General features: G+C 72.6%; 54 protein-coding genes, 1 tRNA gene and 1 pseudogene (1 of these 56 cut by a window edge). 27 read left to right on the top strand and 29 right to left on the bottom strand.

From position 1 onward, the window contains the following. The 5 genes from AB4Z02_RS01210 to AB4Z02_RS01230 form a co-directional block, all read right to left on the bottom strand. On the bottom strand, positions 1-2,049 hold a 2,049-nt coding region (locus tag AB4Z02_RS01210), incomplete at its 3' end, for a hypothetical protein (protein WP_441968655.1). Positions 2,050-2,307: 258 nt separating this feature from the next. Beyond that, positions 2,308-3,234, bottom strand: coding sequence for an ABC transporter substrate-binding protein (locus tag AB4Z02_RS01215; protein WP_369818876.1), 927 nt, complete (start codon positions 3,232-3,234; stop codon positions 2,308-2,310). Between the two features lie 49 nt (positions 3,235-3,283). Next, positions 3,284-4,039, bottom strand: coding sequence for an ABC transporter permease (locus AB4Z02_RS01220; RefSeq protein WP_441969010.1), 756 nt, complete (start codon positions 4,037-4,039; stop codon positions 3,284-3,286). After that, a complete protein-coding gene (locus AB4Z02_RS01225; RefSeq protein ID WP_056882948.1) occupies positions 4,036-4,683 on the bottom strand; it encodes an ABC transporter permease in 648 nt (215 codons plus the stop codon). The genes AB4Z02_RS01220 and AB4Z02_RS01225 overlap by 4 nt, the downstream gene beginning before the upstream one ends. Before the next feature lie 9 nt (positions 4,684-4,692). Further along, complete coding sequence (locus AB4Z02_RS01230) at positions 4,693-5,889, bottom strand: ABC transporter ATP-binding protein (RefSeq protein WP_441968658.1); 1,197 nt, start codon at positions 5,887-5,889, stop codon at positions 4,693-4,695. A gap of 167 nt (positions 5,890-6,056) precedes the next feature. On the opposite strand from AB4Z02_RS01230, the gene AB4Z02_RS01235 reads away from it, so the two are divergent. The 3 genes and pseudogenes from AB4Z02_RS01235 to AB4Z02_RS01245 all read left to right on the top strand — a co-directional run bounded on the left by AB4Z02_RS01235 (position 6,057) and on the right by AB4Z02_RS01245 (position 8,994). After that, a complete protein-coding gene (locus AB4Z02_RS01235; RefSeq protein WP_056882947.1) occupies positions 6,057-7,535 on the top strand; it encodes an aromatic amino acid ammonia-lyase in 1,479 nt (492 codons plus the stop codon). A gap of 89 nt (positions 7,536-7,624) precedes the next feature. Continuing rightward, positions 7,625-8,563 (top strand): annotated as a pseudogene (locus AB4Z02_RS01240) (DUF222 domain-containing protein); the annotation flags it as partial. A gap of 44 nt (positions 8,564-8,607) precedes the next feature. Then, positions 8,608-8,994, top strand: coding sequence for an HNH endonuclease signature motif containing protein (locus tag AB4Z02_RS01245; RefSeq protein WP_441969012.1), 387 nt, complete (start codon positions 8,608-8,610; stop codon positions 8,992-8,994). A 25-nt stretch (positions 8,995-9,019) separates the two neighbouring features. Here AB4Z02_RS01245 and AB4Z02_RS01250 read toward each other — a convergent pair whose 3' ends face one another. From AB4Z02_RS01250 to AB4Z02_RS01260, 3 genes are all read right to left on the bottom strand, one after another. Then, on the bottom strand, positions 9,020-9,715 hold the full coding sequence (locus AB4Z02_RS01250) for an alpha/beta hydrolase (RefSeq protein WP_441968661.1): 696 nt from the start codon (positions 9,713-9,715) through the stop codon (positions 9,020-9,022). Positions 9,716-9,847: 132 nt separating this feature from the next. Then, on the bottom strand, positions 9,848-10,423 hold the full coding sequence (dcd, locus tag AB4Z02_RS01255) for a dCTP deaminase (protein ID WP_441968663.1): 576 nt from the start codon (positions 10,421-10,423) through the stop codon (positions 9,848-9,850). 43 nt (positions 10,424-10,466) lie between these two features. Further along, positions 10,467-11,747: a low temperature requirement protein A gene (locus AB4Z02_RS01260; protein ID WP_441968665.1), complete on the bottom strand. Its 1,281-nt coding sequence runs from the start codon at positions 11,745-11,747 to the stop codon at positions 10,467-10,469. A gap of 90 nt (positions 11,748-11,837) precedes the next feature. Between AB4Z02_RS01260 and AB4Z02_RS01265 the strand changes: the two genes are divergently transcribed. Next, positions 11,838-11,908 (top strand) — tRNA-Gly (locus AB4Z02_RS01265). Between the two features lie 137 nt (positions 11,909-12,045). On the opposite strand, the gene AB4Z02_RS01270 is transcribed toward AB4Z02_RS01265, so the two are convergent. After that, a complete protein-coding gene (locus AB4Z02_RS01270; RefSeq protein ID WP_441968667.1) occupies positions 12,046-13,794 on the bottom strand; it encodes an Ig-like domain repeat protein in 1,749 nt (582 codons plus the stop codon). A gap of 188 nt (positions 13,795-13,982) precedes the next feature. Then, on the bottom strand, positions 13,983-14,498 hold the full coding sequence (locus AB4Z02_RS01275) for a putative immunity protein (protein ID WP_441968669.1): 516 nt from the start codon (positions 14,496-14,498) through the stop codon (positions 13,983-13,985). Positions 14,499-14,579: 81 nt separating this feature from the next. On the opposite strand from AB4Z02_RS01275, the gene AB4Z02_RS01280 reads away from it, so the two are divergent. Then, entirely contained in the window at positions 14,580-15,404 is an 825-nt protein-coding gene (locus AB4Z02_RS01280; protein WP_441968671.1) for a hypothetical protein, read from the top strand. Positions 15,405-15,453: 49 nt separating this feature from the next. Further along, positions 15,454-16,314 (top strand): DUF3626 domain-containing protein, encoded by an 861-nt coding sequence (locus AB4Z02_RS01285; protein ID WP_441968673.1) that lies wholly within the window; start codon positions 15,454-15,456, stop codon positions 16,312-16,314. 24 nt (positions 16,315-16,338) lie between these two features. Here AB4Z02_RS01285 and AB4Z02_RS01290 read toward each other — a convergent pair whose 3' ends face one another. The 4 genes from AB4Z02_RS01290 to AB4Z02_RS01305 all read right to left on the bottom strand — a co-directional run bounded on the left by AB4Z02_RS01290 (position 16,339) and on the right by AB4Z02_RS01305 (position 18,455). Beyond that, positions 16,339-16,530: a hypothetical protein gene (locus tag AB4Z02_RS01290; protein WP_441968675.1), complete on the bottom strand. Its 192-nt coding sequence runs from the start codon at positions 16,528-16,530 to the stop codon at positions 16,339-16,341. A gap of 105 nt (positions 16,531-16,635) precedes the next feature. Next, a complete protein-coding gene (locus tag AB4Z02_RS01295; protein ID WP_441968677.1) occupies positions 16,636-17,352 on the bottom strand; it encodes a uridine kinase in 717 nt (238 codons plus the stop codon). Continuing rightward, positions 17,304-17,864 (bottom strand): DUF6584 family protein, encoded by a 561-nt coding sequence (locus AB4Z02_RS01300; protein WP_441968679.1) that lies wholly within the window; start codon positions 17,862-17,864, stop codon positions 17,304-17,306. The genes AB4Z02_RS01295 and AB4Z02_RS01300 overlap by 49 nt, the downstream gene beginning before the upstream one ends. Before the next feature lie 45 nt (positions 17,865-17,909). Continuing rightward, positions 17,910-18,455, bottom strand: coding sequence for an SOUL family heme-binding protein (locus AB4Z02_RS01305; RefSeq protein ID WP_441968681.1), 546 nt, complete (start codon positions 18,453-18,455; stop codon positions 17,910-17,912). Positions 18,456-18,651: 196 nt separating this feature from the next. Here AB4Z02_RS01305 and AB4Z02_RS01310 point away from each other — a divergent pair, with 196 nt between their 5' ends. Further along, positions 18,652-20,526, top strand: coding sequence for an acyl-CoA dehydrogenase (locus AB4Z02_RS01310; protein ID WP_441968683.1), 1,875 nt, complete (start codon positions 18,652-18,654; stop codon positions 20,524-20,526). A 76-nt stretch (positions 20,527-20,602) separates the two neighbouring features. Here the strand turns inward: AB4Z02_RS01310 and AB4Z02_RS01315 are convergent, their stop codons facing one another. Then, positions 20,603-20,905, bottom strand: coding sequence for a hypothetical protein (locus AB4Z02_RS01315; protein ID WP_441968685.1), 303 nt, complete (start codon positions 20,903-20,905; stop codon positions 20,603-20,605). A 6-nt stretch (positions 20,906-20,911) separates the two neighbouring features. Beyond that, complete coding sequence (locus tag AB4Z02_RS01320; RefSeq protein ID WP_056882934.1) at positions 20,912-21,109, bottom strand: hypothetical protein; 198 nt, start codon at positions 21,107-21,109, stop codon at positions 20,912-20,914. A 271-nt stretch (positions 21,110-21,380) separates the two neighbouring features. Here AB4Z02_RS01320 and AB4Z02_RS01325 point away from each other — a divergent pair, with 271 nt between their 5' ends. Then, the gene (locus AB4Z02_RS01325) at positions 21,381-22,403 is read left to right on the top strand and encodes a helix-turn-helix transcriptional regulator (RefSeq protein WP_056882933.1); all 1,023 of its coding nucleotides are present in this window, start codon (positions 21,381-21,383) and stop codon (positions 22,401-22,403) included. Between the two features lie 107 nt (positions 22,404-22,510). Here AB4Z02_RS01325 and AB4Z02_RS01330 read toward each other — a convergent pair whose 3' ends face one another. Then, positions 22,511-23,251, bottom strand: a complete 741-nt coding sequence (locus tag AB4Z02_RS01330; RefSeq protein WP_441968688.1) for a CHAP domain-containing protein — start codon at positions 23,249-23,251, stop codon at positions 22,511-22,513. Positions 23,252-23,479: 228 nt separating this feature from the next. On the opposite strand from AB4Z02_RS01330, the gene AB4Z02_RS01335 reads away from it, so the two are divergent. Next, positions 23,480-24,286 (top strand): C40 family peptidase, encoded by an 807-nt coding sequence (locus AB4Z02_RS01335; protein ID WP_441968690.1) that lies wholly within the window; start codon positions 23,480-23,482, stop codon positions 24,284-24,286. 90 nt (positions 24,287-24,376) lie between these two features. Here AB4Z02_RS01335 and AB4Z02_RS01340 read toward each other — a convergent pair whose 3' ends face one another. The 4 genes from AB4Z02_RS01340 to AB4Z02_RS01355 all read right to left on the bottom strand — a co-directional run bounded on the left by AB4Z02_RS01340 (position 24,377) and on the right by AB4Z02_RS01355 (position 29,423). After that, positions 24,377-24,640 (bottom strand): DUF6458 family protein, encoded by a 264-nt coding sequence (locus AB4Z02_RS01340; protein WP_056882930.1) that lies wholly within the window; start codon positions 24,638-24,640, stop codon positions 24,377-24,379. Between the two features lie 99 nt (positions 24,641-24,739). Next, complete coding sequence (locus tag AB4Z02_RS01345) at positions 24,740-26,614, bottom strand: NHL domain-containing thioredoxin family protein (RefSeq protein ID WP_441968692.1); 1,875 nt, start codon at positions 26,612-26,614, stop codon at positions 24,740-24,742. After that, complete coding sequence (locus AB4Z02_RS01350) at positions 26,611-27,411, bottom strand: carbon-nitrogen family hydrolase (protein WP_441968694.1); 801 nt, start codon at positions 27,409-27,411, stop codon at positions 26,611-26,613. The genes AB4Z02_RS01345 and AB4Z02_RS01350 overlap by 4 nt, the downstream gene beginning before the upstream one ends. A gap of 5 nt (positions 27,412-27,416) precedes the next feature. Next, the gene (locus tag AB4Z02_RS01355; protein ID WP_441968696.1) at positions 27,417-29,423 is read right to left on the bottom strand and encodes a cytochrome c oxidase assembly protein; all 2,007 of its coding nucleotides are present in this window, start codon (positions 29,421-29,423) and stop codon (positions 27,417-27,419) included. A gap of 26 nt (positions 29,424-29,449) precedes the next feature. Here AB4Z02_RS01355 and AB4Z02_RS01360 point away from each other — a divergent pair, with 26 nt between their 5' ends. From AB4Z02_RS01360 to AB4Z02_RS01390, 7 genes are all read left to right on the top strand, one after another. Beyond that, positions 29,450-30,304 (top strand): maleylpyruvate isomerase family mycothiol-dependent enzyme, encoded by an 855-nt coding sequence (locus tag AB4Z02_RS01360; protein ID WP_441968698.1) that lies wholly within the window; start codon positions 29,450-29,452, stop codon positions 30,302-30,304. Positions 30,305-30,423: 119 nt separating this feature from the next. Then, a complete protein-coding gene (locus tag AB4Z02_RS01365) occupies positions 30,424-30,963 on the top strand; it encodes a MarR family winged helix-turn-helix transcriptional regulator (protein ID WP_441968700.1) in 540 nt (179 codons plus the stop codon). 3 nt (positions 30,964-30,966) lie between these two features. After that, positions 30,967-32,661, top strand: coding sequence for an MDR family MFS transporter (locus AB4Z02_RS01370; protein WP_441968702.1), 1,695 nt, complete (start codon positions 30,967-30,969; stop codon positions 32,659-32,661). Between the two features lie 76 nt (positions 32,662-32,737). Continuing rightward, entirely contained in the window at positions 32,738-33,694 is a 957-nt protein-coding gene (locus AB4Z02_RS01375; RefSeq protein ID WP_441968704.1) for an ABC transporter ATP-binding protein, read from the top strand. Beyond that, complete coding sequence (locus AB4Z02_RS01380; protein ID WP_441968706.1) at positions 33,687-34,583, top strand: hypothetical protein; 897 nt, start codon at positions 33,687-33,689, stop codon at positions 34,581-34,583. The genes AB4Z02_RS01375 and AB4Z02_RS01380 overlap by 8 nt, the downstream gene beginning before the upstream one ends. After that, positions 34,580-35,500, top strand: a complete 921-nt coding sequence (locus tag AB4Z02_RS01385) for an ABC transporter ATP-binding protein (protein ID WP_441968708.1) — start codon at positions 34,580-34,582, stop codon at positions 35,498-35,500. The genes AB4Z02_RS01380 and AB4Z02_RS01385 overlap by 4 nt, the downstream gene beginning before the upstream one ends. Continuing rightward, the gene (locus tag AB4Z02_RS01390; protein ID WP_441968710.1) at positions 35,497-36,207 is read left to right on the top strand and encodes an ABC transporter permease subunit; all 711 of its coding nucleotides are present in this window, start codon (positions 35,497-35,499) and stop codon (positions 36,205-36,207) included. Before AB4Z02_RS01385 ends, AB4Z02_RS01390 begins: the two co-directional genes overlap by 4 nt. Positions 36,208-36,304: 97 nt before the next feature. Here AB4Z02_RS01390 and AB4Z02_RS01395 read toward each other — a convergent pair whose 3' ends face one another. The 4 genes from AB4Z02_RS01395 to mgrA all read right to left on the bottom strand — a co-directional run bounded on the left by AB4Z02_RS01395 (position 36,305) and on the right by mgrA (position 41,272). Beyond that, positions 36,305-37,828, bottom strand: a complete 1,524-nt coding sequence (locus AB4Z02_RS01395) for a dihydrolipoamide acetyltransferase family protein (RefSeq protein ID WP_441968712.1) — start codon at positions 37,826-37,828, stop codon at positions 36,305-36,307. A 17-nt stretch (positions 37,829-37,845) separates the two neighbouring features. Continuing rightward, positions 37,846-38,820, bottom strand: coding sequence for an alpha-ketoacid dehydrogenase subunit beta (locus tag AB4Z02_RS01400; RefSeq protein ID WP_200949207.1), 975 nt, complete (start codon positions 38,818-38,820; stop codon positions 37,846-37,848). After that, on the bottom strand, positions 38,820-40,031 hold the full coding sequence (gene pdhA / locus AB4Z02_RS01405; protein WP_441968715.1) for a pyruvate dehydrogenase (acetyl-transferring) E1 component subunit alpha: 1,212 nt from the start codon (positions 40,029-40,031) through the stop codon (positions 38,820-38,822). Before pdhA ends, AB4Z02_RS01400 begins: the two co-directional genes overlap by 1 nt. Positions 40,032-40,225: 194 nt before the next feature. Next, positions 40,226-41,272: an L-glyceraldehyde 3-phosphate reductase gene (gene mgrA, locus AB4Z02_RS01410; protein WP_441968717.1), complete on the bottom strand. Its 1,047-nt coding sequence runs from the start codon at positions 41,270-41,272 to the stop codon at positions 40,226-40,228. Between the two features lie 27 nt (positions 41,273-41,299). Between mgrA and AB4Z02_RS01415 the strand changes: the two genes are divergently transcribed. Further along, positions 41,300-41,686 carry a hypothetical protein gene (locus AB4Z02_RS01415; RefSeq protein ID WP_056882916.1) on the top strand — a complete coding sequence of 129 codons (387 nt, stop codon included), beginning with the start codon at positions 41,300-41,302 and terminating at the stop codon, positions 41,684-41,686. A 15-nt stretch (positions 41,687-41,701) separates the two neighbouring features. Here AB4Z02_RS01415 and hisC read toward each other — a convergent pair whose 3' ends face one another. Continuing rightward, positions 41,702-42,805 (bottom strand): histidinol-phosphate transaminase, encoded by a 1,104-nt coding sequence (hisC, locus tag AB4Z02_RS01420; RefSeq protein ID WP_441968719.1) that lies wholly within the window; start codon positions 42,803-42,805, stop codon positions 41,702-41,704. A 142-nt stretch (positions 42,806-42,947) separates the two neighbouring features. On the opposite strand from hisC, the gene AB4Z02_RS01425 reads away from it, so the two are divergent. Beyond that, positions 42,948-43,622 (top strand): helix-turn-helix transcriptional regulator, encoded by a 675-nt coding sequence (locus tag AB4Z02_RS01425; RefSeq protein ID WP_441968721.1) that lies wholly within the window; start codon positions 42,948-42,950, stop codon positions 43,620-43,622. A gap of 223 nt (positions 43,623-43,845) precedes the next feature. On the opposite strand, the gene AB4Z02_RS01430 is transcribed toward AB4Z02_RS01425, so the two are convergent. Next, complete coding sequence (locus tag AB4Z02_RS01430; protein WP_056882913.1) at positions 43,846-44,229, bottom strand: phage holin family protein; 384 nt, start codon at positions 44,227-44,229, stop codon at positions 43,846-43,848. A 54-nt stretch (positions 44,230-44,283) separates the two neighbouring features. Further along, positions 44,284-46,026: a phenylacetic acid degradation protein PaaN gene (paaN, locus tag AB4Z02_RS01435; protein ID WP_056882912.1), complete on the bottom strand. Its 1,743-nt coding sequence runs from the start codon at positions 46,024-46,026 to the stop codon at positions 44,284-44,286. A 68-nt stretch (positions 46,027-46,094) separates the two neighbouring features. On the opposite strand from paaN, the gene paaI reads away from it, so the two are divergent. From paaI to galE, 3 genes are all read left to right on the top strand, one after another. Continuing rightward, positions 46,095-46,532: a hydroxyphenylacetyl-CoA thioesterase PaaI gene (gene paaI, locus AB4Z02_RS01440; protein ID WP_441968724.1), complete on the top strand. Its 438-nt coding sequence runs from the start codon at positions 46,095-46,097 to the stop codon at positions 46,530-46,532. Between the two features lie 268 nt (positions 46,533-46,800). After that, positions 46,801-47,265 carry a helix-turn-helix domain-containing protein gene (locus AB4Z02_RS01445; RefSeq protein ID WP_056882911.1) on the top strand — a complete coding sequence of 155 codons (465 nt, stop codon included), beginning with the start codon at positions 46,801-46,803 and terminating at the stop codon, positions 47,263-47,265. Positions 47,266-47,291: 26 nt separating this feature from the next. Continuing rightward, a complete protein-coding gene (gene galE / locus AB4Z02_RS01450) occupies positions 47,292-48,308 on the top strand; it encodes a UDP-glucose 4-epimerase GalE (RefSeq protein WP_441968726.1) in 1,017 nt (338 codons plus the stop codon). Here the strand turns inward: galE and AB4Z02_RS01455 are convergent. Continuing rightward, entirely contained in the window at positions 48,296-49,003 is a 708-nt protein-coding gene (locus AB4Z02_RS01455; RefSeq protein WP_441968728.1) for a gamma-glutamyl-gamma-aminobutyrate hydrolase family protein, read from the bottom strand. The two genes, galE and AB4Z02_RS01455, sit on opposite strands and share 13 nt — an antisense overlap. Positions 49,004-49,176: 173 nt before the next feature. Here AB4Z02_RS01455 and AB4Z02_RS01460 point away from each other — a divergent pair, with 173 nt between their 5' ends. The 6 genes from AB4Z02_RS01460 to AB4Z02_RS01485 all read left to right on the top strand — a co-directional run. Next, positions 49,177-50,607, top strand: a complete 1,431-nt coding sequence (locus AB4Z02_RS01460) for a cytochrome ubiquinol oxidase subunit I (RefSeq protein ID WP_056882909.1) — start codon at positions 49,177-49,179, stop codon at positions 50,605-50,607. A gap of 27 nt (positions 50,608-50,634) precedes the next feature. Beyond that, positions 50,635-51,756, top strand: coding sequence for a cytochrome d ubiquinol oxidase subunit II (gene cydB, locus AB4Z02_RS01465; RefSeq protein ID WP_441968730.1), 1,122 nt, complete (start codon positions 50,635-50,637; stop codon positions 51,754-51,756). Beyond that, positions 51,756-53,372, top strand: a complete 1,617-nt coding sequence (cydD, locus tag AB4Z02_RS01470) for a thiol reductant ABC exporter subunit CydD (RefSeq protein WP_441968732.1) — start codon at positions 51,756-51,758, stop codon at positions 53,370-53,372. Before cydB ends, cydD begins: the two co-directional genes overlap by 1 nt. Then, positions 53,369-55,093, top strand: coding sequence for a thiol reductant ABC exporter subunit CydC (gene cydC, locus AB4Z02_RS01475; protein WP_441968734.1), 1,725 nt, complete (start codon positions 53,369-53,371; stop codon positions 55,091-55,093). The genes cydD and cydC overlap by 4 nt, the downstream gene beginning before the upstream one ends. A 2-nt stretch (positions 55,094-55,095) precedes the next feature. After that, positions 55,096-55,536, top strand: a complete 441-nt coding sequence (locus AB4Z02_RS01480) for a BlaI/MecI/CopY family transcriptional regulator (protein ID WP_056883236.1) — start codon at positions 55,096-55,098, stop codon at positions 55,534-55,536. A gap of 77 nt (positions 55,537-55,613) precedes the next feature. Beyond that, positions 55,614-55,663: the start of a M56 family metallopeptidase gene (locus tag AB4Z02_RS01485; RefSeq protein ID WP_441968736.1), read on the top strand. The gene runs 769 nt beyond the window's last position; the window shows 50 of its 819 coding nt (coding positions 1-50); it begins with the start codon at positions 55,614-55,616; its stop codon lies beyond the right edge, outside the window.

Below are 55,663 nucleotides of genomic sequence, written 5' to 3' on the forward strand. Positions count from 1 at the left end.
GGCGAGCTGGCGGTAGGCAGCCGAGCCGGGTTCGCAGCCCGCGGCCAGCCCGTCGAGCGCGTCCGCGGCGCGCAGCGGCATCGGCACCTCGCCGGCGCGCCGCAGGGCGGAGAGGTAGGAGGGGCGGGCCTGCGCCGGGTCGTCCAGGGCCATCAGCGCATCCGCCACCAGCAGGCGACCGTGGACGCCGTCGCGACCCAGTCGGCTGCTGTCGGCCAGCACGACGGCGTCGGCGGCGCGACCGGCCGCGCGGGACGGTTCACCGCTCGCGAGGAGGTCGCGGGCGTCCTGCAGCTGCACCACGACCCGCACCGCCCACGGCAGGGTCTCGAGCTCCACCGGCAGGCCCGGGCGGCCGGTGACCCGGCGCAGCACGGTGTCGGCCAGCAGGGCGATCCGGTCCTCGTGGATCTCCTGGGACTGTGCCCGGGCGAACTCCGCGAGCGACTCCGCCTCCACGAGCTGCCCTCTCTCCCAGGCGATCTCGGCCTGCAGGGTCCTCGCGGACAGGGCGATCCACATCTCGTCCGCCGGGGGCGCGTCGACGACCAGCGGGCCGAGACGCTCCGCCTCGTCCAGGTCGCCACCCGAGACGAACGCGTCCATCAGCGTGCGGCGCACCTGGCGCACGACGTACGGGTCGAGCCGGCCGAGCCGCAGCGTCCGCTCGGCGTCGGCGCGCGCCTCGGCGAGGTTGCCGGCGTCCAGGTGCATCTCGGCCCTGATGGCGGCGTTGCGGGCGAGCTCGAGGTCTCGGCTGCCGGGCTCGAGTGCGGCCGCGTGCTGCTCGGCCCGGTCGAGCAGGCGCAGTCCCTCGTAGGTGCCGCGCGCCTCGGACGCGCAGATGCCGGCGCGGCGGGCGAGCTGGGAGCCGATGAGCGGCGGCCCGTCCCCACTGTCGAGCACCGACTCCAGCAGGTTCACGGCCTCACGGACGCGCATCGCGGTGTAGAGGGTGGAGAAGGCGCGGTTGGCCAGCGCGTACCCCTGGGGACGGGTGACCTCCGTGCTGCAGGCGTGGCGGACCGCCATGGCCAGCAGGTCGAGCTCGGCGAGCCACGGCTCGTTCGCCGCCCCGGCGAAGAAGTCGCGCGGCAGGACACGGTCGGCCCAGGCGACCAGCCCCTCGAACGCCCCGGCCTCGTCGTCGGTCTCGGCGGCCAGTGCGCGCCCGACCTCGCGCAGGGGCACCAGCATCGCGAACCGTCCGTCGGGGTGGACCTCGACGAGGCTCCTGCGCGAGAGCGCCGAGGCCAGCTGGACCGCCTGGGCCCGGGACACGCCGCACACGTCGGCGACGACGTCGAGGCCGACGGGCACGCCGATCACGGCGAGCCGGCGGAAGCATCGCCGCTGGTCCTCGTCGAGCAGCTCGTACGACGCGCGGACGGCCTCGTCCATGGAACCGGCCGGGGACACGTCGCTCACCCCGACCAGCGCGATCTGCACGCCCAGCTGCTCGATGAGCGAGGGCAGGCCACCGCTGGCCTGGAGCAGGCGCCGCAGCGTGCGCTCGTGCTGGACGACGTCCAGGATGTGGCCACCGGCCGCCGCCACCCGCGAGAGCAGGAGCTCGACCGCGGCTCCCTCGAACGGCTGGGACGCGGTCGGCAGAGGCAGCGGCTGCAGGCGCATGACCTGCTCGTGCGGCCGACCGGCGACGGTGGTCGCGGTGCACAGCAGGCGGAAGGTCGCTGCCTCGTCGACGAGCTCGTCGAGGACCTCGCCCAGTCCGTCGATGGAGTCGACCCCGTCCAGGACGAGCAGGAGGTCGCGGCCGTCGAGGGCCCGCTTGAACGCGGCCTCCGGGGAGTCGCCCGGCGCGACGTCGGCCCCGAGCGCGTCGAGGCAGGCGGTGACGAGCGACTCGCGCGTCGAGTGCCCGTGGCCGGTCACCCACGCGGAGCTCGTCGCAGCCGCCGCCGCGTGACGGGCCACCAGCGTCTTGCCGCACCCCGGAGCACCGGTGAGGGTCACCCACCGGTGACCACTCAGCAGCAGACGGAGGCGATCAAGGGCCTCGTCGCGCCCCACGCAGGGAGTCAGCACCACGTCAGGCTACCGACGGCCACCGTGCAATATCGGTGGTTTCACCGATGCCTCGTCGGGACGGCACCGCCACGCTGGTCGCGGTAGGTCCGGCGCCGTGGCCGTGGGAGACGTGGAGGGGCGTGTCCCACCGTCGCGGGGACCGGGCCAACGGGCCGGGGCCCGAAAGACAAGGGCCGGGTGAGGTGCTGGGGGCACCCTCACCCGGCCCTCGTCGTGGGTCTCGCGGYGGCTCTCTGGTGTTGCCGGTGTGCTGCCTCAGCCGAGGTTGTTCTTGGAGAGGAACTCCTTGGCCACGACGTCGGCGTCCTTCTTGTCCGCGACGACCTCCTTGACCAGGGCCGCCAGCGTCGCGGTGTCGAGCTTGGCGGAGACCGCGTTGAGCGCGCCCTCGATGGTGGGGTTGCTCTTGCTCTTGGTGATCAGCGGGACGACGTTCTGCGCGGCGTACATGTTCTTGGGGTCCTCGAGCGCGACCAGGTCGTTCGCGGCGATGCTCGGGTCGGTCGTGAACAGGTCGCCCGCGTCGATCTGGCCGGACTTCAGCGCCTGCAGGGTCAGCGGGCCGCCGGCGTCGAGCGGGCGGAACTGCTTGAACTCCAGGCCGTAGATCTTCTTGAAGCCGGGGATGCCGGTGAGGCGGGTCTTCCACTCCGGCGGGCCACCGACGACGAGGTCCTTGCTCTTGCCCTGCAGGTCGGCGATGGACTTCACGCCCAGCTCGTCGGCCTTGGACTTCTTCATGACGAGGGCGTCCTTGTCCTCGGCCGCCGACTTGTCGAGCACGGTCAGGGTGGCGGGGACGGCGGCCTTGAGCTCGGTGTAGACGCCGTCGGCGTCCGTGGCCTTGGCGTTCTTGTCGAAGTACTGGGCCAGCACGCCGGTGTACTCGGGGATGAGGTCGATCGAGCCGTCCTGGAGGGCGGGGATGTAGACCTCACGGGCGCCGATGTTCAGCTTCTTGGTGACCTTGACCCCCTTAGCCTCCAGGGCGCCGGCGTAGATCTCGGCGAGCAGGGCGCTCTCGGGGAAGTCGGCGGAGCCGACCGTGACACCACCCGCGGCGGATCCGCCGGACGACGAGCTCTTCGTGGAGAGCGGGTCACCGCCGGAGTTGCCGCAGGCAGCAGTCGTCATCAGGGCCGCGGCGGTGGCGATGGTCAGGGTGATTCTGCTCAGCTTCACGGTCCTGCTCCTCAGTGGGTCCAACTCGGGTGGGTGGAACTCGGGTGGGTCATCGGGCCGGTGCGTCGACGGTACGCCCAGCAGGGTCAATCTCCACGTCCACGGGGGTATTCCCACGGCGGACGTTGCGGCCTGTGAGGCCGGGGGACACGACGCCGCGCTGGACCAGGGCCAGGAGCAGGTCCAGCCCCAAGGCCAACAGGGCCACGAGCAGCGCACCGGACGCCATCTGGGGGAAGTCCTGCACCTTCTGGCCGTCGATGAGGAAGCGCCCGAGGCCTCCGGTGCCGACGACCGCGGCAATCGTCGCGGTGCCGACCACCTGCAGCGTCGCGGAGCGCAGCCCGGAGAAGATGAGCGGCAGCGCGCAGGGCACCTCGACCTTGCGGAGCACCTGGCCACCGGTCATGCCCATGCCCAGCGCGGCGTCACGGGCTGCGGGGTCGACCCCCTCCACCCCTGCGTACGCGCCGGCCATGATCGGCGGGATCGCCAGGACGACGAGCACGATGAGGGTCGGCACGAGGAAGGCGGAGTCGCCCGTCAGCTTGGGGAAGAGCCACAGCACCAGGACGAAGAGCAGGCCCAGCGACGGTATGGCGCGTGCCGCGCCCGCGAGGTTGACCGCCAGGAAGCGTCCACGGCCGGTGTGCCCGATCGCGAGGCCGACCGGAATGGCGACCGCTGCGGCAACGAGGAGGGCGAGCGCGCAGTACCAGATGTGCTCGAAGAGGTGGGCGGGCACGCCGTCCGGGCCCGACCAGTTGGCGGGGTCGGTGAGCCAGTCGATGATGCCGGGGATCACGAGCGGGCTCCCGTCGCACGCAGCCACGGCGTCAGGGCGCGGGTGGCGAGGACGATGACGGCGTCGAAGAACAGGGCGAGCACGACGCACGCGATGATGCCGACGACCAGGGGGTCGTAGAAGGCGCGGGCGAAGCCGTCGGTGAAGAAGAGGCCGAGCTGGGGGATGCCGAGCACGGCGGCGACGCTGACGATGCTGACGTTGCTCACCGCCGCCACGCGCAGGCCGGCCGAGATCACGGGCACCGCCAGGGGGAGCTCGATGGCGAAGAACCGCTTGACCCTCGTGTAGCCCATCGCCGTCGCCGCCTGCTGGACGTCCTCGGGCACCGCTCCCAGTCCGTCGGCGACGGTGCGGACGAGCAGCGCCACGGTGTAGAGGGTCATGCCCACGACGACGTTGACCGGGTCGAGGATCTTGGTGCCGAGCAGCCCCGGCAGCAGGACGAACAGGGCCAGGCTGGGAATCGTGTAGAGGAGCCCGAACCCGGCGGTGAACGGCGCGTAGAGGGGCTTGTAGCGCCGGGCGAGCCAGCCCAGCGGCAGGGCGATGAGCAGCCCGAGCACCAGCGGGAGTCCGGCGAGGTAGACGTGCTGCAGGGTGCGGGCCTGCACGTCGTCGAGGTGGTCGATGAACCAGGTCATGACGAGGCCTCAGGCGCTCGCGTCGGAAACCGTGCCCGCAGCTGACGAGGCGCTCGCAGCGGACGTCGGGGCGCTGGTGCCGGACGCGGCCGGCGAGGCGGCGCCGGGGTGGTCGGGGTCCTCGAGCTCCGGGCGGTCGGTGTCCTCGATGGCGGTGAGGACCTCGTGGGCACGGACCGTGCCGACCAGCGCGCCCGCGTCGTCGACGATGACGCCGCGCCGGCTGGGGCTGGACAGGGCCGCGTCGAGGGCCGCTCGCAGTGGGCCGCTCGCCCGCGCCACCGTGCCTCCGCGGTGCAGCACCTCGCTCGTCACCTCGCCGTGGACTCGGCGGGGTTCCACCCAGCCGAGCGGCTGGTTGTGCTCGTCGACCACCAGCACCCAGTCGGTGTCGAGGCGCGCCACGTCCTCGCCCATCGCGACGGTGCGCTCCTGGGCCAGGGGGAGACGAGGCGTGGGCTGGAACGACAGCGCGCGATACCCCCGGTCGCGCCCCACGAAGTCGGCGATGAAGTCGTCGACCGGGTGGGACAGCAGGTAGGCGGGCTCGGCCACCTGGGCCAGCTTGCCGCCGACCCGCAGCACCGCGACCTGGTCGCCCAGCTTGATGGCCTCGTCGATGTCGTGGGTGACGAAGATGATGGTCTTGCCGAGCTCGCCCTGCAGGCGCAGGAACTCGTCCTGAAGCTGCTCGCGGACCACCGGGTCGACCGCGCTGAACGGCTCGTCCATGAGCATGACCGGCGGGTCGGCGGCGAGGGCTCGGGCGACGCCGACGCGCTGCTGCTGGCCGCCGGACAGCTGGGCCGGGTAGCGCTTGGCGAACGCCGGGTCGAGGCCGACGCGTTCGAGCAGCTCCATCGACCGCTTCTCGCTGTCGCGACGGTTGACCCCGAGCAGCCGCGGGACGGTGCTGACGTTGTCGAGGACCGTGCGGTGGGGGAACAGGCCGGCGTGCTGGATGACGTAGCCGATGCCGCGACGCAGCTCGGACTCCTTCATCCGGCTCGTGTCGCGGCCGTCGAGCGAGATGGTGCCGGACGTCGGCTTGATCATCCGGTTGACCATGCGCAGGGACGTCGTCTTGCCGCAGCCCGACGGGCCGACCAGGACGGTGATCTTGCCGCTGGGGGCCTCGAGGCTCAGGTCGTCGACCGCCACCGTGCCGTCCGGGTACGTCTTGGTCACCCCGTCGAAGACGATCATGCGAGCCAACCTAATGCAGCCCACCGACCAGCACACTGCCCCCGAGACCTCCCCGAGACCTCCCCGAGACCTCCGCCGACCTCGCGAGCCGGGCTCCGCGGACCTCGGAGTCCGGCCCCGCGCGCCGCCGGGCCCGCGCGCCGCCGGGCCCGCGCGATACTGCGCGTGTGGACGAAGCCCTGCACCGCGAAGGACCCACGCTGCACCTCGACGGGCGCACCCTCGACCTCGACGGACTGCTGCGGGCGGCGGGCGGCGCCACGGCCACGATCGACCCGCAGGCCCTGGAGCGTGCCGCGGCGTCGCACCGGCTCGCGGCCGAGGTCAGCGCGGAGCGGCCGGTCTACGGGCGCACCACCGGCGTCGGTGCCGCCCGCGCCGAGAGCACCGACTCGGAGGTCGAGCACGGGTTGCGGCTGCTGCGCTCGCACGCGGCGGGCTGGGGCGCCGTCGTCCCCGAACCCGTCGTGCGCGCGGCCGCGGCGGTGCGTGCCAACCAGCTGCTGGCCGGGGGCTCCGGGGCGTCGCCGGAGCTGGCGCAGGCGCTGGCCGGTCTCGTCGGGGCCGAGGCCGCCGACCTGCCGGTCGTCCACCGCTACGGGTCGCTCGGCACCGGAGACCTCACGTCGCTCGCGGAGGTCGGCCTCGCCCTCATCGGCGAGCGGGCGCGAGCCGGGGGCCACCAGCGCCGCGACCTGTCGCTCACCTCAGCCGACGCGCTGCCCCTCATGTCGTCGAACGCGTTCGCCATCGCCGAGACCGGTCTGCACGCCGCCTCGCTCCACGCCCTCGCCCGCGCCGCCGACACGGTGTGCGCCCTCAGCTTCCTGGCCCTGCGGGGCAACCCGGAGGCCGTGAGCCGCACTGCCGCCGACGCCACCCCCTTCGACGGTGCCCGTGCGGTGGCCCGCGTGCTGCGCGAGCTGCTGGAGGGGCAGCCCGGCGAGCCGGCCCACCTCCAGGACTTCTTCGGGCTGCGGACCTGGCCGCAGGTGCACGGTCTGGTCATCGACACCGTCACCGACCTGCGCTCCGTCGTCGAGACGGCCGCCAACACCGCGTCCGAGAACCCCCTCTTCACCGTGACCCCCGACGGCGGACAGGTCACCCACCACGGAGGCTTCCACGCGGCATACCTCGTGCTCGCGGTGGACACCGCGCTGCTCGCCCTCACGCGCTCGGCGCAAGCCGTGCAGTCGCGGGTCAGCCACGTGCTGACCGACGCGGCGAGCGGCCTCCCGCTGTTCCTCTCCGACGCCACGCCGGGTTCGTCGGGCGTGCTCATCGCCGAATACGTCGCCGCGTCCGCCCTCTCGACGATCCGCGGTCATGCCTCGACCCCGTCGAGCGTGCAGACCGCGGGCGTGTCGGCGGGCATCGAGGACGACGCGAGCTTCGCGGGCATGGCTGCGGTTCGGCTCGGTGAGGCGACGACCGCCTACCGTCGGCTGCTGGCGGTCGAGCTCGTGTGTGCCGTCAGGGCGCTGCGGATGCGGGGCGTGCGGCCGGTGGGAGAGCTGGCGGCGGCGTTCGCGCGGTGCGCCGAGCTGCCGGCCGGGATGGAGGACCGCGACCTCTCCCCCGAGCTCGTCGTGGCCGAGCGCATCGTCGAGCGGTATGCCGTGAGCATCCCCGAAGAGCGCTGACCTCCTCACGAAAACCCTTCTGCCACAATGGTTTCAGTCCTGTGGATGAAGGCGTGGGGGTGTCGGTGGTCGCCGATAGTGTCCTGGGCATGGCGACCAGTCCGGATGCTTCGACCCTCACCGTTGACGGTGTGTTCGAGCGTGCGGGCGAGGGCGCGGTGGAGGGTGTCGGGCGGCCGGTGCTGGGCGGGGCCGCGGTGGCGTTGGGGGCGTTGACCGGGGCTGGGTCGGGGCGGGTGTGGGCGTTGCGGGACGACGAGGTCGCCGCGGCCGTCGGCGTGCTGGGTGAGGTGGTGGCGGCGGCGCGGGCGCAGCTGGTGGTGGTGCTGGCCGAGGCGCAGCGTCGCAGCCTGGGCGCCGGGCAGGGGTGGGGTGCGGTGGACTGGGCGCGGGCGGCGGCGCCGTCGTTGTCGACGCGGGACCTGCTCGACGCGCACGAGGTCGCCACCGCGGTCGCGGCTGGTGCGGTGTCGGCCCATGGTGGTGACCACCGCCTCGACGAGCTCGTGGACGCGGTGGCGGACGCGGCCTCACCGTCCGCGCAGGACCGGGCGGGCGGGGTGGGGGTGGGCAAGGCGGCGCTGGTCTGCCGGTTCCACCGCTCCGCGCGTGGTCTGGCCGACCCGGGTGTGCTGGGCGAGGTGACCGCGACGCTGGTCGACGCCGCGCGTGGCCCGGCTGGTCTGGAGGAGCGGCAGCTCGCCGCGGCGGTGAGGCACGCCGGGCAGCTGCTGCGTCCGGACCGGGTGGTCGAGCACGACGCGGCGGTGCGGCGGGCGCACCGGTCGCTGGTCAAGGGCCGTGGCCCGGTCGGGATGTGGCGCTACACCCTGGTCCTGGACGACGAGGGCGCCGCCATCGTCGACGCCGCCGTCGACGCCCTGGCCAAACCCGCGCGTGACGCCGACACCAGCACCGGCACCGGGGAGCGTGACCCGCGCACCCCCGCCGCGCGGCGCGCGGACGCCCTGCTCGACCTGGTCACCCGCGCCGTCGGCGCGCCGGAGGGGGTGCCGCGGCAGGCGAAGACCGCCCTGGTCGTCACCATCCCGTTGCAGGTCCTCGAGGGTCGGTGCCGCGGCGCCGGGCCCAGGTCCGGCACCTGTGGCTGCGCGACCGCGGCGGGTGCACGTTCCCCGGCTGCACCAGACCCGCGGGCTGGACCGACGCGCACCACCTGGTCCACTGGGCCGACGGCGGCCCCACCAGCATCGACAACGCCGCCCTGCTCTGCCGCGCCCACCACAGCATCGTCCACACCCACCGCTACAGCGCACGGATCACCCACGACAACGACGGCGACGACGGCGAGAACGGCGGGAACGGCGACGGAAGTGGCACCAGGACCGGCCGGCCCCGGGTCGAGTGGGACCTGACCCCCGGCTCCTACGAGACCGCCCTGACCGAATGGCGACAACGCCGGCGAACCCGGCCCCGCTCCGTACCCGCCACCACCTGAGCGGGCGATGGGTCACGTGCGGGGGTCAGTGGGCGCGGTGCCCGGAGGAGTCCTGAGGCAGATGCGTGCGCCCGTGCACGTCGGAGCCGTCCTGACCGGCGGCGTTCTCGAGCAGGTGGTGGGCGAGGTAGCCGGCCGACTGCTCGTGCCAGTGCTGGGCGCGGCGCAGCATGGCGTGGCTGTCGCCGGTGACGCGCTCGTAGGTGACGTCTGCGCCCAGGCCCTCGATGGCGGTGGCCATCGCGCGTGAGGCCTTGGCCGAGGTCATCCGGTCCATCGAGCCGTGCATCACCAGCAGGTGCAGGCCGGGGTGTGAGCGGGGCTGGTCGGGCCGCTCGACCCAGGGCGCGAGCGCGGCGATGGCCTCTATGCGCGGGTCGTCGGCGAGGTGCAGCGCCACCCGCCCGCCCATGGAGTGGCCCAGGAGCCCGATCGGCACACCGGGGTGACGCGCCGCGATCTGCTCGAGGGCGAGCCGGGTGTCGGCGAGGGGACTGGCCTCGTCACCGTTCCAGCCGCGCACGGCGTAGCGGAGTGCGGCCACGGCGATCTCGCCCTCCCCGGCCTGGGCGACGGCACTGGCGAACGGCCCCATCCGCAGCACGGCACCCTGCCACGGTCGCACCGCTCCACGGCCGCGTGACCGGCCGCCGTGGAGCACCAGGACGACGGCGCGGGGATCCTCCACCTCGGTGGGCCAGAGCAGGCGTGCGGCGGGCATGGGCGTGCGGTCTCCTTCGTGCAAGGGGTGACGTCGGGTGTTCGACGCCGCTCCCCCGACGGATGGCTGACCGGTGCAGGACGTCCTGCGGGCCAACGCGGGCACCCGCCGGACTATGCCGTGGCGGCGACCTCAGACCTCGGTGGCGCGGAAGCTCTGGAACGAGCGGCTGGCTGTCGGGCCGCGCTGCCCCTGGTAGTGCGACCCGTACTTCGCACTGCCGTAGGGGTTCTCGACCGGCGAGGACAGGCGGAAGAAGCACAGCTGGCCGATCTTCATACCCGGCCAGAGCTTGATGGGCAGGGTGGCCACGTTGCTCAGCTCGAGCGTGACGTGACCCGTGAACCCGGGGTCGACGAAGCCGGCGGTGGCGTGGGTGAGCAGGCCGAGGCGGCCGAGGCTCGACTTCCCCTCGACGCGGGCGGCCACGTCGTCGGGCAGCGTGACGGTCTCGTAGATCGACCCGAGGACGAACTCACCCGGGTGCAGCACGAAGGGTTCGCCGGGCTCGACCTCGACGAGCCGGGTGAGGTCGGGCTGCTCCTCGGCGGGGTCGATGTAGGGGTACTTGTGGTTGTCGAACAGCCGGAAGTAGCGGTCGAGCCGCACGTCGATGCTCGACGGCTGGACCATCTCGGGGTCCCACGGGTCGAGGACCACCCGTCCGGCGTCGATCTCGGACTTGATGTCGCGGTCGCTGAGCAGCACGGGGAGAGACTAACGCCCGTACCGCGCGCGGCAGCGGGCTTCGTCAGCCCGCGGTGGGGACGCGCTGGGCGAGGAGGCGCTGGGCGGCGACGACGTGCTGGGCGACCCCGCCCGCCATGGCCAGGCCGATGAGCAGGACAGCCAGTGGCATGTCGAGCCCCAGGGCGGCGACGGCCAGCACGACCGCGGCGAGCGACAGGGCGGGCACCGCCGTCCGCGCGCTGCGGTCGGCCGCCCCGTGCAGCAGGCCGAGCACCACCGAGTACACCGCCACCGGGACGGCCAGGGCGAACGCGACGGAGCGTGACGACACCGCCGACTGGTGCTCGACGACGTCCACCGCAGCTGCGAGGGCCGCGCCGACGGCCGCGACGGCGGCGAACACGAGGACGTGGGAGTAGGAGAAGACCCAGGTCATCGTCCGGCCGTGGCCGATGAGGTCGACGTGGTCGCGCTTGAAGTAGAGCCACCACAGGGAGAAGACGATGAGCAGACCGCCGACGGCCAGCAGCACGAGGCCGGGGGTGAGGCCTGCCCCTCCCCCAGCCTCGACCGCCGGTGCGACGCCGTGGCTGGCATTGCTGCCCTCGGCCCCGTCGGCGTTGCCCACAGCGGGCTTGGCGAGGACCCCCTGCACCGCCTGGACGCTGGCCAGGATGACCTCCCCGAGCACGATGATCGTGAACAGGCTGTAGCGCTCGGCGATGTGGTGCGGGTGGAACGGCGTCGCACCCCCGCGCTGCTCCGCCAGCCACGGCACTGCCATCTCTGCCAGGACGAGGGCGGCGAAGGAGCCGTAGAGCACCGCCGAGCCGTCGAGGGCCAGCCGTCCGATCCAGAGCGCCTGCACGACGGTGATGCCCACGGCATACGTCATCGCGGTGGTGCGGTGTGGGGTGTCCCCCCGTGCGACACGGAGCCACAGCGCGACCATCGCCAGGCGCATGAGCGCGTACCCCGCGACGACCGCGACGGACTGGCCGTCGTCGAACAGGTCGGGCACCCCCGCAGCGAGCAGCAGCGATCCGGCCATGATGGCGAAGGTGAGCAGGCGGTAGACCACGTCGTCGCAGTCGTAGGCCGAGGCGAACCAGGCGTAGTTCATCCACGCCCACCAGATGGCGAAGAAGACGAGGCCGAACCCGACCACCGCCTCGTAGTGACCGGTCGAGAGCCCGTGGTGCAGCTCGGTGGCGGCACTGGCGATGGCGACGACGAAGACGAGGTCGAAGAGCAGCTCCAGCGGTGAGGCGACCCGGTGCGCCTCCTGCGGGTCGCGAGGCCCCATCGGCCGCAGCAGGGGGACCAGGTTGATGGCGCTCACGAGCCGAGGGTAGAACGCGTGTCGAGGGGTGTCCGGTCTGCGGCGGGTCGTCGGTTAGACTCCTGCCGCACCGCCGGTGAGGCGGTGTGCGCCGGTGTAGCTCAATGGTAGAGCGCCAGCTTCCCAAGCTGGACACGCGAGTTCGATTCTCGTCACCGGCTCAGACAGACAGACACGCCGAGAATCGGGAGGCACCTCCGCGAGCGGAGCGAGCCCGGGTGCCGGATCTCGTCACCGGCTCCAACGCCAAGGACCCCCGACCTGATCGTCGGGGGTCCTTGGCGCTGGGGGGTGGGCCTCAGCTGTGGTGGCCCCGCGGACGACGACGGCTGAGCGCGATGGCACCTGCACCCGCAAGGACGAGCGCGAGGCCGGCGAACCCGAGCGGGACGGGATCGGAGCCGGTGCGGGCCAGCTCGTCGGCCGGCGCCTGCGACGCCTCGGTGGTCGGCGACGCGGTCGGAACAGCGGCCGCCGGCGGGCGGGTCGTGGTGGTCGGCGCCGGGGTCGGGGCCGCGCTCACCGTGACCGTGGCGGCCTTCGAGGTGCTCGTGGTGAAGCTCGCGTCGCCGCTGTAGACCGCGACGATGCTCTCGGCACCGACCGGCAGGTCACGGGTGGTGGTGCTCGCGGTGCCGTCGGCGGCCAGGGTTGCCGTGGCGAACGCTGTGGAGGAGCCGTTGAGGTAGAAGTCGACCGTTCCCGTGGGGGTGAGCGAGCCTTCGGAGGTCGGCGCAGTGTGAGCGGTGATCGTCACCTTGTCGCCGGCGGTCGCGGTACCCGGCGCGGTGAGCGTGGTCGTCGTCGCGGCCTGCGCGACCTGGAACGACTGCGGCGAACCGGTGGCGGCGCCGTACTCGGTGCCCGCGCCCACGGCGGCGGTCAGCGTGCACGTGCCCACGCCGACCAGCTGCACCTTCAGGCCGTCGGTGGTGCACACCTCGGGCGTGGACGAGCTCACGGAGCGCGTGCCGTCGCCGTTCGTGTCCACGGTCGCGGTGAAGGCACCGCCGGCCACCGCGCCCGTCGGCACGTTGGTGACGACTGGCGCCGAGGCAACGGTCCGAATCACCGACACGGTGTTGCTGCCGTTGTTGGTGACGTACGCGGTGTGGGTGCCCGGGTCGACGGCCACGCCGCCCGGCTTCGTCCCGACTGGGATGGTGGCCGTCACCGTGTTGGTCGCCTCGTCGATGACCGACACCGTGCCGTCCTGGCTGTTGGTCACGTAGACGACTCCCGCGCTGGGGTCGACCGCAGCGCCGCTGGGCGCCCGGCCCACCGGCACCGTGCCCACGACGAGGTTGGTCACGGTGTCGACCACGGCGACCGTGCCGGCGTCGGTGGCGACGTAGGCGGTGTGGTTGGAGGGGTCCACCGCGATGCCGGCCGGTCGTCCAGCGACCGGGATGGCTGCCAGCCACTGGTGCGTCGAGCCGTTGATGACCGCCACGGTTCGGGCATCGAGGTTGGCCACGTAGAGCCGGTTGGTCTGCTCGTCGACGGACACACCAGTCACGATGGGGCCGGCCCAGAAGGTCCGCGACGTCGGGGCGAGCGTCGCGCCGGAGTACTCAGTGACCGAGTTGCCGTAGAAGTGGCTGACGTACACGTCGTCGGTCACCGAGTTGACGGCGACACCGAAGTGCGGGCCGTCGCCGTCCTGCTGGAGCGAGCGCGTGGGGCCGACCGAGTTGGAGGCGTCGATGAGGACGAGATCGCCGGGGTGGTCACCCGACCCACCGGTGCCCGTGGTGACGTAGGCCTCGCCGGTCGTGGGGTTGGCCGCGACCGAGAAGGGCGTGCCGCCCACTGGCACGGTGGCCGCCACGGCGTCGTCCGGGGTCGTGAGGACCGTGACCGTCCGGTCGGACTGGTTCCCGACGTAGACGCGGCCGGTGCGGGGGTTCACCGCGATGGGGCCCGGGCCGCTGCCGACCGACACGGTGTCGGTGACCGCGTACGTCGGCGTCGCCGGGGCGGCGAGGGCTGCGGGTGCCGTAGCCGCCTCGACGCCGACCACCGACAGCCCCAGGAGGGCGGCCACCGTCACAGCAGGACCGCGTCCACGCACACACCGCATACCGAGAAACCCCCAACAGACGTGGTGAACGACATCACGGGGTCCGTGTGCAGCAGCAACCACTCGACTGCGCGGAACGTAACACGACGATTCGCCCCCACTGCCACGAATGCGCAGGTTGCGGCGCTGTATGGCTGTTCGGGTGAGCTTGCTCAGACCTCGAAGACCGACCAACAGAGCTCGTTGCGCAGCCGCTGGTCGTCGAGCACCAGCTCACGGATCGGGTCGGGCAGCTGCTCGCGCTGCCACCGGCACTCGAGGCGCCCGACGGCAACCGACTCGTCGGCGGGGACCGTGGCTCGAACGGCCTTGATCGCGTATGCCGCCGCGCCGAGCTCGTGCGCCGCCACGTGCGCGACGACGGCCGCCTGGCCTGCGGCGTACGCGGCGAACCTCGGCGCCCCACGCAGGTCGCGGGCGGCGCCCATGGCGTGGCCGCCGGCCGCCCGCGCCCGCATCATCGCCACCTCGCCCGCAGCCCAGAGCCGGGCGTGCTCGACCGCGTCACGCGGCCGCAGATCGTGGGGCCGGACCGACTCGAACAGCTCGAGGACGTGCTCCGCGCAGGTCGCCGCCCACAGGGCCAACAGGTGGTGGTCGGCGTCGGTGAGGGTGCCGCCACGGCGGATCGTCACGAACCGCGGGTCCCTGACCTCGGGAAGGATCATGCTCAGCCGTGTCCTGTTCGTCCGGGCCGTCCATCGTGGCAGACTCCGGCGCGTCGCACGGTGCGACGGTCAGGGGGGACGATGGGACGGGCACCTGCCACCGCGGTGGCTCTGGCCTGCGTCGTCGCGCTCGCGGCGGGGTGCGCCTCGGGTGACGAGCTGCCGCGGTTCGCAGCCACCTCCCCCGGCAACGACTCCGGCGGCACTGCCACCACGGCCGCCGCCACACCCTCGACCTCGGCCTCCTCGAGCTCGTCGCTCTTGAGCCCGTCCCCGTCGACTCCCGCGGCACCCGCCTACCGCGTGGGCGGGACGTTGACGGGCACGGAGTTCGCCGCACAGCTGCTCGAGCGGACCGAGGGTGCGACGGTCCGCTTGGAGACCACCACGGCCGACAGCGCCGTGACGTGCGTGGCCGAGGTGGGTGGCAGCGACTTCCTGGTGACGAACCCGGTGAAGGGCGTCGCAGAGCTGCGGGTCGTCCGCAACACGGCCTACGTGCAGGACCGTCCCGGATCGGCGCAGTCCTGGCTGGAGGTGGACCTCAGCAGCGACCAGACCGACATGCCCTCCCAAGCCGTCGCCGACGCCCTCAACCTCGTCGACGACGTCTGGTCGGGCGACTGCCGGGCGATCGACCGGTACGCCGCGATCGACGCGGCCGGCAAGGTCAGGGTCAAGGCCGTCGGTCGCAAGGGGTGGACCGTCTCCGCCCCGACGGACCCCGAGAGCCAGGGCAGCAAGTTCTCCGACTCGAAGAGGACAGCCATCCCCGGCACCTGGGAGCTCGACCTCGACGGCCGACCGGTGAGCTACACGGCGTCGGACCGCTCACGCACCGTGCGGTACTCGCACTGGGACGACTACGAGATCGCCGCCCCTCCCGCCAGCCAGGTCCGCAGGTAGGACGAGAAAAGGCAGGTGGGCCGACGGGCGACCGTGGCAGGCTCTCCGCGTGACTGACCTGTCGACGTGGGCCGCGGCCGCGGTCACCCACGTGCAGCGCGCCGCCCGAGGCACTGCGGTGGACCCGTCGCTGCGGGTCACGCTCAACTTCCACCCCGACCGCCTCCACCAGGGCGTCCCGATCCTGCGGGCCCTGGCGACCGCCGGCGCCTACCGCTCCCAGTTCGAGACCGGCACGAGCAACGGTGGCCTCACCGCGCACCCGGGTGGCGACCGGTGGCGCTGGGAGCAACGCATCTTCGGTGGCGCCTACGACCGGGCGCCGGCCGACCAGCGACCCAAGTACGGCGCGCTCAACCATCGGCTGCGCAGCGTGGGCGGCGCCCCGCGGTTCGGCTCGGCGCACCTCCGGCTCGCTGCGCACACGCTGGAGCGGACGACGTTCTGCTACCCCGACTCCGTCTTCGAGCCCGAGCACCTCGGGACCGCCACCGCGCTCGACCTCACGCGGCGAGCCGACGACGACCTCGCCGCGGGCACGGTCGAGGAGCTCGACAGCTACGTCGAGGCGCACGTCCACGGGGTCGTCGACCTCGCCCTCGACGTGGAGGCGCTGGTCCTCGACCCCGTCTACCGCGGGTCCGACGTCGAGCGCGCCGCGCGCGACCTGCCGTGCGCCCTGGAGTGGCACGAGGGCTTCGTGGTGGACCTCGACACGGTCCGTCGCCATCCCGGGTACCGCGGGCCGGAGGTCGTGGCCCTCGCCGAGAAGGTCGCGGTCGAGGGCGTCCTCGACCCCGCCGTCATCGGGGCTGCCGCACTGTCGGGAGCGCACGACCCGCAGCGGCTCAAGAAGGTGTGGCACCACCTGGCCCGCTGGGGCGCGCCCGACCTTCGCGCCGCGCGCTGAGCCGCAACGCCCCAGAGCGGAGCCTCAGGCGGAACGGCGCTCGGTCAGGCTGGGCGCGACCTCGCCCCACGGGCCGGGGAGGACGAAGACGGCGGCGTCGCACGCGGTGCAGCAGAGCCCTCCGTCGTCGGTCGGCATGAGGAGCTGCTCGGCCGCGCAGACGTCGCACCGGGCGAGCTCGGCGTGCAGCAAGAGCACGTTCGATGTGGTGTCCATGCCGACGAGCGTGGCACGACCCACCGACAGCCCCTCGCTGCCGCGCCGACCCCGCGCCGACCCCACGCCGACGTCGCCCGAGCGCCGGTCGATGGAGGTCGAGGGTCAGTCGAGTGGTGCCTGCACGAGGTACGGCGCGTCGAGCTCGGTGTTGTCGACCACCAGGTCGGCGCGGTCGCGGGGCGCGCATTCCGCGAAGTAGGTCCGCTGCGCCTCGACGTACCGGCGCAGGTCGGGGTGGGCCGGGTCGGGTGGCGAGCCGTCGCGCACCGCCATCCGCGCCGCCGACACCTCGAAGGGCACGTCGACGAACACGGTGAGGTCGAACGCCCCCTCGAGCTCGGCCCGGTGCAGGAACAGCCCGTCCACCACCACGGCTGCCCCCGCCGGCGCGCTGTCGAGCTCGTCGAACAGGAGCCGGTCGGTCCCGAGGTCGTGCCCGGCCGCCCGGTAGCGCCGCGTACCGCCCGGTCCGAGCGGACGGAGGCACTCGGTGACGAGGCGCTCGTAGTCGAAGGAGTCCAGCCAGAACCCTTCAGGAGAACGACGCCCGCGCGCATACCGCCGCTCCCGCGGGTGGTGCCAGTCGTCGACGGTCAGCTCGACCACAGGACGGCCCAGGCGCCGCAGCGCCTCGGCCAGCTCCCGGGCGAACGTCGACTTGCCCGCACCGTCGACGCCGTCGACCCCGATGCGCGTGCAGTCGTCGCCGACCGCCGGCGGCACCAGGTCCGCGACCTGGGCCAGCAGGGCGGTCCGTGCGGGTGAGTCGGTCAGGGGACGAGCCAGCCGAGCAGCGTGACGAACCCGATCACGGCGCACACCACGAAGAGCACGCCGAGCGCGATGGCGATGATGACGGCGGCGTCGACCCCACCGCTGCCGTCGCCCTCGGCGTGGTCGACCGGTGCCGGCTGGTCGCGCTCGACCCGCCGGCGCAGGGCGTCCACCCGGGCGTTGCCCTCGTGCTCGCGCACCGAGCGGGGCAGGCTGTGCCACATCTGCACGAAGCTGTCGGCGTGCCGCTCGCGCCAGGCCTCGACGGCCGCATCGACCTCGGCCCCACGGCGGGTCGAGCCGAACCACGCTGCGCCGGCGGACGGCAGGTCGCGCATCCGGGCGTGCACCTCCCCGAGCAGCCCCAACGCCTCCGGGTCCCAGGTGCCTGCGACGTGGGAGGTCAGCCGGTCGCGCGCCTTCCACTCCCGTCCCGCCTCGAGGTCGGCCCGGGCCAACCCCAGCACGGCCTGCGCCCCCGGGGCGCCGGCGCCCCCTCCAGGGGTCGCGCCGTCACGGCCTGCGGGTGCGGGCTGGCTGCGGGTGTCGTCGTCCACCCCGGAAGTATGGCGGGTGGGCTCCTCCCGTGCAGACAGGCGGCCTCACGGCTGCGTCGGCTCAGCCACGTCGACGACCACCTCGTTGTGGCGCAGGAACCATGGCGTGAACGGCGGGTCGAAGCGCAGCCACCGGGGCTGACCGACCGGGTGCAGGCCGGCCGCCTCCACGGCCGCGAGCAGCCGGTCCCGGTGCCTCTCGTACGCGGAGGCACTCCAGCGGCCGGAGTAGCGGACGGCTGCGCTCACGGCCGGTGGCACGGTCCGCAGGCTGACACGGTCGTCGGCCGGCTGGGGAGCCGTCTCCGCGGTCATGCCGGCAGGAAGCACGAAGGAGACCGTGAACGAGCGGCCGGTGTCGGCCGGCTGTCGCGCGGAGGGCTGCTGCACGACCGGGGCCGTCATGGCCACGGAGGACCGGGGCTGGTTGCTGCCGCTGATGTACGAGAACAGGGGCGCGAAGGCGATGTTCCCTGCCCCGCCCAGCGAGCCGCGGACGGTGACCTCCGCGACGCCGTGGGCCGGGTACCGGCGCAGCTCCACCCCGTCGGGCAGGTGGTCCACGACCTCGTACGCCAGCTCCTCGGTCACCACTCGAGGCTACGGACGCCCTGCTCCTCCGACACCGGCCGGAGGTCCCCTCGCACAGGGGCCGCGGCAGCCCTCGTCCGAGCGGCCGATGTCACGTCAGGAGGGCTTGCATTCGTTACCCGCCAGTAGCACGATGGAAGTTACCGGCCAGTACGACCGGCGACGACGATGTGCGACACGTGCGGAGGTGCCCGCCATGGGCCACTACAAGAGCAACCTGCGAGACCTGGAGTTCAACCTCTTCGAGGTGTTCGGCCGCCAGGACGTCCTCGGCCGGGGCCCCTACGCGGAGGTCGACGAGGACACCGCCCGCGAGATGCTCAAGGAGGTCGCGCGCCTCTCCGAGCACGAGCTCGCCGAGTCGTTCAGCGACGCCGACCGCAACCCGCCGGTCTACGACCCGAAGACCTTCTCGGTGGCCATGCCCGAGAGCTTCAAGAAGTCGTACGCCGCGTACGTCGAGTCCGGCTTCTGGGCCGTCGACGTCCCCGGCGAGCTCGACGGCACGGTCGCCCCGCCGTCGCTGAAGTGGGCCATGAACGAGATGGTCCTCGGCGCCAACCCCGCCATCGCGATGTTCGCGGCCTCCTACTCGTTCGCCAAGCTGCTCCACATCCTCGGCACCGACGAGCAGAAGAAGCTCGCGCGCTGGATCGTCGAGAAGGGCTGGCACTGCACCATGGTGCTGACCGAGCCCGACGCGGGCTCCGACGTCGGCGCCGGGCGCACCAAGGCCACCGAGAACGCCGACGGCACCTGGAACGTCACCGGCGTGAAGCGCTTCATCACCTCGGCCGAGTCCGACATGACCGACAACGTGATCCACTTCGTGCTGGCCCGCCCCGAGGGCGCCGGTCCCGGCACCAAGGGCCTGTCGCTGTTCATCGTCCCCAAGTTCCACGTCGACCTCGAGACGGGTGAGCTCGGCGAGCGCAACGGCGCCTACGTCACCAACCTCGAGCACAAGATGGGCCTCAAGGTCTCCACGACGTGCGAGGTGACCTTCGGTGAGAAGGAGCCGGCCGTCGGCACCCTCACCGGCGGGATCCACGACGGCATCGCGCAGATGTTCCGCGTCATCGAGCACGCACGGATGCTGGTCGGCACCAAGGCCATCTCCACGCTGTCGACGGCCTACCTCAACGCCCTCGACTACGCCAAGGAGCGCGTGCAGGGCGCCGACCTGACGCAGCAGGCCGACAAGTCCGCCCCGCGCGTGACCATCACGCACCACCCGGACGTGCGCCGGTCGCTCATGACCCAGAAGGCGTACGCCGAGGGCCTGCGTGCACTGGTGATGTTCACCGCCACCCAGCAGGACACCGTCGACCAGGCCCAGCTCGCCAGCGGCACCGAGGAGCTCGCGGACGACAGCCCGGCCCAGCTGGCGAGCCGCGTCAACGACCTGCTGCTGCCCATCGTCAAGGGCGTCGGCTCCGAGCGCGCCTGGGTCCTGCTCGGCACCGAGTCCCTGCAGACGCTCGGCGGTTCGGGATTCCTGCAGGACTACCCGATCGAGCAGTACATCCGCGACGCCAAGATCGACACCCTCTACGAGGGCACGACGGCGATCCAGGGGCTCGACTTCTTCTTCCGCAAGATCATCAAGGACAAGGCGCAGGCACTGTCGCACCTCGCCCTGCAGATCCAGGAGTTCGCCAAGGCGGGCGAGGGCGGCCAGTTCCTCACCACCGAGCGCGAGCTGCTCGGCAAGGGCCTCGAGGACGTCCAGGGCATCCTCGGCTACATGGTCGGCGAGCTCATGAAGTCCGACCCGCGCCAGGACGGCGGCGACGTCACCAACCTCTACAAGGTCGGCCAGAACACCTCGCGCCTGCTCCTGGCAGCCGGTGACCTCGTCATCGGGTGGCTCCTGCTGCGCCAGGCCGAGGTCGCGCACGCCGCGCTCGAGGCCGGCGGCACCACCCAGAAGGACACCGACTTCTACCAGGGCAAGATCGCCGCGGCCTCGTTCTTCGCCCGCACCGTCCTGCCGAAGATCGCCGCCGAGCGGGCCATCGCCGAGGCGACCGACAACGCGCTGATGGACGTGCCCGAGTCCGCGTTCTGACGCCACTCGCACTCAGCACCGCACCACGAGAAGGGCTGGCCTCCCCCCGGAGGCCAGCCCTTCTCCACACCCCCGCTCAGGCCCGGCCGGGCGCGGTCCGTGGCGCCGTACCCAGCACGGCCGAGCACTCGAGCAGCTCGGCGCCCCCGACGTCGTGGCACCACTGCCACAGCGCGACCCGGGCCGCCTGCTCGGCACCGAGCGCGCGCTCGGCCCGCACGAACAGGACCGCCCGCAGCAGCCACGGATCCGTGGCCAGCACCGAGACGTGCTCGACCGCACCCGTCCCCGCCAGCCCGAGCAGCGACCCCGCCGAGGCGTCGACGGTCCCCACGCGCGACTCGGCGCGCAGGCGGATCGTCGCCTCGACGGGGTACACAGTCGCTCAGCCGGGCTCGTGACCGGGCTTGACGTCGTCGCCGGGCCAGCCGATGGCCGCGACGTGACCCGACGAGGCGGGCGACGCCGCGTGCGACGAGAGGCCTGCGTGGTGGTCGGCGGCCGAGGCCACCACGGGCGCCGCGAGCACGGCCAGCACCATCGCGGCGACGGCGGTGCTGACGATCCGGGACCTGCGCTTCATCTGTGTCTCCCCATCTGACGTGAACCGCCTGCTGCGGTCCCCCCGGGACGAGCGTGGACCGCCTGGCGCAGCAGGGGAAGACGAACGGCTGGCACCGAGTGGACGTGACCAGTTGGTGACACCTCGCCGTCGGGAAGGCGAGGAGATGGCAAGGGAACGGCAAGGGCTTGGTGCGGACCGTGCAGACTCCCGTCCGCGGCGAGGACGAAGGGGTATAAAGACGGCATCTGCCCAGACCGGCTGCACGGCCGGCGGACACAGGGGGGAATCCATGCTTCAGTCCTTCGGCGTCGACCAGCGCACCGAGGAGGTGTACCGCGCCATGCTGCAGCTGCCGCGGGCCGGCATCGAGGAGCTGGCCGCGTACCTGGGGCTCGGCGACCAGGACATCCGCACCGAGCTCGACCACCTGGCCGGGCTCACCCTCGTCGAGCCGGGCGACGGCCGGCTGCACCACTACCTCGCGCTGCCCCCGGACCAGGCCGTGGAGGTGCTCATCGCCCGCGAGGAGGAGCGGCTGCTCGCCCGGCAGCGGGAGGTCGACGCGACCCGCACCTCCATCGGCGAGCTCGTCGACTCGTTCGTCGCGAGCCGCAGCACGGTGGGTGACGACGGCCTCGTCGAGCAGCTCGAGGGCTTTCGCGTGGTCCGGTCCAGGCTCTACCAGCTGACCGCCTCGGCCACCCGCCAGGCGGCCAGCATGGTGCCCGGGGAAGCGTTCTCGGTGCGGGCCACCGAGGCCTCGCTGCGCCTCGACACGTCCCTGCTGGAGCGCGGGATCTCGTTGCGCACCATCGTCTCCGAGGTCTCGCTGGCCACGCCGCACTGGGACGCCTACCTGCGACGCACCGTCGCCCTCGGGGCGCAGGTGCGGGCGCACCCGGCACCCCCGATGCTCGCCGTCGTCATCGACAACAGCTCGGCCGTCATCCCGCAGGGCGTCGACCTCACCGCCGGGGCGATGGTGGTGCACGGGGCGCTGACCGCCCCGGTGGCCGCGTTGTTCGACGAGATCTGGCACGACAGCACGCCCCTGCCGGCCGAGCCGACCGAGCTGCCCGGTGACCCGCACCTCAGCGAGGCCCGGATCCGCCAGGTCGTGACCCTCCTCGCGCAGGGCCAGAAGGACGAGGCGATCGCGCGCCGCATGGGAGTGTCCGTGCGCACCGTGCGCAGGCTGGTGTCGGAGGCGGTGGATGCACTCCACGCCCAGAGCCGGTTCCAGGCGGGCGTCCTCGCCGCCCACCGCGGCTGGGTGCCCGGCCCCGGCCACCCGGACGTACCGGTCGGCTGACGAGCCGTGGCCCCGCACCCGGGAGGGGTGCGGGGCCACGGTCCTGCCGCCGGCGGCGGTCGACGACGAGTGCCGTCAGTCGCAGGGGTGCCCGGTGGGAGTCGGGGTCAGCCGATGTGGATGTACTCGAAGCTGCCCTTGGAGACGCGGCGCGTGCCGTAGTGGTCGGGGGAGGCGTAGTTGTACTCCTCCACCGTGACGGTGCCGTCGCTGTTGACCGCGGCGACCCAGGCGACGTGGCCGTAGCTGCCCGCGTCGGACTGGGCGACCGAGCCCACGGTCGGCGTGCTGTTCACGGAGATGCCCGCGGCCCGGGCGGCCTCGTCCCAGTGGTTGGCATTGCCCCAGTGCTGGCCCTTGAACGAGTTGGAGAAGTTGGCGTTCTTGCGGTCGACGATGCGCCACGCCGCGAACGACGTGCACTGGCCCTTGTAGAAGTTCCACGGGTCGATGCCCGACGTGGCGCCGCGGTACGGGTAGTCGTCGACCATGCCGGTGTTGCTGGTGGAGCAGGCGGGGGCGACGGCGTTGTCGGAACCGGTGTAGACGTAGGCGTCGGCGACGAACCGGCCGGTGCCGATCTTGTCCCACAGGCTCGAGGTGCCGTAGGTCCCCGTCACGGTGGAGCCCGCGGTCTGGCAGCTGATGGTGACGGAGGCGCCGTCGTTCACGGTGCCGACGGCGGAGTAGCCGGTGCCGGGGCCGGAGCGAACGGTGAGCGGGGCACCGGCGGTGTTGACGGTGCCACCGGCCGCGAGGGCGGCCGTGGCGAGGGTGACGATGGCGACGGCAGCGCCACCGACGGCGAGACCACCGCGGCGGCCGGTGCGTGCGAACAGCTTCTTCATGTCTTCGAGCTCCTTCGTGGGTCGTTGCGGCTGTAGGAGGTTCACCGCCGGCGGCGCCGGTGGCATCCGCTCGACGCCGAACGTAGGTCGGCCGCCGCGGCCAGCGACACCACTGCAGTCGTCACGTCGCGGCCATGGCACCGACCGGCCACCCCCGGCCCTGTCCGCGCCTCTGCCGCCCGCGCGATCCTGCGATGGGCCAACCGGCCACGAAACGAAGGAGGAAGCATGCGAGCACTTCAACGCAGGGCCGGGTTCGCCCGCGCCGCGGTCGTCACGTTGCTGGCCGGAGGCCTCGCCCTGGCAGGCGCCACGGCGGCGAGCGCCGCGTCGGGCACGGTCAACACGGCAGGTACGGCGCTGACCGTCCGCTCCGGTCCCGGCACCGGGTACACGTCGGTGGGCACCGTCGCCGACGGGGCCGCGGTGACGATCAGCTGCCAGACGGCCGGCACCAGCGTCACGGGCACCTACGGAACCACGACCACCTGGGACAAGATCGGCACCGGCCGGTTCGTCTCGGACGCCTACATCTACACGGGATCCGACGGCCGGGTGGCCCCGGACTGCAGCGGCACCGGGACCGTCGCGGCCCGGGTCACGGCCACGGTCAACGCCGCCGAGTCGATGACCGGCAAGTACCCGTACTCGTGGGGCGGCGGCAACTACGCCGGCCCGACGAAGGGGATCTGCTGCAGCCCCAGCGGGATCGACGACCGCAACACCGTGGGCTTCGACTGCTCCGGCCTCATGGAGTACGCGTTCTACCAGGGTGCGGGCCTGCGGATCTCGAGCACCTCCTCGCAGCAGTACGCCGAGGGCTACAAGGTCGCGCTCGCCAACCGCAAGGCCGGCGACATGGTCTTCTGGTCCGACGCGAGCAAGTCACCGTCGGCGATCCACCACGTCGCCCTCTACATCGGCAACGACCAGATCGTCGAGGCCGACCGCGTCGACGGGCCCGACATCCGGGTCCGCAGCATCAGCCTCAGCGAGACCGGGCTGATGGGCAACGTCGTGCGGCCCATCCGCTGACGGGACCTGCCACGAGACGTCTCACGGGACATGCTGCGGGGCGGGCCGGTTCACCCGGCCCGCCCCGTGGCGGTGTGCTGTGAGGTGCGGTCAGACGCGGCCGTCGCGGTCGACGTCGACCTCGTCCACGCGGGTGCCCGTCGCGGGGTCGGTGTGGCTGACGCGGCGCGCGGAGTAGCCACCGGCAGCGGTACGACGGTTCGTCACGACGAGCGAGAGCAGGATCGCCAGCACCCCGGCGGCCATGCAGATCCACCCGATCATGCCGAGGTTGACCGCGTCGACGGAGGCGTTGAGGGCGAAGGTCAGGATCGCGCCGACGACGATGAGGAAGATGCCGACTCCGATGTACATGCTCACTCCTGGTTGTCGCGGGTTCGGGTTGACCCGGTGCGACGACTGTAGTGCTGCAACGCCTGACCTGCAGGAATGCCGCGCCGCGGGAGCAGCCCCTCAGACGCCGCGCAGGTCGAGCGTGAGCTCAGCCGGGGCACCCTGCATCAGGACGACGGGGATCCCCCAGTCCTGCTGGTAGAGGTGGCAGGCGGCATGCTCGGGCACCTCGCCCGTGACGGGGTCGCCGTCGCACGAGGCGGCGCGCACCGACACGTGCAGCACGCCGTCGCCAACCGAGGGGTCGAGGTCGAGGACCCGGGTGAGCCCCTCGGCGCTGCCGGAGCCGGACCGCAGCAGGTGCTCGGGTGTCGCGGAGACCATGAGCCAGGTCGGGTCGCCCCAGCGGTGGTCGAGCTTCTGGCCCGTCGGCGGGGTGAAGGTGACCTCGAGCCGCACGTCGCCCGCCGCGATGGCGGTCCGGGGCCGCTGCGTCTGGCGGGCGAGGCCGTCGACGCGAGTCGCCTTGTCAGGCAACGGGACCCGTACGAGCTGGTGGGCCGCGGACTCGACGACGAGCAGGTGCGTCGCCCCGGAGGCGTCGGTCTCGACCATCGCGTCGGACGGCTCGCGCAGGCCGGTGGCCAGGGTGCTGACCTCTCGGGCCACGGGGTCGAACCGTCGCACCGCACCGTTGTAGGTGTCCGACACGGCGACCGAGCCATCCGGCAGCACGGTCACGCCGAGCGGGTGCTGCAGGAGCGCTTGGTCGGCTGCGCCGTCGCGGTGGCCGAAGTCGAAGAGTCCCTGGCCGACGTGGGTGGTCACGACGAACCCGTCGTCGGTGACGTCGAGCGAGCGCAGGGCCGAGGTCTCGGAGTCGGCCACCCACAACCGCGTCCCGTCGGCCGACACCGCGAGGCCTGACGGCTGGGCGAACCACGCCTCGTCGGCCGCGCCGTCGCGGATGCCTTCTGCGGAGGTGCCGCCGAGCACGGCGACCGTGTTGTCGGCCGGGTCGGTGGCGAGGTGCAGCGCCCAGAGCTGGTGCACGCCTGCCATGGCGATGACGACCCGGTCGATGAACCAGGCGAGGTCCCACGGCGTGGAGAGGTCCTGCCGCAGGGCCGGCCCGCTGCCGGAGCGCTCGCGCAGCTGCTGGCCCGTGCCCGCCAGGGTCGTCCACGAGCCGTCGGCGAGCCGCAGCCCCGTGACCTGGTGGTTGACCGAGTCGGCGACGACGACGTCGTAGCCCACCCGCTGGGCCGTCTCCTCGGGGAGCACCAGCACACCTTGCGGCTCGGCCAGCACCCCCTCGCCACCGAAGCGTCCGCGTTCGGTCACCAGGTCGGGCTCCAGCCACACGACCTCGTGGTGCGTGGTGTCGGACACGACCACCGACCCGTCGGCGAGCGCAGCGACCTTTCCTGGGAACCGCAGCGCGGTCTCGGCGGGCTCGGGCGGGGAGTAGGGCGAGTCCCCTTGCCGCAGCGTGCCCTTCGCGCTGTGCTCGGCGATGAGCTCCTCGACCAGCACGGACAGCCCGTGGGCGTGGCCCTCGCCCGACAGGGAGGCGACGATGTAGCCCTCGGGGTCGATGACCACGAGGGTCGGCCACGCGCGGGCGGTGTAGGCCTGCCACGTCACGAGGTCGGGGTCGTCGAGGACCGGGTGGTGCACGGCATACCGCTCGACCGCGGCGGCGAGGGCGTCCGGGTCGGCCTCGTGCTCGAACTTCGGCGAGTGCACGCCGACGAGCACGAGCGAGTCGGCGTACTCCTCCTCCAGCGGCCGCAGCTCGTCGAGGACGTGCAGGCAGTTGACGCAGCAGAAGGTCCAGAAGTCGAGGACGACGATCCGGCCCCGCAGGTCGGCCAGGCGCACGTCGGCGCCACCGGTGTTGAGCCAGCCGCGCCCGGCGAGCTCGGGCGCGCGCAGACGGGTGGCGGCGCGGGGGGATGCCGAGGTCGGCGCAGAGGTCGGCGGGGCGGTCACAGCCGGCGGTCCTGAAGGACGGGGAACTGGTCGCGCCAGGCGGTCACTGCTTCCATGTCGACCTCAACACGGAGCACCTGCTCACTAGTCCCCGCCATGGCCAGCGCCTCACCCTTGGCGTCGATGACCTGGGAGTGACCACCCATCGGCGTGCCGGCGTGGGTGCCGGCGGTGTTGCACGCGATGACGACGCACTGGTCCTCCACGGCCCGCGCGTGCGCGAGCAGGGTCCAGTGGCGGACCCGGGCGGCCGGCCACGCAGCCGGCACGATGAAGGCCGTGGCACCGGCGTCGAGCTGGCGGCGGTAGAGCTCGGGGAAGCGCAGGTCGTAGCAGGTGGACAGCCCCGCCCGACCGGCGCCGCCCGGGAGGTCGACGAGCACGATGTCCTCACCGGCGTCCATGAGCCGGGGCTCCCCGGAGCCGAAGCCGAACCGGTGGATCTTGCGGTAGGTCGCGACCAGGCTGCCGTCAGGGCCGTAGACCAGCGAGGTGTTCCAGAGGCCACGGCCCTCGGGCCCGGTCTCACCGTCGGCAGGTCGCTCGACGATCGAGCCGGCGTGCAGCATCACGCCTGCATCGCGGGCTGCCTCGGCCATGGCGGTCCCCACCGGGCCGTCCACCGGCTGGGCGCGGGCGTCCCAGTCGCGGTAGGCGAAGCCCCCGGCGGACCACAGCTCGGGCAGGACCACGAGGTCGTGGCCCCGCTGGGCCCGGACGAGGTCCGCGACCCGCTCGACCCGCGCCTCGACGGGCTCGTCGTCGCCGTAGGCGACCTGGATGACTGCGACGCGCACGGCGCTCAGCCCCTTCCCTCGCTGCGTCTCCTGAGCTCCTGCAGGTGGGCGTTGTAGGCGGCCAGCTCGGCGTCGCCGTCACGGTCGGCCTGCCGGTCCTTGCGCGTCGTCTCGGCCCGGTCGGTGCGCACCCAGGCGACGGCGACCATGAGGGTGAGCAGCACCGTGGGCGCCTCGCCGATCCCCCACGCGATGGCCCCGGCCTTGCGCTGGTCGCCGAGGACGTCGGTCATCCACGGGATCTTGACGACCTCGAAGAAGTCGGGGGCGAGCACGGTGGTGCTGCCGGTCATGACCACCCCGAAGAACGCGTGGAAGCTCATCGTCGCGAAGACGATGACGAGCAGCATCAGCGGCGGCCACTTGCGCGGGCCCGGGTCGATCCCGATGAGCACCCAGACGAAGAGGTAGCCGGTGCCGAGGAAGTGCAGCAGCATCAGCACGTGCCCGGTGTGGGTGCGCAGCGCCAGCTCGAACAGCGGCGAGTAGTAGAAGATCGCCAGGCTGAAGAAGAACAGCGCCGCGGCGACGACGGGGTTGGCGAACGCGCGGAAGACCCGCGAGTGCACGACCTGCAGGATGACCTCGCGCGGTCCCCACGTGCGGTCGGGGCGGGCAGGCAGGGTACGCAGCGCCAGCAGCACCGGGGCCGCGGGCACGAGCAGCAGCGGCACGAGCATCGCGACCACCATGTGCATCGCCATGTGCATGGAGAACAGCACGCGGCCGTACACGCCCGGGGCGCCGCACACGGCGTAGACGAAGATGGCCCAGCCGAGCACCCACACGACCACGCGGTGCACGGGCCAGGCGTCGCCGCGGCGGCGGAGCCGGACCACCCCGGCGACGTAGAGCCCCACGGCGAGCGCGGCGAGCCCGACCCACAGCCACTCGGTGGTCCACGTCGTGAGCCAGCTGCTGCTCGTGAGCGGCGGTGGCGCGGGGTAGCCGGTGAGCACGAAGGCGGGTGAGGCGTCCGGGAGCGGGGCGTCCGAGACCGGCGGGGCGCTGCGCGCCATGGCGACCGCGGTCCCGACCGCCGCCCCCATGACGGCCAGCTCGGCGACGAGGAGGCGGGTGAACGCGAGGCCCGGTGTGGAGCCCGACAGGCGTGCCAGCAGGCTGCGGCGGTGCCACCACCCGGCAGCCCCGAGCAGCACCAGGGCGGCGGTCTTGACGAGGACGAGCGCGCCGTAGCGGGTGGCGAGGTTGGACCAGTCGCCGACCCGCAGGACCGCGCTCTGCACGCCGGAGAGCGCCACGGCGGCGTAGCACCAGCCCGCGAGCGTGGAGAAGCGGTGGGCCGTGGCGGACAGGTCCGGCCCGGAGAGCAGGGGGCGCAGCGCAGCCAGGGCGAGGACGCCACCCACCCAGACCGTGACGGCGACGAGGTGGACCGCCAGGGCGTTGACGGCGGTGCTGTGGTCGCTGGCCCCGGCGGCGTGCCCCGCGAGCGCCAGGGGCAGGACGCCCGCGACGCCGAGCACGGCGAGCCAGGCGGTCACCGTGCGACCAGCGGTCAGCAGGGTGACCACGGCGATGACCGCGGCCACGGCAGTGGTGATCACCTGGACCCGGAAGGCCACGAACTTCCAGACGAAGGTCGCGAGCTGCTGCCCGAAGGCCGGGTCGGAGAGCGGTATGCCGATGAAGTCGGCCATGCCGAGCACCACACCGGTCGCTGCGGCGAGGGCCCAGACGACGGCGGCGAGCCCTGCCAGGCGGATCGCGGTGGCCCTGCGGTGGGTGCGCGTGGTCTCGGGGACGATGAACGCGGCGAACAGCAGCAGGCCGATCGTGGCCGAGGCGGCGACGTCGTGCACCACCCGGGCGTAGAGGACTCCCCAGCGGACGACCGGTCCGGGGTCCGAGACGACCGCGGGGGCTGCCGCCTGGCCCACCGCCGCCGCCAGCGGCATCGCCACGAGCACGGCCACGAGCAGGGCCACGCCCGGAAGCCGCGCCGGGGGCGTCGCCTGCCGTCTCGCGGACACCGCGGCGGGTGAGGTCATGGAGACAGCCTAAGTATGGTGGCCACATGCCCCTGCACCCGGCAGCACCCGAAGACCTGGCCGGACTCGTGTCGGCCTACCAGCAGACCACCCAGGCGGTCGTCGACCTCGGGCGGTCGTGCACCGACGCCGACTTCGACCTGCCGACGGCCTGCCCCGGCTGGACCGTGAAGGACCAGGTCAGCCACGTCGTGGGGCTGGAGTCCTGGCTCCATACCGGCGACGTCCCGAAGGTGGAGGTGCCCGACTACGCGCACATCCGGGGCGAGGCCGGCCGGTTCATCGAGAAGTCGGTCGAGCTGCGCCGTCGCATGGTGGGCCAGAAGGTCGTCGACGAGCTGGAGACCGTGGCCGCCCGCAGGATCGCCGCGCTCAGCGAACCCGGTGTCACCCTCGAGACCGTGGTCCGCGGACCGTGGGGGCCGGCCCCGGTGGGCGACAGCCTGCGCAGGCGGATCCTCGACATCTGGACGCACGAGCAGGACATCCGCCAGGCGCTCGGCCGGCCTGGCAACCTCGACTCGGGCGGGGCCGCCGTGTTCATGGACCTGCTCTTCGCCGCGCTGCCCCGCCTGGTGGCGAAGGAGGCCGGCATCGAGCCCGGCAACGTCGTGATCATCGACTCCACCGGCCCGGTCATGGGGCGCGCCGGCGTCTGGGTCGAGCCGGGCGAGGAGGGCAAGGCCCGCGGCATCCCGCTCTTCTCCGGCATCGCCCACGACGGCGACCCGCACGACGTCTTCACCACCATCACGCTGTCCACCGACTGCCTGACCCGCCGGGCCGCGGGCCGCGGCGGCATCGACGACATCCACTTCACCGTCCACGGTGACGAGGCGGTCGCGCGACGGGTGCTGGAGCACCTCGTCATCGTCCCCTGACCTCGGCCGAACGGACAGCTTTTCGTCCCGCCTTCCTCCACGGTCGGAAACTGGTTGCGTCGCGCAAATAGTGCGTGATACTTGTGTGTCGCAAGCAAACTTCCATCCCAAGGTCACCCATGCCCCACCAGCACGACCAGCACCACCTCGACCGGGAGACCGCCGACCGCGTCAGCGTCGGCCTCGTCCGGCTCGTCAAGCTCCTGCAGTCCCTGCGCCAGCACGCCCCCCGCATCCACCCCGCGGTCGACGCCACGGCGTACCCCGTCCTGTTCAACCTCGCCGCAGAGCCGCGGCGGGTGTCGGCGCTCGCCGAGTGCGTGCACTCGGACGTGTCGACCGTGAGCCGGCAGGTCAGCGCCCTCGTGGGCCACGGCCTGCTCGACAAGGTCAGCGACCCTGACGACGGCCGGGCCCAGGTCGTGCGCCTCAGCGACGAGGGGCACGCCCTGCTGGGCTCCATCCGGGCCCAGCGCAACGAGTGGTTCCGCGAGCTCATGGACGACTGGACCGCCGAGGAGGCCATCGACTTCGCGGCCCACCTCGAACGCCTCGCGTCGGCGCTGGAGACCTCCCGCGAGTCCTTCGCCGCCCGACGCCCCACCCCACCCACCGCCGCCGCAGTCCCCACGGCCGGCGCCAGCACCACGGAGAACTGACACATGGCAGCCACTGCACCCGCAGCGACGGACGGCCCCCTGACGCACCGACAGATCGTGACGATCCTCGTCGGGCTGATGATGGGCATGTTCCTCGCCGCCCTCGACCAGACGATCGTGGCCACCGCGATCCGCACCATCGCCGACGACCTCAAGGGCCTGGACCAGCAGGCCTGGGCCACGACGGCGTACCTCATCACCTCCACGATCGTCACCCCGCTCTACGGCAAGCTCTCGGACATCTACGGCCGCAAGAAGTTCTTCTCCGCGGCGATCACGATCTTCATCGTCGGTTCGGTCCTGTGCACGCTGTCGCAGACGATGCTGCAGCTGGCCTTCTACCGCGCCGTGCAGGGCCTCGGCGCCGGCGGTCTCTTCTCGCTGGCGCTGGCCATCATCGGCGACATCGTGCCGCCGCGTGAGCGGGCCAAGTACCAGGGCTACTTCCTGGCCGTGTTCGGCACCTCGAGCGTCCTCGGCCCGGTCATCGGCGGCTTCTTCGCCGGCCAGTCCTCCCTGCTCGGCATCGACGGCTGGCGCTGGGTGTTCCTCGTCAACGTGCCGATCGGCATCGCCGCCCTGCTCGTGGTCGCCCGCACCCTGCACCTCAACCACACCCGCCTCGACCACCGCATCGACTGGTGGGGCGCGGTCACCCTCTCCCTCGGGCTCGTCCCGCTGCTGCTCGTCGCCGAGCAGGGCCGCGACTGGGGCTGGGGCTCCGGTCGCTCGATCGCCTGCTACGCCGTCGGCGTTGTCGGCGTCATCGCCTTCCTGCTCGTGGAGCGCGCGATGAAGGACGAGGCGCTGCTGCCCCTCACGCTGTTCCAGAACCGCACGGTCGGCGTCGCCTCTGGCGCCTCGGTGCTCATCGGCATGGCGATGTTCGGTGGCCTCGCGTGCCTCCCGCTCTACCTGCAGATCGTCAAGGGTGCGTCGCCGACCAAGGCCGGCCTGCTGCTGCTGCCCCTGACGCTCGGCATCATGTTCGGCTCGATCCTGTCGGGCCAGATCATCAGCCGCACCGGCCGCTACCGCCGCTTCCCGATCATCGGCTCGGCCCTGCTGGCCCTGGCTCTGTTCGTCTTCCACTACGTCAAGGCGGACACCCCGCTGTGGCAGACCGGCATCGTCATGGTGTTCTTCGGCCTCGGACTCGGCTTCAACTTCCAGCCGCTCACCCTCGCCGTGCAGAACGCCGTGTCGCCGCGCCTCATCGGCGTCGCGACGTCGTCGGCCACCTTCACCCGCCAGATCGGCGGCACGCTGGGCACGGCCGTGTTCCTGTCGATCCTGTTCTCGACGGTGCCCGACAAGATCACGACGGCGATGGCGGCCGCGAAGGGCACGCCCGAGTTCCAGGCCGCGCTCAAGGACCCGGCCAACGCCGCGTTCGCCCAGAGCATGCAGGCCGCCCAGCAGGGTGGAGGCACCGGTGCCGCCGGTGGCGTGCTCAAGGACTCCTCGTTCCTCAACCAGCTCGACCCGCGGCTGGCCAAGCCGTTCCTCGAGGGCTTCTCCTCGGCGATGGACACGGTGTTCCTCGCCGGCGGGGCGGTCATGGTCATCGGCTTCCTCGTGATGCTGCTCCTGCCGCACGTCGAGCTGCGCGGCGGGTCGGCATACTCCGAGCGCGGCGCCGCCGACAAGGCCGACGCGGAGGCCGCTGCGGCGGCACCGCCCGCCGCCGCGCACTGAGGGTCGTCCCTGATCCGCCCCTGAACCCCGGGCGAGCCCATCGGCTCGCCCGGGGTTCGTGGTTAGGGTGACGTCCGTGGAAGCCGTCGTGCAGACCCGGGGCCTGACCAAGGACTACGGCTCCGTCCTCGCGCTGGACGCGCTCGACCTCGAGATCGGCGCGGGCACCACCGGTCTCGTCGGGGCCAACGGCGCGGGCAAGTCCACCCTGCTCAAGATCCTGCTCGGCCTCGTCCCCGCGACCCGCGGCGGCGCGCGGGTCCTCGGGCACGAGATCGCCACCGAGGGACCAGCGATCCGCGCGGCAGTCGGGTACCTGCCCGAGCACGACTGCCTGCCTCCGGACGTCAGTGCCAGCGACTTCGTCGTGCACATGGCGATGATGTCCGGCCTCCCCCGGGTCGCCGCCCGGGAGCGCGCCGCCGAGGTGCTGCGCCACGTGGGGCTGGCCGAGGAGCGGTACCGCCCGATGGGTGGCTACTCCACCGGCATGAAGCAGAAGGCCAAGCTGGCGCAGGCCCTCGCCCACGACCCGCGGCTCGTGCTGCTCGACGAGCCGACCAACGGGCTCGACCCGGCGGCACGCGACGAGATGCTCGGACTGGTCCAGCGGATCGGGCGCGACTTCGGGATCGCGGTCATCGTGACCTCGCACCTGCTCGGCGAGCTCGAGCGCGTGAGCGACCACGTCGTCGTCCTCGACGGCGGCCGGCTCCTGCGGGCCTCGAGCACCGACGAGTTCCTCGACGCCACCGGCGTCCTGCTCGTGGAGGTCCTCGGTGACGACGCGCAGGCCCGCATGGCGCAGGCCCTGAACCGGTCCGGGGTCGCGACCGTCGCCCGCGGCACCATGCTCACCGTCGACGCCACCGCGCGGGCGTCGGACCAGGTCGACGTGCACGACCTGATCCGCGACACCGCCAGCGACCTCGGGCTCGGACTGGTGCGGCTGCAGGTCGACCACCGCCACATCGAGGACGTCTTCGCCACGGACGGAGCAGCCGCGTCGAGCCCGGAGGTGTCCCATGACTGACCCCACGTCCGCCACCCCCGAAGGCGGCAGCGTCATCCACGACCTGGGCTACCGGCCCTACACCGGCCCACGCCTGGGGCCCGCCGCCATCGCTCGCGCCCTGGTCGTCACCGGCTTCCGCAACGCCTTCGGGCTCGGCCGCTCGGGGAAGTCGAAGGTGCTGCCCTTCGTGCTGCTGGGCATCAACCTGATGCCGGCCCTCGTGATCGGCGGGGTGATGGTGTTCGTCGGGCTCAAGCGTCTGCCGATCGGCTACGCCCAGTACGCCTCCACGACACAGGTCCTTCTGGGGATCTTCGTCGCGTCCCAGGCCCCGGTCCTGTTCTCGCGCGACCTGCGACACGGCACCATCTCGCTCTACCTCGCCCGCCCGCTCCCCTCCTCCACCTACGCGCTCGCGCGGTGGAGCTCCCTGCTCGGCGCGACCCTCGTCTTCCTCCTCCTCCCGATCCTGCTCCTGTATGCCGTGGCCCTGCTCGGTGAGCTCGACGTCACCGACCAGACCCGGGACGCCGCGATCGCCGTCGGCCTCGCGCTCCTCCTCGCACTCGCACTGACCGGGGTCGCCGGACTGGTGGCGTCCTGGTCGACCCGTCGCGGGTTCGCCGTCGTCGCCACGATCGCCGTCCTGCTCATCGGCAACGGCATCGTCACCGCGATCCAGGGCATCTCCCAGGAGGAGGGCCACCCGCGTGCGGGCGAGGTCGCTGGACTCTTCTCGCCGTACTCGCTCTACCGGGGGCTGATGTCCACCTGGACCGACACCCACGGGCCGACGCCCCCGACAGGGACCGCGATGCAGGCGGCCTACCTGGTGGTCCTGGTCGCCCTGTCAGCGGCGTGCGTCGCAGCCCTGGTCTGGCGTTACCGGAGGGTGGCGACAGCATGAGCGTCATCACCATCGACAAGGCGTCGCGGTGGTACGGCAACGTCGTCGCGGTCAACGGCATCTCGATGACCGTCCGGCCCGGCGTGACCGGGCTGCTCGGGCCCAACGGCGCGGGCAAGACGACCCTGATCGCGCTCATGTCGGGGTTCCTCGCGCCGTCTGCCGGCACCGTCGCCCTGGACGGACACCCGATCTGGCGCGACACCGACGCCTACCGCTCGATCGGCCTGGTGCCCGAGCGCGAGCTCAGCTTCGGCTACCTCACCGGTCGCGAGCTCGTCCTCGCCAACGCCGAGCTGCACGGACTGGTGGACCCCGGCGCCGCCGCCCAGCGAGCACTCGACGTCGTCGAGATGAGCGAGCCCGCCGCCCGCCGGATCGGGACCTACTCCAAGGGCATGCGCCAACGGGTCAAGCTGGCGTCCGCCCTCGTCCACGACCCTGCGGTGCTCCTGCTCGACGAGCCGTTCAACGGCGTCGACCCACGGCAGCGGCTGCACCTCATGGGCCTGCTGCGCCGGATGGGTGCCGAGGGGCGCACCGTCCTGTTCAGCTCGCACATCCTCGAGGAGGTCGAGCAGGTGGCCCGGCAGATCGAGGTCGTCGTCTCAGGGCGCCACGCGGCCTCCGGGGACTTCGGCCAGATCCGGCGGCTGATGACCGACCGCCCGGTGCAGTACGTCGTCGTCGGGGACGACGACCGAGGTCTGGCTGCCGCCCTCATCGCAGACCCCTCGGTGCTCTCCGTCTCCCTGCGCCCGGCGGGTGGTGTCGACGTGTCGGTGTCCGACTTCGGGGCGTTCGCGGTCCGGCTGCCGCAGGTGGCCCAGCAGCGCGGCATACGCATCCTGGAGCTCACACCCACCGACGAGTCGCTCGAGAGCGTCTTCTCCTACCTCGTGGGGGCCGGCCGATGAACCGCACCATCCTGCGGCTCTCCAGGCAGGCGCTGCTGGGCCGACGTCGCGGGATCGTGCTGGTCCTGATCCCCGGGGTCCTCCTGGTGCTCGCCGTGGTGGTGAGCGCGCTGACCAGCGACCCGTCCGTGGGGTACGAGGCGGTCGCCAACCTCGGCTTCACCCTCGCGCTCCCGCTGGTCACCCTGCTGGCCGCCACGGCAGTGCTCGGCCCCGAGGTGGACGACGGGTCGATCGTGTACCTGCTGGCCAAGCCGGTGAGCCGCCACGTCATCGCCCTGAGCAAGTTCGTCGTCGCCTGGGCCGCGACCCTGGTCTTCGGGGCCCTCCCGCTGTTCGCGGCCGGGCTGGTCCTCGACGTGGGCGACCCACGCCGCGCGGCCGCCTGGGGAGTGGGAGCGGCCGTGGCCGGCACGGCCTACACCGCGCTGTTCCTCGGGCTGGCGGCCTTCACCCGGCACGCCGTGGTCGTCGGGCTGCTCTTCGCCCTCCTCTGGGAGGGCGTGCTCGGCAGCGTCCTCGACGGGATCCGGTGGGTGGCCATCGGCGCGTGGGGCCGCGAGGTCGCGGCGGCGATCAGCTCCGCCGTCCCGGACCAGTCGATGGGACTAGGCTATGCCGTGGTCGCCGCGGTGGTCGTGACCGTCGCGGCCCTGTGGTTCACGGGCGACCGGCTGCGCTCATTCACCCTGCGCGGCGACGAGTAGGCGCCGTGCGGGGTCCGTTCGCCACACGACGAACGCCGCACGACGAAGGCGCGCACCGGTCACGGTGCGGGCCTTCGTCGTGTGTACGGTGCTGCGCTCAGCCCCAGACGAGGCCCCGCGCGGGGTCGGCGAGGATAGCGCCCACATCGGCGATGAACTTGCTGCCGAGCTCGCCGTCGACGAGCCGGTGGTCGAACGACAGGGCCAGCTGGGTGACCCAGCGGGGCTCGATCGTCTCGGTGCCGTCGGCGGCGGTGACCACCCACGGCTGGCGGCGGATGGCGCCGAACGCCATGATCGCCGACTCGCCGGGGTTGATGATCGGGGTGCCGGTGTCGACGCCGAAGACGCCGACGTTGGTGATCGTGATCGTGCCGCCGGACATGTCGGCCGGCTGGGTGCGGCCCTCACGAGCGGTGGCGGTCAGCGCGCCGATGGCCTCGGCCAGCTGGAGCATCGACATCTGGTCGGCGTCCTTGATGTTCGGGACGATGAGGCCCCGCGGGGTGGCCGCGGCGATGCCGAGGTTGACGTAGTGCTTGACCACGATCTCCTGCGCGGCCTCGTCCCACGTCGCGTTGATCTCGGGGTGGCGGCGGATCGCGACCGCCATCGCCTTGGCCAGCACCAGCAGCGGCGTGACCTTGACGTCCTTGAACTCGCGGTCCTTCTTGAGGCGCTCGACGAGCTCCATCGTGGCGGTCGCGTCGATGGTGACCCACTCGGTGACGTGCGGCGCCGTGAACGCGCTGCCGACCATCGCCTGGGCGGTCATCTTGCGGACACCCTTGATCGGGATGCGCGTCTCGCGCTCGCCACCGCGGGTGAACACCGGGGCCTGGTACGCCGCGGCGGCCGGCTGGGTGCCCACGGCACCCTGCTGGGTGGTGGCCGCCGTGCCGTCGGCGTGGGCATCGACGTCGGCGCGGCTGATGATGCCGCCCTCGCCGGAGCCGGAGACCGCGTCGAGGTCGACCCCGAGGTCCTTGGCGTACTTGCGGACCGGAGGCTTCGCCAGCGCCCGACCGCCACCGACGCGGGCCGCGGGAGCCGCGACCGGCTCCTCGGCGCGAGGCGTCGGCTGCTGGACCGCAGGAGCGACGGGTGCGGGAGCGACAGGAGCCGGAGCGGCCGCCGAGGCAACGGACGGCGCACCCTTGCGGGGGCGGCGCACGGCCTCGGTCTGCTTGACGCCGTAGCCGACGAGGACGGCGGTGCGACCGGTGGACGTGGTCCCGCCGATCTTGCCCTCCTCGATGGCCTCCTCCTCGGCGGCCGCCTTCTCCATCTTGGGAGCCGGGCTGCCCTCCATACCGGGCTCGACGGCGCGCTGCGCGCCGGCGTCCTGGACGCTCGTCGGTGCCCCGGTGCCGGCGCCGCCGGCGGTGTCGACGGCGATGATCGGCGTGCCGACCTCGACCGTGTCACCCTCGGAGACGAGCAGCGCCGTGACGGTGCCGGCGAACGGGACGGGGAGCTCGACCAGCGACTTCGCCGTCTCGATCTCGACGACGATGTCGTTGACCTTGACCGTGTCGCCGACCTTGACGTTCCAGGTGACGATCTCGGCCTCGGTCAGGCCCTCGCCCGGGTCGGGGAGCTTGAATTCCTTGGTGCTCATGGGTATTCGCGTCCCTCTCAGAAAGCCAGCGAGCGGTCGACTGCGTCCAGGACGCGGTCGAGGTCGGGGAGGAACTCCTCCTCGAGCTTGCTGGGCGGGTAGGGCAGGTTGTAGCCGCCGACCCGCAGCACCGGGGCCTCGAGGTGGTAGAAGCAGCGCTGCTGCAGGGCCGCGGCGATCTCGGCGCCCATGCCGAGGAACGTCGAGGCCTCGTGGACGACGATGGTCCGGCCGGTCTTCTCCACGGACGCGGCGACCGTGTCGAGGTCGAGCGGGCTGAGGGTGCGCAGGTCGATGACCTCGAGGTTCTTCCCCTCCGCGGCAGCCGCCTCGGCGGCCTGCATGCAGGTCTTGACCATGGGGCCGTAGGCGACCAGCGTCGCGTCGGTGCCCTCACGCAGGACGTTGGCCCGCAGCAGCTCGCGAGGCGCGGCCGACTCGTCGACCTCGCCCTTGTCCCAGTAGCGGCGCTTGGGCTCGTAGAACAGCACCGGGTCGTCGGACTCGATGGCCTGCTGGATCATCCAGTAGGCGTCCTCGGCGTTGGAGCAGCAGACGACCTTCAGCCCCGCGGTGTGGGCGAAGTAGGCCTCGTTGGACTCCGAGTGGTGCTCGACCGCGCCGATGCCACCACCGACGGGGATGCGGATGACCATGGGCAGCTTGATCTTGCCGAGCGAGCGGGCCCGCATCTTGGCGACCTGGCTGACGATGTGGTCGAACGCCGGGTAGATGAAGCCGTCGAACTGGATCTCGACCACGGGGCGGTAGCCGCGCAGCGCCATGCCGATCGCGGTGCCGACGATGCCGGCCTCGGCGAGCGGGGTGTCGATGACGCGGTCCTCGCCGAAGTCCTTCTGCAGGCCGTCGGTGACGCGGAAGACGCCACCGAGCTTGCCGATGTCCTCACCCATGAGGACGACCTTGGGGTCGCGCTCCATGGCGGCGCGCAGACCGTTGTTGATGCCCTTGGCGATCGTCATGGTGCCCATCAGTGACCACCCTCCGTGGCGAATCCGGCGTGGTACTCGGCGAACTCCCTGCGCTCGGCCTCGACGACCGGGTGCTCCTCGACGTAGATGTGGTCGAACATCGAGTCGGGGGTCGGGTCGGGCATCGACAGGCAGCCCTCGCGGACGTGCGCGGCCAGCTCGTCGGCCTCGGTGTCCACCGCGTCGAAGAACTCCTGGTCGGCCTTCGCCGTGTGCACGAGGTAGGACTTGAGGCGCTCGATCGGGTCGCGGTGCTTCCACACCTCGACCTCGGCGGAGACGCGGTACTTGGTCGGGTCGTCCGACGTCGTGTGCGCCCCCATGCGGTAGGTGTAGGCCTCGACGAAGGTCGGGCCCTGGCCGGAGCGGGCCGCGTCGAGCGCCTGCTTGGCGACGGCGTAGACGGCGAGGACGTCGTTGCCGTCGACCCGCACGCCCGGGAAGCCGAAGCCGCGCGCCCGCTGGTAGAGCGGGATACGGGTCTGGCGCTCGTTGGGCTCGGAGATGGCCCACTGGTTGTTCTGGCAGAAGAACACGACCGGGGCGTTGTTCACCGCGGCGTAGACGAACGCCTCGTTGACGTCACCCTGCGCGGAGGCACCGTCGCCGAAGTAGGCGATCACCGCGGCGTCGCGGTCGGCGTCGCCGGTGCCCACGTCGCCGTCGCGCTGGATACCCATCGCGTAGCCGGTCGCGTGCAGCGTCTGGGCGCCGATGACGATCGTGTAGAGGTGGAAGTTCTTCTCGTTGGGGTCCCAGCCACCGTGGTTGACGCCACGGAAGAGCCCGAGGAGGTTGAGCGGGTCGACCCCGCGGCACCAGGCGACGCCGTGCTCGCGGTAGGTCGGGAAGGCGTAGTCCTGCGGGCGCATCGCGCGGCCGGAGCCGACCTGCGCCGCCTCCTGGCCCAGCAGGCTGGCCCAGATGCCGAGCTCGCCCTGGCGCTGGAGCGCGGTGGCCTCGGCGTCGACGCGGCGGATGAGGACGAGGTCGCGGTAGAAGCCGCGCAGGTCCTCGTCGGTCAGGTCCTTGACGTACTCGTCGTACTCGGCGTTCTCGACCCGCTGGCCCTCGGGCGTGAGCAGCTGGACCATCTCGGGTCCGCCGTCTCCGACCTCGGGCACGGGGGCGGTCAGCTCTGCCAGCACGTCGTCCTCGGCGGGACGGGTGCCGGCCTGCTCACCGGTACTGGCGACAGCGTTGTCGCTCACAGGCACTCCTTCTTCCTCCGGACCCGCGATGGCGGGCCCTTCGGCTCGGGCCGCGACGACCCATGCGGGGTCACCGCTGCTGGCGTTGCGCGGCAGGCTGGTTGCGCCGGTTGTGGCGGCGCTCACATAGGGCCTTGCTGGAGCCAAAGATAACGGGAGGCCGGGAAATCTCAGAATCCGGACCCCGGCCTCCTTCAGGCGATCTCGGACTTGCCGCGCCAGAGGTCGATGCCGGCCTCGACGGCGTCGCGGTCGATCTCCTCGAGCTCGGCGTCGGTGAAGCGCAGGTTGGCCACCGCGGCGGCGGAGTCCTCGAGCTGGGCGACCGAGGAGGCGCCGATGAGCACGGAGGAGACGCGCTCGTCGCGCAGCACCCAGGCCAGCGCCATCTGCGCCAGCGACTGCCCGCGCTCGGTGGCCAGGTCGTCGAGCTTGCGGATGTGCGCCAGCGACTCGTCGGTGAGCAGGTCGGGCGACAGCGACTTGCCCTGCGCCGCGCGGGAGCCCTCCGGCACGCCGCCGAGGTACTTGTTGGTGAGCATCCCCTGCGCGAGGGGGCTGAAGGCGATGCAGCCGATGCCCCGCTCGCCGAGGGTGTCGAGCAGGCCACCCTCGACCCACCGGTTCAGCATCGAGTAGCTCGGCTGGTGGATCAGGAGCGGGACGCCCAGTTCGGCGAGGACCTCGGCCGCGCGTTCGGTGCGCTCGGCGGAGTAGCTCGAGATGCCGGCGTACAGCGCCTTGCCCTGCTTCACCGCGGTGGCGAGCGCCCCCATGGTCTCCTCGAGCGGCGTGTCCTCGTCCGGGCAGTGGCTGTAGAAGATGTCGACGTAGTCCAGGCCCATGCGCTGCAGGCTCTGGTCGAGGCTGGCGAGCAGGTACTTGCGTGAGCCGCCGATGCCGTAGGGGCCGGGCCACATGTCGTAGCCGGCCTTGGTGCTGATGACGAGCTCGTCGCGGTAGGGCCTGAAGTCGGCGGCGAAGTGGCGGCCGAAGTTGACCTCGGCGCTGCCGTACGGCGGGCCGTAGTTGTTGGCGAGGTCGAAGTGCGTGATGCCGATGTCGAACGCCCGGCGCAGGATCGCCCGCTGCACCTCGAACGGCTTGTCGTCGCCGAAGTTGTGCCACAGGCCCAGCGAGACCGCCGGGAGGTGCAGGCCGCTCTGGCCCACCTTGCGGTAGGGCATGGGGCCGTAGCGGTCCGGGTTGGGCAGGTATGCGGGGAGCCAGGTGTCGACCATGCCGACAGTCTGGCGCAGGATGGGTACATGAGGCCCCTCCGCGCGCGCTCGGCGGTCCCGTCACTGGTCGCGATGCTCGGCCTGGCCGCCTGCGGGACCGCCTCGCCAAGCACGACGACGACCTCGAGCGCGTCGACGGCCGCCCCCAGCCCGTCGAGCTCAGGACCGGTCGGACCGGTCGGAGGGCGTGGCCGCCTCGTCACCGTGACCGGGACCGTGGCGGCGGGTACGGAGCGTGGCTGCCTGCTGTTCTCGCCGGAGGACGGCCAGCCCGGCGGCGCCTGGGTGCTCGTCGGCCACACCGAGGGCCTGGAGGCAGGTCAGCGCGTCACCCTGCGCGGGGCACGCCTCGACGTGGCGACGACCACCTGCCAGCAGGGATCGGCGTTCCGGGTCGAGGAGGTCGTCGGCTGAGGCGGCAGAGCGGCCTCAGGACGCGGGGTGCTCCGTGAGGAAGTCGCCGGCGACACGGATGAGCACGTCGTTGGCCTCGGTCTCGCCGATCGTCGCGCGGACACCGTCGTCGCCGTACTGGCGCAGCGTGAGGCCCGCCTCCTGAGCGGCCGCGGCAAAGGCGCCGGAACGCTCCCCGAGGCCGAACCACACGAAGTTCGCCTCCGTGTCGGCGATGAACCAGCCCTGGCCGCGCAGGGCCTCCACGACCCGGGTGCGCTCGGCGACGAGCTGGTCGACCCGCTCCTTGAGCTCGTCGAACGCGCCGAGCGAGGCGACGGCCGCCGCCTGGGCGATCGAGTTGACGCCGAACGGGGTGGCCGTCTTGCGCAGCGCACTCGCGACCGGCGGGTGCGCGACGGCATACCCGACGCGGAGCCCGGCAAGGCCGTAGGCCTTGGAGAAGGTGCGCAGCACCATGACGTTGGGCCGCTCGCGGTAGAGCTCCAGGCTGCGCGGCGCGTCCTCGCCGGTGACGAACTCGACGTAGGCCTCGTCGATGACCACGAGCACCCGGGACGGCACCTGGTCGAGGAACCGCTCGAGCTCGGTGTGGGTGACCATCGGGCCGGTCGGGTTGTTGGGAGTGCAGACGATGACCACCTTGGTGCGGTCGGTGATCGCGGCGGCCATGGCGTCGAGGCGGTGGCGCGCGTGGTCGTCGAGCCCGACCTGCACCGACCTGGCGCCGGCAAGCGCGGTGACGATCGGGTAGGCCTCGAACGAGCGCCAGGCGTAGACGACCTCGTCGTCGGGGTCGCAGGTCGCCTGCACGAGCTGGCCCAGGACGCCGACCGAGCCGGTGCCGGTGGCGATGTGCTCGGTCGGCACCCCGAGGTGCTCGGCGAGGGCCTCGGTGAGTGCCGTGACGGCCATGTCGGGGTAGCGGTTGACCTGCGTCGCGGCCTCGTGGATGACCTCGAGGACCGAGGGCAGCGGCGGGAACGGGTTCTCGTTGGAGGACACCTTGTAGGCCGTGACGCCCTCGCGTGCGGACGCGGGCTTGCCGGGCACGTAGGCCGGCACCTGGTCGAGGGCCGCACGCAGCCGGACGTCGGTCTCACGGGTCGGGTCGCTCATGGGGGTCACTGTATGCGGCGTCGTCGCTGGTCGCGGCCCGGCCGCGACGGTCGTGCCCACCGACTCCGCGGATCACGGGGTGCGTCCGCCGCCGCCCCAGTGTGATCATGCGAGCGCACGGCAGCGCGGAGGGAAGGGGAGCATGACGACCGCGGACGGTGGGGAAGCCGAGCGGCACGACCTGTTCCGCCGGGTCGGTCGCCTCAGCGCCACCGTCAACGGCCTCACCGCGCTCGAGCCGCAGGCGCGCAGGTCGGTGTGGTCGATCCTGCCGTCGACGCGCTTTCAGCCCCACGACGCCAGCCACGAGCTCAACGAGCGCTCCGCGCAGCGCGGCCTGGACCTGCGCACGGTGGTGAGCCCGCACTGCCTGACGGTCAACCCGCTGATGTCGTCCATCGACCCGGCCGTGCGGGTCGGCCACGTCTTCACCACTTTCATCCTCGTCGACGGCAGCGCGGCCGTCGTGTTCGGTCCCCCCGGCAACCACGGCGAGCCGACCGCGTGGCGCGCCACCCGCTCCGACGTGCTCGGCGCGGTCAGGGACATCTGGACGCGGGTGTGGGCGTCATCGCGGCCCGCGGTGCCGCCCGGCGACGAGCCTCCCTTCACCCGCCGCCAGGTGCTGGTCGCGAGCCGGCTGGCTGCCGGCACCAAGGACGCCGCCATCGCCCGCGAGCTCGGGGTGTCGGTGCGCACCGTGGTGTCCGAGGTCGCCGCCATCGTCGAGCGCCTCGGGGCGCGGGGCCGCCTCGACGCCGTGCACGCGCTCGGCGCCGGCCTAACGACTCCTGCCACGGGGCCGCACGCCTACTGACCACGTCAAGCCGGGTTGCGTGTGCACGCACCTGCGCGTGTGCCGGTTGGCCCCGGGCGCGGCCGGGTGCCACAGTTTGCGCGGCGGCGCCTTCGGGGGAGGGATGCCGCCAGCGGCCCGTCACCGCCCCCGTGCAGGGCAGCAGGTGGCGGGTCCGCAGACGCCACGAGACCGCATCCGGCGCGGAGATGCGGTCTCGTGGCGCTGCCGTGCCCGGCTCGGGTCAGTCGTCGTCCCCGTCGGGCAGGACCCAGTTGAGGACGATCGACACGATGGTCACGACCAGCGCGCCGAGGACCGCGTCCCAGAAGAAGTGGTCGATCGTGAAGCTCAGGCCGAGCGGGCCGGAGATCCACTCGGTCAGCTGGAGCATGAATGCGTTGACGATGAACGTGAACAGCCCGAGCGTCAGGATGATGAAGGGAAAGCTCAGCAGCTTGGCGATGGGCTTGACGATCGCGTTGACGAGCCCGAAGACCACGGCCACCAGCACCACGGTGGCGAACTTCGACCCGAACTTGCCGTCGCCGAAGCCGATGCCCGGGACGAGCCACGCCGCCACCCACAGCGCCACCGCGTTGACGGCGACCTTGATGAGGAAGTTCATGTCCCGATCGTGCCAGAGCGGTGTCGGCGGCGCAGGGACCCCGCGACCGCTGCCTCAGACGTGGCGGCGGCTCGTGACGACGCGGAAGCGGTTGGCCACGAACGCGGCATCGGTGTACGCGGCGTTGGCGGCCGGGTTGGCGCCGGTGCCGTGGAGGTCGGAGAACGCAGCCGTCTGGTTGACGAAGACCTGGCCGGTGAGGTTCTCCGAGAGCGCGACGCCGGCGTCGGCCGCGGCCTCGCGGGCCCGGTCGAGCACGTCCTCGGAGGTCGAGTAGACCGCCGCCGTCATCGCCCCGTGCTCGCGCACGGTGTCACGGAACTGGGCCAGCGACTGGTCGGTGCCGGACGTGGCGATGAGGAAGGTGACCGGCCCGAAGCACTCCTGGGTGTAGACGTCCTCACGGCTGGCGTCGACGGCGACAAGGCCCGGGGCGCGGACCACGGCGTCGGGCCAGGTCGGGTGGGTGACGGCTCGCGAGTCCAGGACGACCGTGCCACCCGCTTCGGCGGCGAGGTCGGCCACGCCCCCGGCATTGGCGCGGACCCCGTCGTTGACGGTGGCGCCGAGCAGCTCCACCGCCCGGGCGTCGTCACCGGTGAGCTTGCCCACGGCGGCGGCCAGGCGGGCCCCGAAGTCCTCGAACGACAGGTGGCCCTCGTCGGTGTCGATGCCGTCCCGGGGCACGTAGAGGTTCTGGGGCGTGGTGCACATCTGCCCGGAGTAGAGCGTCAGGGAGAACGCGAGGTTGCCCAGCACGCCGCGCAGGTTGTCGGTCGAGTCGACGACGACGGAGTTGACCCCCGCCTTCTCGGTGTAGACCAGCTGACCCCTGCCGGCGCCGGTCTCCTCGAGCCAGGCACCGAACGACGGTCCGCCCGTGTAGTCGACGATGCGCACTTCCTCGCGCTCGGCCAGGACCTTGGCGAGACCTTCGCCCTCGGCCTCGGGGGCGAGCTGGACCAGGTCCGGGCTGAACCCGGCGGCGGCCAGGACCTCACGGGCGACGGCGACCGAGATCGCGAGCGGCAGCACCGCGTGCGGGTGCGGCTTGACGATGACGGGGTTGCCGGTGACGAGGGACGCGAACAGCCCGGGGTAGCTGTTCCACGTCGGGAAGGTGTTGCAGCCGATGACGAGCGCGAGCCCACGGGGCACGATGCGGTAGTCCTTCTGCATGCGCAGCGGGGCGGGGTTGCCCTCCTTGTCGCGGCCGGGCTTCTCCCAGACGACCGAGGCAGGCACGCGCTCCTGCTCGACGAGCCCGGCGACGACGGCCTCGAGGGCGCGGTCCTGGGCGTGCGGCCCGGCGGCCTGGAAAGCCATGACGAAGGGCTGGCCGGACGTGTGCATCACCGAGTGGGCGATCTCGAAGGAGCGCCGGTTGATGCCTTCGATGACCTCCACGCAGACGGCTGCGCGGGTGCGGGCACCGGCGTCGCGCCAGGCCGGCAGGGCCGCGAGCCCGGCTGCCACGGCCGCGTCGACGTCGAGGTGGGGGTAGGTGATGCCCAGGGCCGGCCCGTACGGGGAGACCTCCTCGCCCGTCCACGTGCCGTCCGTCGCCACGTCACCGAGCGCACCGAAGGCCTTGTCGCGCAACGCCTCGAAGGCCTCCTGCCCCGCCTGGGCAGACCCCTCGCCGTACACGCGGGGCGACGGGGACTCGGGGTAGCGCGAGAAGTAGGAGCGGGCGGCGAGCGCGGCGGCGGCCTGCTCGAGCACGTCCGCGTGCTTCGCGACGAGGGGGTGCTGCTGGGACGGGGCGTGCTCGGTGGGCGACGTTGCCGTGGTCATGCGGTCATCGTAGGTGTCGCGCAGCGTCCCGTGGCACGCGCGGAGCGGGTGGCTGCGAGCATGGGCGGATGAGCGACGTGAGCGACCGCAGCGACGACCTGTCAGACGACCTGGCACACGTGCTGGCCATGTGGGCCGACGACCGGGCCTCCCGCGACCTCGGCATGGAGGCCACCACCGTCGAGGTCGACCACGCGGTGGTCCGGATGACCGTCACCGACTCGATGGTCAACGGTCACGCCATCGCCCACGGCGGGTTCATCTTCACCCTGGCCGACTCGGCGTTCGCCCTGGCCTGCAACAGCCGCGGGCAGCTGACCGTCGCCGCCGGTGCCGACGTCACCTTCGTGACCTCGGCACGGCTGGGCGACGTCCTCGTCGCCGACGCCCGTCAGCGGACCACCTACGGTCGCAGCGGCATCACCGACGTGACCGTGACGAGGGAGTCGGACGGCGCGGTCGTCGCCGAGTTCCGCGGCCGCTCGCGGAGCCTGCCGCCCCGGTAACCGAGCGCTGAACCGGCGCCCCCCGAGACCCGCGCTGAGGGGTCCGCCGGGACCGCCGCACACGGTGATCGTCTCGCTATGCAGTGCCCCACCTGAGGGGGCACTGCATAGCAAGGCAAGACCGGGTGCCGGGCCTCCCGCCTGCGCCCCTCCCCGCGCCCCTGCCCGCGCCCCTCCAGTTGTCCCCACCTGCGGCCTTGCGCGTCCGGCGTCCCCAGCCCGCGAGAACGACGTCGCCGCCGTCGCGCGGCGACGCGACAGTGAGGACGTGGCGTACGAACGGTTCGACGACAAGGTGGCCCGGTGGGAGCGTGAGCTCGATGACGCCCGCGATGCCCTCACGCTCTGCGACAGCATCGTGATGGCCCTGCGCGCCGCGCGGTCGGAGTCGGGGGCGAGCCAGCGCGACCGCGCCGAGGCCACCGGCCTGAGCAAGAGCGCCGTCTCTCGACTCGAGTCGAACCCGGGCCGGCTCAAGCTCGACGACGTGGTCGCCGCGCTGGCCGACACCCGGTTCCACCTGAGGCTGTGCCACGACCTCGACGGCAGCCCGGTGCTCGCCGAGGACTGGACCTCGTCGGACGTGCTCGGCCGGGACCGGACCAACCGCCGGCTCCCGGCCCACGCCACGCCCCGTCGCGCGCGGTCGAGCCCGACGTGGTTCACGGCAAGGCACGGGTACGACGTGCCCGGCCCCGAGTGGACATGGCACCGTGACGCCTCGGGACGCTGAGGTGGCTCACGCCATACGCTGTGGCCATGCGCGTTCTGGTCACCGGCGGTGCCGGTTACATCGGGTCCCACACGGTCGTCCAGCTGGCCGCAGCCGGCCACGAGGTCGTGGTGGTCGACAGCTTCGCCAACTCCAAGCCGACGGTGGTCCCGCGGCTCGAGGCCCTGATCGGCGGCCACCTCGAGGTCCATGCCTTCGACCTCACCGACCGCGACAAGACCGAGAACCTGTTCGCCGAGCGGCAGTTCGACGCCGTCATCCACTTCGCCGGGCTCAAGGCCGTGGGCGAGAGCGTCGAGGTGCCGCTGGAGTACTACCAGAACAACCTCGACTCGACCTTCGCGCTCGTGCGCGCGATGCAGCGTCACGGCTGCTTCAAGCTCGTGTTCTCCTCCTCCGCGACGGTGTACGGCGAGAGTGCCGAGCCGCCGTTCACCGAGCACCTGCCCACCTCGGCGACCAACCCCTACGGGTGGACCAAGGTCATGCAGGAGCAGGTGCTGCGCGACGTCGCCCGCACCGACGACCGCTGGCGCATCGCGCTCCTGCGCTACTTCAACCCCGTGGGCGCACACACGTCGGGCACCATCGGCGAGGACCCGCAGGGCATCCCCAACAACCTCATGCCGTTCATCGCCCAGGTGGCGGTGGGCACCCGCGAGAAGCTCAACGTCTTCGGTGACGACTACCCGACACCCGACGGCACGCCCCTGCGCGACTACATCCACGTCGAGGACCTGGCGGCCGGCCACCTCGCCGCCCTGACCAAGCTGGGCAGCACCGACGAGGTCGTCTCGACCTGGAACCTCGGCACGGGCCACGGGACCAGCGTCCTGGAGGTGCTGCACGCATTCGAGCACGCCTGCGGGCACGAGCTGCCCTACGAGGTGGTCGGCCGCCGCGCCGGCGACATCGCCGCGTCGTACGCCGACCCCTCCAAGGCCGAGGCTGAGCTGGGCTGGAAGGCCGAGCGCACCATCGAGGACATGTGTGCCGACCAGTGGCACTGGCAGCGCGACAACCCGGTGGGCTACCCCGACTGACGCCTCGCGCCGCCCTGCTCGACGACCCAGTCGAACAGCGCCTGCTGGTGCGGCACCTCGTGGGCGTCCACCTCCGGGTGCCACTGCACGGCGACCACCCGGCCGTCGGCCGACTCCATCGCCTCGACGCACCCGTCCTCGCTCGTCGCCGACAGCAGCCAGCCCTCCGCGAGCCGGTCGCAGGCCTGGTGGTGGTTGGACCAGCCGCCGCGCCGCCCTGGTCCCATGAGGCGCTCGAGCAGCGTGCCGGGCACGACGTCGACGTCGTGCGGGTTGTTGGCGTGGGCGACCGTGGTCTCCTCGTAGTGCTGGTGGATGGTGCCGCCGAGCACGATGTTGAGCACCTGCATGCCGCGGCAGATCGCCAGGACGGGCACGCCGGCCTCGACGGCCGCCCGGCTCACGGCGACGTCGGCGGCGTCCTGCTCGGCGGGTGGGTGCGACTCCCGGGGATGCACGTCGGGGACACCGAACGGGCGCAGGTCGAGGTCGTCGCCGCCCTGCAGGACGACGGCGTCGGCGAGGGCGACGAGGTCGCGGGCCCGCTCGAGGCCGTCGGGCCACGCGAGCAGCGGCTCCCCGCCCGCACGTGAGATGGAGTCCAGCAGTGACCGCGGCGCGAACAGACCGGGGCGCTCGCGCCCCTCGATGACGCGGGCCCACCGGGCTGGCACGAGGACGAGCGGTCGGCGCACGGCACGACCCTAACCGGCGAGCCAGCCGCGCCCCGGAGCCGCTGAGACGAGCGTCACGGCGGGGCAGGACCTTCGCCCCTGCCGCCTGACCTACGACGAGTCGTAGTATGTACTACGCCGTGTAGTAATGCCCGTTGCCAAAGCCCTCGTCGCGCAGGGAGACCGGAGCACCGATGGACAACCTCGACCTGGCCCGCTGGCAGTTCGCCATCACCACCGTCTACCACTTCCTGTTCGTCCCGGTCACGATCGGGCTCTCGGCCCTCGTGGCCTGGTACCACTCCTCCTGGGTGCGGCGCCGCCGCCAGGACGACCTGCGGCTCGCCAAGTTCTTCGGCAAGCTCTTCACGATCAACTTCGCCCTCGGGCTGGTCACCGGCATCGTGCAGGAGTTCCAGTTCGGCATGAACTGGTCGGACTACAGCCGCTTCGTGGGCGACATCTTCGGCGCACCGCTGGCGATCGAGGCGCTGCTCGCGTTCTTCCTCGAGTCGACCTTCCTCGGCCTGTGGATCTTCGGCTGGGGCCGGATCCCGGAGAAGCTCCACGCCGCCTGCATGTGGATCGTGCACGTGGGCACGCTGCTCTCGGCCTACTTCATCCTCGCCGCCAACTCGTTCATGCAGAACCCGGTCGGCTACCGCTACAACCCCGAGACCGGCCGCGCTGAGCTCACCGACTTCGTCGCGGTCCTGACCAACAAGGTGCAGCTGGTGACGTTCCCGCACGTCGTCGCCGCGGCCTACATGGTCGGGGGTGCCGTCGTCATGGCCGTGGGGCTGTGGCACCTGCGGCGGGCCGACGTCGGCCGTGACTCCGGCTTGTACCGGCGCGCCACCCGGCTCGGCGCCGCCGTCACCCTCGTCGCGGGCCTGGCCGTGGCCGGCACCGGCGACGTCCAGGGCAAGATCATGACCGAGGTGCAGCCCATGAAGATGGCCGCGGCCGAGGCGCTCTACACGTCCTCCGACGGCAGCGCCCCCTTCTCCCTGCTGACCATCGGGTCGCTCGACGGCACGCAGGAGAAGTTCGCGGTGACGGTGCCGGGGCTGCTGAGCTTCCTCGCCACGGGCCACTTCGACGGCAGCGTCCAGGGCATCAACGAGCTCAAGGCGGAGTACGCGCAGCGGTTCGCCGGCAACCCGCTCACGGCCGACGCGACGTACACGCCGAACATCCCGCTGTCCTACTGGAGCTTCCGGCTCATGATCGGCGTCGGGATGCTGGCCGCCCTCCTCGCCCTCCTCACGCTCTGGACCACCCGCGGCGAGCGCGTCCCGCGTGCCCGGTGGTGGCACTGGGCGGTCATCGCGGCGCCCCTGCTGCCGATCCTCGGCAACAGCTTCGGCTGGATCTTCACCGAGGCCGGCCGCCAGCCCTGGCTGGTGTTCGGGGTGATGGCGACGAAGACCGGCGTCTCGCCCTCGGTGTCCGCCGGTGAGGTCGTGACGTCGATGGTCGTCTACACGCTGCTCTACGGCGTCCTGGCCGTCATCGAGGTCAAGCTCTTCCTCACCTACCTGCGGGCCGGGGCGCCGCCCTTCGAGGAGCCCGCGACGCCGGAGACCACCGACGAGGACGCCCCGCTGGCGTTCGCGTACTGAGAACCACGAGAGAGATCGGAACCCGTCATGGAGCTCAGCACCGTCTGGTTCGTCATCATCGCCGTCCTGTGGACCGGCTACTTCGTCCTCGAGGGCTTCGACTTCGGTGTGGGCATGCTGCTGCCGGTGCTCGGCCGCGGCGAGGACGCCGAGACCACCGAGAAGCGGCGGCGCGTCCTGGTCAACACCATCGGCCCCGTCTGGGACGGCAACGAGGTATGGGTCCTCACCGCCGGCGGCGCGACCTTCGCCGCGTTCCCGCACTGGTACGCGACGATGTTCAGCGCCTTCTACCTCCCCCTGCTGCTCATCCTCGTCGCGCTCATCGTGCGCAACCTCGGCTTCGACTACCGCGGCAAGCGCGACGACGCCCGGTGGCGCGCCCGGTGGGACGTGGCGATCATCGCCGGGTCGGCGGTGCCCGCGCTGCTGTGGGGCGTCGCGCTGACCAACGTCGTGCGCGGCCTGCCGATCGACGCGCACAAGGAGTTCACCGGCAACCTCTTCACCCTGCTCAACCCGGTGTCGCTGCTCGGCGGCCTCGTGACCGTCGGCCTGTTCCTCACCCACGGCGCCCTGTTCACCGCGCTCAAGACCACCGGTCCGATCCGTGAGGACGCCCGGGCGGTCGCCACCCGGACCGGCGTCGTGACGGCGGTGCTGGCCGTCGCCCTCCTCGTCATCCTCGGCGCCGGCGGCGGCACCGCCTGGTCGTGGCTGACGACGGTGGTCGCCGCCGGCTCGCTGGTCGGCGCCCTGGCGGCCAACCTGCGCGGACGGGAGGGCTGGGCGTTCGTCGGCACCTTCGTCACCATCGTGATGGCGGTGGCGACCTACTTCCTGCTGCTATTCCCGGACGTCATGCCCAGCACGCTCGACGCGGCCTGGTCGCTGACCACGGCGAACGCCTCCAGCACGCCGTACACGCTGAAGATCATGACCTGGGTGGCCGTGGTGTTCACCCCGATCGTGCTGCTCTACCAGTCGTGGACCTACTGGGTGTTCCGCAAGCGGATCGGCACCGACCACATCCCTGCCGCCACGGGCCCCGGCACTCCTGCCGGCGGCGAGGGCGTGGCTGACACCCAGCCGGACGCCCGCGCCACCCAGCCGGTCGGCACCCGGACGTCCGAGCCGGCCGGGCGCTGATGCGGCCGTTCGACCCCCACGTCCTGCGCACCCTGCCCGAGGCGAGGCGGCCCCTGGGCGTCCTCGCCGCGGTGGGGGTGGCGCAGGGCGTGGCCACCGTGGCGACCGCGTTCGCCCTGTCGGCGGTCGTCGTCGCCGTGGTGGAGGGCGCACCCGTCGGGGCCCCGGCCACCGGCCTCGCGACGCTGTTCGTCGTGCGGGGTCTGCTCGCCCTGGCCACGGAGCGGGTTGCCGCCACGGCCGGCGTCGCGGTGAGCGCTGCGGCGAGGGCCCGGCTGCTGCGCGGCTGGCTCGCCGCACCCGCCGAGCGACGCCCCGACCCGACGACCGCGCTCGTGCTCGCCGACCAGGGCGCGACCAGCATCGAGCCGTACGTCGCCCGCTACCTGCCAGCGCTGCTCACCGCCGCGGTGGTGCCCCCGCTGGCGATCGTGGTGCTGGCCGTCGTCGACTGGCCCAGCGCGCTGGTCGTCGTCCTCACCCTGCCGCTGCTCCCGCTGTTCGCCGCGCTCATCGGGGCCACCACCCGTGACGCCACCGCCCGCAGGTGGCAGGCCCTGTCGGCCCTGTCCGGGCACTTCCTCGACGTCGTCCGCGGTCTGCCGACGCTGGTGGCGTACGGCCGGGCCCAGCGCCAGACCGAGGTCGTCGGCGCGGTGAGCCAGCGCCACCGCCGGGCGACGATGGCGACCCTGCGACTGGCCTTCCTCAGCTCCGCGGCGCTCGAGCTGCTCGCCACGATCTGCGTCGCGATCGTGGCGGTGACCGTCGGGCTGCGGTTGTCCCACGGCGGCCTCGCCCTCGGCACCGCGCTGGTCGCCATCCTGCTCGCGCCCGAGGCGTACTGGCCGATCCGACGGGTGGGCGCCGAGTTCCACAGCGCGGCCGACGGCGCCGAGGCCCTGCGGCAGGTCACGGAGCAGCTGGGGTCCGACCCCGTGGCCGGGGCCCGCGCCGCCGGGTCGGTGGCACCCGCCTGGTCCGCGTCCGAGCCCACGCTGGCGCAGGTGCTGGTCCGCGACCTCACCTACGCCCACCCGGGCTCGGACCGCCCGGTCCTCGACGGGCTCGACCTCACGGCCGGCGTCGGGCTCACCGTCGTGACCGGCCCCTCCGGCGTGGGCAAGTCGACCCTCCTCGAGCTGGTGGCGGGCCTGCGGGAGCCGGCGTCCGGCACCGTCACCGCACCGCGAACCCACCTGGTGACCCAGCGACCGTTCCTCACGCCGGGCAGCGTCCGCGCCAACCTCACCCTCGGCGTCGACGGCGCGACGGGTCCCGAGGAGCTGTGGGCCGTCCTGCGCCGGGTCGGCCTCGACGGTCCGGTGGCCGCCCTGCCCTCGGGCCTCGACACCGCGCTCGGCGACGACGGGCGTGGGCTCTCCGCCGGCCAGCGCGCCAGACTCGCGCTCGCCCGAGCCCTGCTCAGCGACGCCACCGTGGTCCTGCTCGACGAGCCCACGGCCCACCTCGACCCGGCCTCGGTCGCCCTGGTCCACGACGTCGTCACCGAGCTGGCCGAGCGGCGCTGCGTCGTGGCGGTCACCCACCGCTCCGAGCTCGTCGCGCTCTCCGACCAGGACGTCCACCTCCAGGCTGCGGCGGTGGCGGCATGAGTCCCGTCGCCCGCCCGGGGCTCCGCGCCGCCTCACCGCGCGTCGTGGTCGCCGGCGCCATCGGGGCCGCAGCCCTCGCCTCGGGGGTCGCGCTCACGGCCACCTCCGGGTGGCTCATCGTCCGCGCCGCCGAGCGCCCGGTCATCCTCACCCTGCTCACCGCGATCGTCGCGGTCCGGACGTTCGGCATGGCCCGGCCCGTGCTTCGGTACTGGGAGCGGCTGCGCTCCCACGACGCGGCCCTGGACGACCTCGCGCAGGCCCGCACCGCCGTGTACGCAGCCCTCGTCCCGCTCACGCCGGCCCGCCTGCCGAGGCGCGGCCGCGCTGCGGTGCTCAGCGGCGTCGTCGACGACGTCACCGACCGGGTCGAGGCGCAGGTGCGGGTGACCGTCCCGGTCGTCGCCGTGCTGCTCACGGGCGTGGGCACCGCGGCCCTGTGCGCATGGGTCGAACCGCTCGCCGGGGCGGTCGTCGCGGCCCTGGTCGTCGTCGCCGGAGCCGCGACCGTCGTGGCGTGGCGCACCGAGTCACGCAGCCAGCTCGAGCTCGGCGCGGCCCGGGCCGACGTCACCCGCACCTGCGAGCTGGTCGCGGGCCAGGCCGCCGAGCTGCAAGCCGTGGGGGCGACCTACACGGCCGCCCGCTGGGTCGACCGGGCCCACGCCGAGGTCGCCCGCGCGACCCGGCGCCAGGTGGCCGGCCGAGCCGGGGCAGCCGCCACCCTGCCGGTCGCCACCATGCTCGCGACCCTGGGCTGTGCCGCCGTCGCAGTGCGAGCCGATCGCTCGGCACCGGTGCTGGCGCTGCTCGTGCTCGCGCCGTTCGCGCTCGCCGAGGTGTTCGCGCCGCTGCCGGACGTCGCCCGCGCCTGGGCCCGCGCCCGGGCCGCCTCCGACCGGCTGGAGTCCCTCCTTCGCTCCACCCCGGCCGTGGCAGGGGACCCGAGCCCGGCCCGCGCCGCCCGCGCCGCCGCCACGACCTCCATCGACCACGTCGACCTGGCCTCGCCGCACCCGGCCGCCTCCGCCGACGGGTCACCGGCCCACGTGCCCGACCTCCGCCTGGTGGGAGTGAGCGCCAGCTGGGACGGCACGCGCGAGGCGCTGGCACCCACGGACCTGCACCTCGCGGCCGGCGACGTGCTGGTGCTCACCGGGCCGAGCGGCGGCGGCAAGTCCACCCTGGTCGCCGTGCTCGCGCGCCACCTCGACCCGACCCGTGGCAGCTACCTGGTCGACGGCACCGATGTCCGCGACCTGCCCCTGGACGCGGTCCGCGACCTCGTGGCCGTCGTCGACGACGACCCGCACGTCTTCGCGACCAGTCTGCGCGAGAACCTGCGGCTGGCCCGCCCCGACGCCGAGGACCCCGACGTGGTGGCCGCACTGCGGGCCGCAGGTCTAGGGGGTTGGTTCGGCTCGCTGCCCGAGGGTCTCGACACCACGCTCGGCACCGGCGGCCGCGGGGTCAGCGGCGGCGAGCGCGCCCGCCTCTCCATCGCGCGGGCCCTGCTGTCAGGGCGGCCCGTGCTCCTCCTCGACGAGCCCGTGGCCCACCTCGACCACCCGACCGCGGTCGCCGTCCTGCGCGACCTGGTCGCCGCCCGACAGGGCCGCAGCATCCTCGTCGTGAGCCACCGCCCCGAGGGGCTCACGGACGCGGACGGCATCATGGAGCTGGCACGCCCGGAGGTCGGGCTGCCGCACGAGGTGGGATGACGATGCCGCACAAAGCGATCAACAAGCTCGGCGAGCTCGAGCGCGCCGTGATGGACACGGTGTGGCAGGCCCAGGCCGAGGGCCGCTCGCCGGTGTCGGTCCGGACCGTCCACGACGAGCTGAGCCGGTCGCGCGACCTCGCCTACACGACGGTCATGACCGTCATGGGCCGCCTCGCCGACGGCGGGCTGCTCACCCAGGAGCGCAGCGGACGCGCCTACCTGTACGCCGCGGCCGACTCCCGCGAGGAGCTCACCGCCACGACGATGCGCGAGCACCTCAGCGGCATGGCGACCGCCGACCGGCGCACGGCGATGCTGCACTTCCTCGGCGACGCGACGGTCGAGGAGATCGCCGACCTCAAGGCCGCCCTGGCCGAGGTCGAGCAGCGGCACGCGACCGGTGCCGCCGCGCCGTCGCCCGCCCGGGGCACGGAGCCCTGACCGGCGAGCTGTCGCCGGCGGCGCCCGTCGCGCTCGCCCTGGGCGCCGTCCTGCTGGCGGGTCCCGGACCGCGGGTCATGGCGGGCCTCACCCGGTTCCGGCGCGCACCGTTCGAGGCCCTCGTGGT

Source organism: Pedococcus sp. 2YAF34 (assembly GCF_052114585.1).
GTDB lineage: Bacteria > Actinomycetota > Actinomycetes > Actinomycetales > Dermatophilaceae > Pedococcus.

Coding starts and splice junctions, on each gene's coding strand:
- AB4Z02_RS01355 (WP_441968696.1), bottom strand. CDS start 29,423: ATGACCTCACCCGCCGCGGTGTCCGCGAGACGGCAGGCGACGCCCCCG.
- cydD (WP_441968732.1), top strand. CDS start 51,756: ATGCGGCCGTTCGACCCCCACGTCCTGCGCACCCTGCCCGAGGCGAGG.
- AB4Z02_RS01365 (WP_441968700.1), top strand. CDS start 30,424: ATGCCCCACCAGCACGACCAGCACCACCTCGACCGGGAGACCGCCGAC.
- AB4Z02_RS01370 (WP_441968702.1), top strand. CDS start 30,967: ATGGCAGCCACTGCACCCGCAGCGACGGACGGCCCCCTGACGCACCGA.
- AB4Z02_RS01275 (WP_441968669.1), bottom strand. CDS start 14,498: ATGATCCTTCCCGAGGTCAGGGACCCGCGGTTCGTGACGATCCGCCGT.
- galE (WP_441968726.1), top strand. CDS start 47,292: ATGCGCGTTCTGGTCACCGGCGGTGCCGGTTACATCGGGTCCCACACG.
- AB4Z02_RS01360 (WP_441968698.1), top strand. CDS start 29,450: ATGCCCCTGCACCCGGCAGCACCCGAAGACCTGGCCGGACTCGTGTCG.
- AB4Z02_RS01400 (WP_200949207.1), bottom strand. CDS start 38,820: ATGGGCACCATGACGATCGCCAAGGGCATCAACAACGGTCTGCGCGCC.
- AB4Z02_RS01340 (WP_056882930.1), bottom strand. CDS start 24,640: ATGTACATCGGAGTCGGCATCTTCCTCATCGTCGTCGGCGCGATCCTG.
- AB4Z02_RS01480 (WP_056883236.1), top strand. CDS start 55,096: ATGCCGCACAAAGCGATCAACAAGCTCGGCGAGCTCGAGCGCGCCGTG.
- AB4Z02_RS01415 (WP_056882916.1), top strand. CDS start 41,300: ATGAGGCCCCTCCGCGCGCGCTCGGCGGTCCCGTCACTGGTCGCGATG.
- AB4Z02_RS01395 (WP_441968712.1), bottom strand. CDS start 37,828: ATGAGCACCAAGGAATTCAAGCTCCCCGACCCGGGCGAGGGCCTGACC.
- AB4Z02_RS01380 (WP_441968706.1), top strand. CDS start 33,687: ATGACTGACCCCACGTCCGCCACCCCCGAAGGCGGCAGCGTCATCCAC.
- AB4Z02_RS01335 (WP_441968690.1), top strand. CDS start 23,480: ATGCGAGCACTTCAACGCAGGGCCGGGTTCGCCCGCGCCGCGGTCGTC.
- paaN (WP_056882912.1), bottom strand. CDS start 46,026: ATGACCACGGCAACGTCGCCCACCGAGCACGCCCCGTCCCAGCAGCAC.
- AB4Z02_RS01225 (WP_056882948.1), bottom strand. CDS start 4,683: ATGACCTGGTTCATCGACCACCTCGACGACGTGCAGGCCCGCACCCTG.
- AB4Z02_RS01325 (WP_056882933.1), top strand. CDS start 21,381: ATGCTTCAGTCCTTCGGCGTCGACCAGCGCACCGAGGAGGTGTACCGC.
- AB4Z02_RS01430 (WP_056882913.1), bottom strand. CDS start 44,229: ATGAACTTCCTCATCAAGGTCGCCGTCAACGCGGTGGCGCTGTGGGTG.
- AB4Z02_RS01250 (WP_441968661.1), bottom strand. CDS start 9,715: ATGCCCGCCGCACGCCTGCTCTGGCCCACCGAGGTGGAGGATCCCCGC.
- AB4Z02_RS01310 (WP_441968683.1), top strand. CDS start 18,652: ATGGGCCACTACAAGAGCAACCTGCGAGACCTGGAGTTCAACCTCTTC.
- AB4Z02_RS01330 (WP_441968688.1), bottom strand. CDS start 23,251: ATGAAGAAGCTGTTCGCACGCACCGGCCGCCGCGGTGGTCTCGCCGTC.
- AB4Z02_RS01320 (WP_056882934.1), bottom strand. CDS start 21,109: ATGAAGCGCAGGTCCCGGATCGTCAGCACCGCCGTCGCCGCGATGGTG.
- paaI (WP_441968724.1), top strand. CDS start 46,095: ATGAGCGACGTGAGCGACCGCAGCGACGACCTGTCAGACGACCTGGCA.
- cydC (WP_441968734.1), top strand. CDS start 53,369: ATGAGTCCCGTCGCCCGCCCGGGGCTCCGCGCCGCCTCACCGCGCGTC.
- AB4Z02_RS01290 (WP_441968675.1), bottom strand. CDS start 16,530: ATGGACACCACATCGAACGTGCTCTTGCTGCACGCCGAGCTCGCCCGG.
- AB4Z02_RS01460 (WP_056882909.1), top strand. CDS start 49,177: ATGGACAACCTCGACCTGGCCCGCTGGCAGTTCGCCATCACCACCGTC.
- mgrA (WP_441968717.1), bottom strand. CDS start 41,272: ATGGTCGACACCTGGCTCCCCGCATACCTGCCCAACCCGGACCGCTAC.
- hisC (WP_441968719.1), bottom strand. CDS start 42,805: ATGAGCGACCCGACCCGTGAGACCGACGTCCGGCTGCGTGCGGCCCTC.
- AB4Z02_RS01385 (WP_441968708.1), top strand. CDS start 34,580: ATGAGCGTCATCACCATCGACAAGGCGTCGCGGTGGTACGGCAACGTC.
- AB4Z02_RS01390 (WP_441968710.1), top strand. CDS start 35,497: ATGAACCGCACCATCCTGCGGCTCTCCAGGCAGGCGCTGCTGGGCCGA.
- AB4Z02_RS01425 (WP_441968721.1), top strand. CDS start 42,948: ATGACGACCGCGGACGGTGGGGAAGCCGAGCGGCACGACCTGTTCCGC.
- cydB (WP_441968730.1), top strand. CDS start 50,635: ATGGAGCTCAGCACCGTCTGGTTCGTCATCATCGCCGTCCTGTGGACC.
- AB4Z02_RS01230 (WP_441968658.1), bottom strand. CDS start 5,889: ATGATCGTCTTCGACGGGGTGACCAAGACGTACCCGGACGGCACGGTG.
- AB4Z02_RS01280 (WP_441968671.1), top strand. CDS start 14,580: ATGGGACGGGCACCTGCCACCGCGGTGGCTCTGGCCTGCGTCGTCGCG.